Below are 57,671 nucleotides of genomic sequence, written 5' to 3'. Positions count from 1 at the left end.
TCTAATTGAGCTTTTCCCATTGTTGTGCCGTCTGTGTAAAGGATAACGGTGTATATGCCTTTAATGAATGGCTTTGGGTTTGCCCAGTCGATGGTGTAAGTGCTGCTGTCATTATTGTAATTGATAAAAACAGAGTGGGTAAATTGCATTTCCTGTCCATCAGCTTCAAAACGATTATTTTCATTTGCTAGCAGATTTCCTGCCGGATCAAAAACACGTAAGAAAATATTATGATGACCTTTTTCGGCAAGTTCGTTAGGCGTAACAGTGAAGCGTACGCTTAGTTTTTCGGCTGTTGATGATTTGGTTACCTCAATCTTTTTGCCGCTTGATTTTGTTCTGAAAGCAATAATCTCGGCATTTTGTGCCTTTAGTGCTGCGGCAACTTTAACTTTTGCATTGAGGTTGGAGTTTTCGCTAGCCAGATTATTGGCTTTATCGTTTGCACTTTTAACCGAATTTTCTAAACTATCTCTAGCTGTTTTTAGAAATATATTTTCTTTTTGAAGCTGTATAATCTGGTCGTTATAATTTTTTATGAAGGTTTTTAATTCCTCGATTTGTGTTTGTGCTTTATCTAATTCGGCCTGTGTAATTTCGCCTTTTTCAAGTGCAAGCTTTAGTTCGGCTATCTTTTGCCTTGCTAGTTTTTGTTCATCAACAAGCTTATCGTTTAAATCCAGATTAAGGGCATTAACCTTATCTAGTTCTACCTCTATTTTTTCAACCTCAAGTCTAAGTTTATCTTTTTCTGTACTAACAGTTACCAATCTTTCGCCTTGTTGCCGATCTTTAAAGAATAAATATCCGTTAGTGCCGATTAATGCTGCTATAACAATGATAAGGAAGTAAATTTTATTTCTATCGCCTTTATTAACGTTTTGTGGTTCCATTTTAAGTAATACTCTTTCGTTTCAGTTTAATATACGATGTTTTCATAGGTAAATGTTAACACAATTAGGCGTCAGTAAATGTGGCGCAAATTAAAATTTTTAATAAACTTATATGAGTTTTTAAAAAAAATCGTTTACTTGCTAATGTTCAAATTGTATTATAATTTAAACATATTCACATTTCTAATAAAAAAACTAACAGAAATAATGCTTAAAAACTTTCTATACGCACTTTTATCTTTAACTATACTACCTTATATATCAAATGCACAAGCAACATCAAAAATTGCACCAAAAAGAGAGTTTAGAGGTGTTTGGATAGCCACTTTAGCTAACATAGATTGGCCTTCAAGACCAGGTTTAACAGTCGACCAACAAAAACAAGAGCTTATTGGTATTTTAGAGCGACACAAAAGTCAGGGCATTAACGCAATATTGTTACAAGTAAGGCCTGCTGCCGATGCTTTTTATGCGAAATCAAGGGAGCCCTGGAGCCAATGGCTGATGGGTAAACAAGGCATTGCTCCTGCGGATGGTTACGATCCTTTAGCTTTTGCAATAAAAGAAGCACACTTCAGAGGGATGGAGTTGCACGCATGGTTTAATCCCTATCGTGCAAGTATGAATAGCGTAACACCTTTAAGTGTTGATCATATTACACGAAAACATCCGGAGTGGTTTTTTACTTACGGTGGTAAAAAACAGTTCGACCCAGGTATTCCTGAGGTTAGGGAATATATAACTCAGGTTATTCTTGATGTTGTTAAAAATTATGATGTTGATGGGATACATTTCGACGATTATTTTTATCCATATCCAATTGCCGGACAAAAAATAAATGATGGCGATACTTTTTATAAATACCCAAATAATATTTCAGATATAAAAGATTGGCGCCGTAACAATGTAGATCTTTTAATTAAGATGGTTGATGATAGTATTCACCATTATAAAAAATATGTGAAATTCGGTATCAGCCCTTTTGGTATTTGGCGTAATAAATATGAAGATGCAGAAGGTTCGGCCAGTTGTGGGCTTTCTAACTATGCAGAACTTTATGCAGATAGTCGTAAATGGGTAAGAGAAGGTTGGGTAGATTATATTAATCCTCAAATCTATTTTACCTTTACTCGCAAAGTTGCTCCATTTGGCGTACTTTTAGATTGGTGGGGTAACAATGCATACGGAAGGCATGTTTACATCGGACACGGAGCCTATTTGGTAAATTCTAGAGCAGAAATGGCCTGGAGAAATCTCTCTGAAATTCCTAACCAAATACGAACTCTTAGAGAAAATAGTCGCGTTCAGGGAAGTGTATTTTTTTCATCCAAATCTCTAAGTACTGTTGCCAAAGCTGTAGGAGATTCTTTAAAAACAGATTTATATAAATATCCTGCTTTGCCACCACAAATGCCTTGGTTAGATGAAACGCCGCCAAATGAGCCGTTGGCATTAACGGCTGATGCGATGAAAGATGGTGTACATTTGAAATGGCTAATGCCGATGAAGGCTAAAGATGGAGAAACCGCATCGGGCTTTGTTATCTATCGTTTTTCTGAAGGGGAGAAAATCTCCATTTTGGATTCCAAAAATATTCTAAAAATCAGCTTTGAAGATTACCTTTCCTTTATAGATACATCAGTTGAAAGCGGAAAACGATACAGTTATTTAGTTACCGCATTAGACAGGTTAAAAAACGAAAGTGAAGCCAGTGGACCTGTTGGTGTAGAAATTCCATTAGCTAAGGAGTAATTAAACCTTGATAATGATATTCTTTTTGTACATAAAGTAAAGAAGGATATAGAAGCCTAATACGTATGTTATTGCCCAAACCAGGGATGCGTTTATTGGTGAGAAAAATGGTATGTAACAGGTTTCGTAAAAGCGAACCAATATGCCAGTTTTTGTACCATCTGGCTTTGTAACCTGAATTAAGTTTAGAACTCTTGGCATTAAGCCAGCCAGAAAGAATACGGTAATGGCGTTTACACCGTAAACAACAAAAGGTGTTGTAAACTTTTTATATCCCTGAACATCAATAACCCAGTAGCAGAAAGCCAAAGCAACAGATGCCAGACCGCCAGCATACAAAACATAAGAGCTTGTCCAAAGGGCTTTATTAATTGGGAACTGAAAATCCCAAAGTAAGCCTAAAACAACAGCAGCAATACCTGCGGTAAATAACCATGCCACTTTTGTTGGGTTGTCTACATCTTTTCTTCGCATCCAAATACCAACTAAAATACCAAAAAGACAGGTGCCAACTGCTGGCAACGTACTTAAAACACCTTCCGGATCCCAGGTTTTTGATGATGCCCAGATGTGTGCTTCGGTTAAGATACCTCTATCAATCCAGGCCGCAAGATTTGTCTCTTTTTCCATATTCGCATAACCTACACCTGGAACCGGAACAAATGTCATTAATGCCCAATAAACTGCTAGAATGACGATTAGGGTTTTGAATATTGTTTTTTGCGATGCCTTTAAAAAGATAATGCTGCTAATGATAAAAACAATGCCGATTCTCTGTAAAACACCTAACAACCTAACTGTCTGTAATGCATTTGCTGGGTCGTTGAGTAGTTTTCCGAAAATAGCCAAAAAGAAACCCAAAAAGTAAAGCGTCAAACCACGCTTTACAGCTTTAATAATCGTTTTTTTATGTGTTGATGGATCTGCTTTGCTGCTGCTCATGGCAAAGGCAATTGATACGCCAACTATCCAAAGGAAGAAAGGAAATACCAAATCTGTTGGCGTGCAACCATTCCATTCAGCATGTTCTAAAGGAGCGTAAATATGACCCCAACTTCCCGGGTTGTTAACTAAAATCATGGCGGCTACTGTTAGGCCTCTAAAAAAATCTAGAGAAAGTAATCGTTGTTTAGGCTGGGTCATTTCTAGGCTGGGTTAGTTTGAAGAACTAATTTAGAACATTGTTTTTATAAACGAAAATAATTCTACTTCACATGTAAGTGATCTGAGTTTAAGAAAATTTTTCGACGACTCTCTGGGAATTTAGTAAGTAGGGTGTATCAACTTTAAAATTTTAGAAGTTGTGACAAAAAAAACCTGCTTTGAACAAACAAAGCAGGTTTTGATTTAAATTCTTGCAAATTAATCTGCAAATTTCCAGCGAACGAAAGCTTCCATAGCTTCGTATTCTGCCAATCCTAGATCGTCGTAAGCTTTTGCTGTTTCTCGGTTTCTATCTTCAGCACGTTGCCAGAATTCTCTTGCATCATCGCCAGGGAAAACAGCTCTGTCTTTTTGACTTTGGTGTTTGAAAATTGCATATTTCTTACGCTCCAATTCCTGCGGACTAATTGGTACAGCCATTTCAATCTCGTGTGTTTCAAACTCTTGCCAAGCACCACGATACATCCATAACCAACAATCTTTTGCCCAGCTTTCTGTTTTGCGTAAGCGGTTGAGTGCCGCTAAAATGATATTGAAACATACGATATGTGTTCCATGAGGATCTTCAAAATCGCCTGCTGCAAAAACCTGTTGAGGTTTTACTTTTTGCAATAGCTCTACAGTTAAATCTATATCGGCTTCAGTAACCGGATTTTTTTTGTTTTTACCACTTTCGTAAAAAGGAAGCGCCTGGAAGTGAATATGATCGTCGTCTAGACCGCAGTAACGAGCGCCAGCAATTGCTTCACCTTTTCTAATTAAACCTTTAACGGTTTGGATTTCTGGTGTATCAACCTGATTTGGTTTTTTCTGCTCGATAAAAGTTCTCATCTTTTGATAAAGTTCTTTCAGGTGCGAATTATCCAGTCCCATTTTTTCAGTAAAATCAACATTAAATTCTACAAAACGCAAGGCATCATCGTCCCAAACGGCAGTATTGCCTGAGGTTTGGTAAGCTACATGAACATCATGTTTCTGATCAACCAATCGAATGAAAGTACCACCCATAGAAATTACGTCATCATCTGGGTGTGGAGAGAAAATAATTACACGTTTTTTGGCTGGTTCTGCCCTTTCCGGACGTTGAGAATCATCAGCATTTGGTTTACCTCCCGGCCATCCGGTTATGGTATGTTGTAATTTGTTAAAAATGTGAATATTGATGTTGTAAACCGGCCCTTTTTCAGTAGCCAGTTGAGCCATTCCGTTATTGTTGTAATCGTCTTCAGTTAACTTTAAAACTGGTTTTTTTAATGTGTTTGCCAACCAGATTACAGCTTTGCGAATAAAATCTTCGGTCCAAATGCAATCTTTAACTAGCCAAGGTGTGTTAAAGCGAGTTAACTCCGATGCTGCTGGAGCATCTAAAATAAACTCAACATTATCTGATAATTGAAGATAGGTAGCAGGAACATCGCCTGAGATTTCACCTTCAACAGCCTTTTTAATAATAGAGGCTTTTTTGCGGCTCCATGCCATTAAGATAATTTCTCTTGCTTTGAAGATTGTACCAATACCCATTGTAATGGCTTTTGTTGGTACAAAACTTTTTCCACCAAAATCGCGAGCAGCATCTCTACGCGTCAAATCGTCGAGTGTAACTAAGCGTGTTCCAGAGTTTGGAGCAGAACCTGGTTCGTTAAAACCAATGTGACCTGTACGACCAATACCTAAAATCTGAATGTCTAACCCTCCTAAATCTCCAATCTTCTTTTCGTAATCCAAACAGAATGCAGGAATGTCTTCTAGCGCTAATGTTCCATCTGGAATGTGTACATTATTTTTATCGATATCGATATGGTCGAAGAGGTTCTCGTTCATAAACGTAACATAACTTTGTGCCGCATTTGGCTGCATTGGATAGTATTCATCCAAATTAAAAGTAATTACATTTTTAAAACTTAAACCCTCTTCTTTATGCAGTCTAACCAGTTCGGAATAAACTGCGATTGGGGTAACACCTGTTGCTAAGCCCAGTACTGCAGGTGTGTTGTTTGCTTGTTTTGTCTTGATAATGTTTGCGATTCGTTGAGCAACATTAACAGAAGCAATTTTTGGATTTTCGAACACGCTTACCGGTAATTTCTCGAAACGTGTCTCCTCCAGTAGATTTAATCTAGCCATTTTTTTTGTATGGATTATGATGTACGGAGCAGTAAATATAGGAAGATATGCCCAAATTTTAATAAAGGTTATTTACTTTTATTGCAAATATTTGCCAAAAATCTGCTTAAAGGCTCAAACAAACGTTTGATTTTTCACTAAAAAAACTAATCAATTATGAATCCTCAAATAGAAAAACTATATACTAAAACAAAAAAAGTGGAGCGCCTGATCGTTGGTTTAATGAGTGGTACTTCTATGGATGGCCTGGATATTGCCCTTTGCAAAGTAAAGGGAAGTGGTGCAAATACGGATATTGAGGTCTTGGAATTTAAAACCAGCGATTACACAACTGATTTCAGAACCAAGGTAAAGGCTATTTTTTCTAAAAAAGAAGTTGATTTGCAATTAGTATGTTTAATGAATGAACATGTGGCAAATATTCACGCAACACTAATAAATGATGCATTGAATGAATGGGGCTATAAAAATGAAGATATAGATTTTATTGCCAGCCATGGGCAAACGATATTTCATGCACCAAAATCTTTGCATAAAATGGATGAATATCCTAACGGAACTTTGCAGATTGGAGATGGCGATCATATTGCAGTTAAAACTGGAATTATTACACTTTCTGACTTCAGACAAAAGCATTTAGCAGCAGGTGGAGAAGGTGCGCCTTTGGCGGTTTATGGAGATTTTTTAATCTTTTCTAAAGAGGGTGAAGATAGAGTAATGTTAAATATTGGTGGTATTGCAAATTTTACCTATTTACCCGGAACTTTAAAAGCCAGTGAGATTTTTTCAACGGATGTAGGCCCTGGAAATACTTTAATGGATCAATATATGCAACAACATTTCAATCAATTTTACGATAAAAATGCAGCAGTAGCCTTATCAGGCGCATTGAATCCAGAACTATTATCGGCTTTGCTTAATTGTGATTTCTTTAAAGTTGGCTTCCCGAAAACCACTGGTCCCGAGCTTTTTAACCTTGATTATTTGCTGGAGGCACAAAAAAAGTCTTCTACAGAAACGATTTCAAAAGAAAATGTGATGGCTACTTTATGCCACTTTTCTGCAGAAACGATATCTAATGCAATTAAAAAATGCTTCGGCGAAAATGCTTCGGCATATATTTTTATGAGTGGTGGAGGAATGCATAACCCTTTATTAGTTAGCTTGTTAAAAGCTAAGTTGCCAAACTCAACTTTTATAACAACTAGCAACTTAAATATAAATCCAGATGCAAAAGAAGCCGTTCTTTTTGCGGTATTAGCAAATGAAACACTTTGTGGCAGCCCAATAAACTTTGGTGAAAGGAAGGGTGTACCTTCTGTTTGTATGGGAAAGATTAGTCTTCCTGAATAAAATGTTTTGTTTACTGGGTATTTTACTAAATTTGTTTAATCTAATCTTTACTAAATCCTAATTTTATGGAAAAATTTTACCTCAAATGGTCACCAAGATTTTTTGCGATTTTGATGATCCCATTTTTGCTGCTTTTATTTGCAGAAATGGCAAATGCGCAAACTAAGCGCTACACCATCACAGGGAAAGTAACTGAAGCTTCTTCGAAAGATGCTATACCTGGTGCAGTAGTCAAAATTTTAAATACAACTTTAACAACAAGCACTACAGCAAACGGAAGCTATAGCTTTGCAGTAGATTTATCTGCGGGTAAGTATCAAATTCAGATTTCTTATGTGGGTTACAAAACATTGACACAAACTGTAGAATTGGGCAGTAGCGATCAGGTTCAGCTAAATGGCGCTTTATCTGGTGACGCAGTTGGTCTGGATGAAGTCATCGTAACTGGTACATCTCAAGGAACCACACGTAAACAATTGGGTAGTTATGTTAGTACCGTAAAGGGCGATGATTTAAATAAAGCACCAAGTGGAAATGCATTGGCATCATTACAAGGAAAAACGCCTGGAGCACAAATTAGTCAGAACTCTGGAGATCCGGCAGGTGGTATTTCTGTACGCTTAAGAGGTGTAAGTTCTGTAAATTCATCATCAGAACCACTTTACATTATTGATGGCGTAATTGTTAATAATTCTACAACAAGAGTTACCAATACATCTGGAAATTACGATGGAGGAAATTTTGTAGGCAGTATCGGGCAGAATAGAATGGTTGATATCAGCCCATCCGATATTGACCATATTGAGGTCTTAAACGGAGCCGCTGCTGCAGCAATTTATGGTTCGAGAGCTAACGCAGGTGTAATACAAATTTTTACTAAAAGAGGTAAAACGGGTGTGCCACAAGTGAGTTTTAGTACGAGCTTAACGATTAGCGAATTACGTAAACAAATTGAAGTAAATCAATCGCCCGTAAAATTCGGTGGTTCGGTGGATTTAGTAACGCAAGATGTCTTAACACCAACATTGACAACAACCTCCCCTGTTACTAGATATAATTATCAAGATTACATTTTTCATACCGGTGTTGGTACGGATAACTCTATATCTGTATCTGGTGGAAATGATGATACTAAATTTTACACTTCTGCCGGCTATTTTTCTAATCAAGGGATAATAAAGAACACTGATTTCAGACGAATGAATTTTAGAGCCAATCTTGATCAAAAAATCAATAAATGGGCTAAAATGACAGCTGGATTTAATTATGTGCATAGTGATGCGAATGAGAAACCCGATGGAAACTCGTTCTTCTCGCCAATGAATTCGGTAACCATTATTGGAAATTTTCATGATTTATTTACCAGAGATATTCTGGGTAATTTGAAAGCTGTTGGCGAAAGAGGAAGGGTTAATCCGGTATCTGTAATCGAAGATATTAAACAGCGCCAATTTACCAATAGAATTATTGCCAATACAGGATTAAAATTAAATCCGGTTAAAAACCTAACTATCGATTATACAATGGGGGTTGATAATTCTATTCAAAATGGAACAACATTTATTCCGCCATTTGCTTATAATGTTAGTACAGGTTTTTATGGAGGTGGCCCAACTTTAGATCCATCGTTAAACGGTTATGCCAGTGCTGCAAATGCTACCACAACCTTATTCAATAATGAGCTAAATTTTACATACGATGCTAAAATTTCTGATCTATTAAGTTCAACAACACAGTTAGGCGGTTCTTATCAATATCAAAAAGATCTTTATAGCTTATTAAACGGACGTGGTTTAGCGCCATTTGTAGAGGTTGTAAATGGAGCAAGTACTGTTTTGCCCAATGTAGATAGTCGTTCAGAGTTTTCGATAAGTGGAGCATACGTACAACAAAACTTTAAATATAAAGATCATTTATTTGTGACGGGAGCAATCAGGGTAGATCAATCAACTGTTTTTGGTGAAGATAATAGAACTCAATTCTATCCAAAAGCAAATGTAAGTTATGTTTTATCATCTGCAGACTATTGGAAAAATTTAGGTGTTTCATCATGGTGGAATGCATTTAAGCTAAGAGCAGCTTATGGTCAATCTGGTAACTTAACTGGTATCGGCGCTTACGATCGTTTTAATGTTTATACACCAAGTGCATTAAATAGTAAGACTGCATTAACATCTCCAACAACATTGGCAAATGCTAATGTAAAACCAGAGCGTCAGCAAGAACTAGAAGTTGGTACAGACATGTCATTTTTTAATAATCGTTTAGGGTTAACTTTTAGTTATTATGATAAAAGCGTTAAGGATTTATTATTAGGCGTAGTAATAGCGCCAACTACAGGTTTCTCTAGTTTATTAGATAATATTGGCGGTAAGCTTAAAAATAAGGGTATCGAACTAATGCTTACAGGTGTGCCTTTGAAAACACAGGACTTTTCTTGGACAACCACGGTGATTTTTAACAGGAATAGAAATAAAATCGTTGGCTCAGGTGCGCAAAGATTGATTTCAACTAACGCAGGAGCTCCAGTTTCTATTACGGATGGTTATCCAGTAGGTGTATTTTACGGAACATTCTTTGCCAGAAATCCAGACGGAAGTTTACTCTTAACTGCCCAAGGAATTCCACAAACAGAACGTGGTATCCAAAAATCGGCTACCGAATTTGAAGTACAACGAACCAATGGCCAGCCAACAGGCAATGTTTTACGTAAAGTAGTTGGCGATCCAAACCCTGATTATAATGGTTCCTTTGTAAATGATTTTACCTATAAAAAATTAAGTTTACATATACAATTGGATGCAGTGCAAGGAGGTGATGTTTGGAATGCAGACTGGAGAACCCGCCAAGGTGTAGGCAATGGAAAAGTTGCCGAAGCAGAACAGCTTGGTCAATTGCCAAGGGGTTATGTAGCTGGTGCATACAATGTGGAAGAATGGCGTATTGATGATGGCTCATTTGTTAAATTAAGAGAGATTTCATTAAGTTACAGCATTGGGCAGGTAAAGTTTATCAAGAACTTAACAGTTAATTTAAGCGGTAGAAACTTATTTTCATGGGATAACTACAAAGGTTACGACCCTGAGTTAAACTCTGGTGGGCAATCAACAATCTTAAGGAATATCGATTTTGGTTCAGTGCCAATTCCGCGTACTTTCTCTTTAGGTTTACAAGCAAGATTCTAATACTAAAACTTAATTGTTATGAAAAATTTAAAATCAAAATATATAGGGTATGCATTTCTGCTTACATCAGTTACATTTCTAGCTGCTTGTACCAAAGAATACCTAAATCCCAATGCTGCCACGAGTGGCGATGTGTTAACTTCGGCTAAAGGATTAACTGGTGTTACCGTTGGTTTACAAAAAAATTACTCAACCACCAGAGCTGGAGTATTATACGCTTCAATTACCTTAAACGGATTAACAACTAATGAGTTAATATCAATAAATACAGGTAATACTAATGAAGAAAGGCTTGTTGCTGGCGGTGTACAGGTTGATGGAACCAATACTGTATTGTTAAGTGTTTGGGCTAACTCAAACAAAATTATTTACGACGCAGACAATGTAATTATTAACGCAGCGAACCTACCTGATAAGAATTATGCAGCAGGTTTAATAGCTCATGCCAGTATTTTTAAAGCATTGGCTTTAGGTAACCTATCTGAATATTGGGAAAGAATACCATCGGGCATTGGTCAAAATGTTTCTTTTATTTCAAGGGTTGAAGGTTATACAAAAGCAATTGCAGTAATTGACAACGCTTTAGCTGTAATTTCTGCAAATCCAGTAAGTACGGCTTTCTTTAGTAATATCCCTTCAGGTATCGACATCCCAAATACTCTAAATGCATTAAAAGCTCGTTATGCTTTATTTGCTGGTAATTATAGTCTTGCCTTAACTGCCGCAAACTTGGTTGATTTAACAAAGCGCTCTACTTTTACATACGATGCATTAAATTTGAATCCTATTTTTGAGATTGCGACGTCTACAAATAACGTAATACAACCAAAAAATATAAGTTTGGGACAAACTGGTGCTAATGTGCCAGACGCCAATGATGCCAGAATCCCTTTTTACACGGTAATTAATACAACTGTTCGCATTAACGGTTTCGGTGCAGCAACTTTTACACAAATTCCAGTTTATTTACCAGGAGAAATTACCCTAATTAAAGCAGAGGCTTATGCTCGCCAGGCGGCTCCAGACTTAACTAGTTCTTTAACTGAATTGAATAAAGTAGTTACGAAAACGGCTGTGGCAGATCCTTTTGGTGTTGGGGCTGGTTTACCTGCCTTAACAGGAACTTATACACAGCAACAACTATTAGATTTGATTTATAAAAATCGCTGTATAGAACTTTACATGTCGGGCTTAAAACTTGAAGATATGAGAAGATTTAATCAGCCATTAACGGATAGAAAGAGGAACTTTTTCCCTTATCCTTTCCAGGAAAGAGATAACAACCCAAATACGCCAACAGATCCGGCGTTTTAAGAAGCAAAACGGCCCCTATTTCGGGGCCGTTTTTAATTATAGGATATTCAAGTTCTTAACCAAGTACCGTGATAGCGCCTCATCATTTTTATCGAGTTCGGTTATCAAATAACTTATACTTTCAATCGAACAAACCTTTAGTCTTAAAGAAATATCTAGCTTTTCTGAAATACATAAAACAGCCGATTTTTTTGAAGCAGCCAACATTGCTTTTTTCAATTGATTAATTTCCCAATCTGTATCGGTTAATCCTTCTTCAGGATGAATCGCGCTGGTTCCCATCAAGCACAAATCAACCTTAATTTCTGATAGTTGATTAATAACATGCCCACCATAAGTGATTTGTGAATTCTTAGAAAATAAGCCACCAATTAATATTACCTCAACATTGTTGTATTTGGCTAATTCAACTGCTACCAGAGGGCTTAGTGTAAAAAAAGTGGCTTCCAGGTTTTCGGGTAATTGTTTTACAAATTCCAATATGGTTGTTCCGCCACCTGTTAAAACAACCATACCATCTTTAACCAAGCTAGTTGCTTTTTTAGCAATTATAATTTTGCTATCCCTTGCATAAACGGTACTATCATCAAATGACGAATGGTAAGACTTAGATAAAGCGCCGCCATGAACTTTAAAAAGAAGTCCCTGATCAACCAATTCCTGCAAATCTCTTCTAATAGTATCCTCAGAAACATTTAGTAGTTGAACTAAATCAGATGTTAGCACCCTGTTGTGTAAGTTGATTTGTCGCATGATAAAATCATGTCGTTCTTTTTTGAGCATATTTATGATTGGTTTACACTAATGTAGAAATTATTTCCAAATCTATGCGTGTTTATGCGGTTTTTTGCGATTATATACTGTGTAACAAAAATAAAAATGTTAGATGTTTGTTCTTTTATTGAAAAACATTTATGATATTAGCTTAATAATGAAAAACATGCGGTATTTTGCGTGTTTTTTTGGCAAACTAACTAATACAAACAACAAAACTTTTACTAAACATTACTGGGAGTTTATGAAAAAAAAATTACTACTATTTTTTATCAGTACGTTTTTGTTGCTGGCTCATGCTTTTGCGCAACAAATAAACGTTACTGGTAGGGTTACGTCAGAAGACGGACCTATACCTGGCGCATCTGTTCGGGTTAAAGGAGGCTCTACAGCCGTACAAACTAATACTACTGGAGACTATTCAATTAAGGCTTCTCTTAATGATGTATTAGTCTTTTCTTACGTAGGTTACCTAACTGCCGAAAGGACTGTTACAGGTAATACCATTAACTTAAGTTTAAAAACAGATGCACAAGGTTTGGATGACGTTGTTGTAGTTGGTTATGGTACACAAAGAAAGGGAAATTTGACCGGGGCTGTATCTACAATTGACGTAAACAAGACATTAATCGGCAGGCCAATTGCAGATGCTGGCAGAGGTTTGCAAGGTGCTGCAGCTGGTTTAAGTGTTGTCATACCAAGTGGTGAGGTAGGTTCCGATCCAATCATTAAAATAAGGGGTCAACTGGCTTCATTTCAAGGCACAAGCTCGCCATTAATTTTATTAGATAATGTTGAAATTCCAAGCATCCAACTAGTAAATACAAATGATATTGCCTCCATCACAATTTTAAAAGATGCAGCCGCAGCTTCCATTTACGGTGCCAAAGGAGCCTTTGGTGTTGTATTAATTACCACTAAAAATGGGTCAGATACAGATAAACCACAAATTAGCTATTCGAATAATTTCTCTTTCCAAAATGTTTGGAAGGATTTAAAGATCGCAGATGTTAACGGGCTTAAATATACTGTAGATGCCGCTGAACGAGTAGGAAGCTTTACACCTCAAGGCGCATTCTATTACGTAGATAGAGCAAGTTATGAAAAAGCCGTAGCATGGAAAGAGAAATATGGCAGTACTATAGGCCCAAATGATCCAACGGTTTTTGGCAGGGACTGGTATGTTCAAGGTGCCGGACAAAAAATGGGTGTAAGAACTTACAATCCTTATGATTATATGGTTAAAGAATGGGCTCCAACCCAACAACAAAACCTATCAATTGGAGGTACCACGGGCAAAACGTCATACAATTTAGGTTTAGCATATTTGGATCAAAGTGGCATGATGAAGCCAGCTAAAGTTGATGCTTTCAGTAGGTATAACGCTTCTCTAAAAGTATCTAGCGAAATTAACAAATACATTACCATTCGCGGTGGGGCACTATATTCCAGACGGAATAAGGAATATGCATATGCAACGAATTCAACAACCGCCGATCCATGGTTATACCTTTATAGATGGAGCTCAATTTACCCACTAGGTAACGATGAAAATGGAGATATTATCCGTAGCCCCCAAAGTGAAGTAGCCGCGGCCAATACCGCTAACATTTTACAAAATTACATGAATTTCAATCTGGGTTCTACAATTAACATCATGAAAAACTGGAAAGTGGATTTTGATTACACTTTTACCAATCAAGAAGAGCTTTGGAAAAGACCGGGAACACGATTTACAGCTAGGAATTCATGGGTGGCCCCAAAGCTACGTGTAGATGCTTCTGGAAATCAAATATATGTTAATGATCAAGGTCAGGTCGTGTCAAGTACTGCTGCAGGTGCCATTGCAGCATATGATCTTTCTCTTGATACCTATACTGCTGCTGGTACAAATCCTGATCATTTTGCAAGAACAGCAACTAATTATAACAACAATACTATTAACGCTTTTACAACCTATAATCTAAGAGTTAAAGAAAACCATGATTTCAAATTTATTTTGGGTCTGAACCGGGTAACTGCAAATACAGAATGGCAAAGTTCTCAAATTACCAATTTAACAGATATTGTTAACCCACAATTTAATTTTGGTGTTGGCACGCAAACGGTATCGGGAGATAGGTTTTGGGAAGCTCAGCTCGGTTATTTTGGCCGTGTAAACTATGCTTACAAAAACAAATATCTTCTTGAAGGAAACTTACGTTATGATGGTTCTTCAAAATTTCCAACAAATCTAAAATGGAGATGGTTTCCGTCATTCTCTGCAGGCTGGGTAGCTAGTGAAGAAAGCTTTATGTCGTGGACTAAACCAGCCTTAGATCTGTTAAAATTTAGGGGTTCTTGGGGTAAAATTGGAGACCAAACAGTTCCAAACAGCTTATATATTGCTACAATGGCAAGCGGGCAATCTACATGGATAGATGGAACAGGCACCAGAGCAAATTATGTAGGCACACCTTCTGCGGTACAGGCTAATATTGGATGGCAAGATATCGTGACAACAAACTTGGGTCTAGATTTAGGCTTGCTTAAAAATAGTTTAAATGTTACTGTCGATTTATTTAAAAGAAATACCGAAAATATGATTGTTCCTGAAGAAGGAATTCCATTAACTTTTGGCGTTGGCGCACCACAAGGAAATTATGGTGCGTTAAGCACTAAAGGGTGGGAACTATCTGTAGATTACAATCACCGTTTTGAAAATGGCGTTGGAATTAACTTCAAAGGAAATGTTTCAAATTCAAAAACCAATTTAACTTCTTACGGCTCTGGAACTATTGTTACTAGTAATTATAATGGTAAAGATATTGGTGAAATTTGGGGTTATCGTACGGATAGGTTATATCAGTTAAGCGACTTTGAATTAGATGGAGCAGGAAAGCCCATTTTAATTACGTTAACTTCTGCTGAGAGTCGTTTAAATGCAGGTAAACAAACTTACAAGTTAAAAGCGGGGCCAAATGGGCAAAAACCAGTTTATCAACCCTTTTTACAAAACACAGCAAATTTCCGTTTTGGTCCTGGCGATGTTAAATTTCAAGACTTAAATGGTGATGGTGAAATCAGTAATGGAAATAATACATTAGCGGATCATGGCGATTTAGAGGTGATTGGAAACTCCAATCCTAAATACGAATACGGTTTGAGGTTAGGTGCCGATTTCAAGGGTTTCGATTTTAGCGTTTTCTTTCAGGGTGTAGGTAGCCGTCAGGTTTGGGGTACAGGTTTCTTAGCTATTGCAGGTTTCAATTCTGCAGATGGAGCGATGCCAGAGGCAATTGCAGGTAATTACTGGACACCTCAAACACCCGATGCTTTTTATCCAGCAGCATACAATAATGCCGGTAGTGGTACAACGAATAACATGCAAATTCAGGATAGATATCTACTAAATATGGCCTACCTAAGGATTAAGAATTTAACAGTTGGTTACTCTTTACCACAATCGTTATTAAAGAAAGTTAGTGTTCGTTCCTTAAGGGTTTATGTTGCTGCAGAGAACCTGATTACTTGGGATCATTTGGGCGATTTGCCGATAGATCCGGAATATATTGATGGTTATTCTTTGTTTAACAGTACCAATTATAACGGCGGGCGTACCGGGGTGGCCATTCCTGCATTCAAAACACTATCATTCGGTCTTCAGTTGAATTTTTAAAAATGATTAAAATGAAAAATTTTAAGTTAATATATACTTTAGCAATAACATGCCTGCTCTTAACAGCATGTAAAAAGGATGTTTTGGATCGCCCGCCATTAACTACCTATGTTGACGGTCAGTTTTGGCGTGGGGAGGATGATATTCGTCTATATGCCAATGGTTATTATCCTAATTATTTTAATGGCTATGCAACTGGTTTTACTGTAGATTACACGCCAGTAAGAGGCTACACATTCAGCGATGATTTAACCTCGAAAAATGTTCAATCATCATTCGAAAGTAGTGTTCCAAGCTCACGTGGTTCTTCCGTAGGTGGCACTACCACTACCGCTGCAGATTGGCTGGGCCAATATTCAGGGCCAACCTGGGATTTTGCCTGGATAAGGAAATCTAATATTATGATTAACCGCTTAGATAATGTAGCAAAGCCTAAATTAACTACTGAAGCATACAACCATTGGAGTGCCGTAGCCAGATTTTTTAGAGGATATGAGTACAGCCGTTTGGTAAACGTATTTGGCAACGTACCATATTTTGATACAGAGTTATCTGACACTGATTTACAAATGCTTTATAAGGATAGGGATGATAGAGGTGTAGTAATGGATAAAGTTTATGACGATTTTAAATTCGTTCTGGCAAATATGCGTGAAAATGATGGCACTCAAAATTTAAACCGATACATTGCTGCGGCTTTTATTTCTAGGTTTATGTTGTTCGAAGGAACTTACCAGCACTATCATGGATTAGATCCAGCTAGAGCGAAGAAGTATCTTGAGTTTTCTGTTGAGGCCGCTCAATATATAGTCAATAGTAACAAATACAGTTTTACCAGGGATTTTAAATCAATATTTTCATCTGAAAGTTTAGCAGGTCATCCAGAGGTTTTGATGTACAGAACTTATGATGCAGCCGCAACGATAACACATAGTATCGGCTCTTACCAAAACGGTACAGAAGTTGTAGGAGTAGATGCAAATCTAGTGCTAATCAAATCATTTATTGCAAATGATGGGAAAGTTTGGCAAAATTCTGCAGTTTCAAACGCAAGTTCGTTTACCATCGCAGATTTGGATAAAACAAGGGATCCGCGTTTTGAAGCGTCATTTTACGAAAAGCCACTAGCATCTTCAGCAACCTTATTGTACGGCTTTAAATTTGCCTCAAGGGAAGCACTAACTTATATTGGGAAAACATATCCACCTGCTTGGGCAAGCAATACCAATACAAGCGATGCACCAGTAATGCGCTTGGCTGAAGTGGTTTTAAATTGGATAGAGGCCAAAGCTGTGTTAGCACAATATTATAGCGGTACTGCTGTTACTCAGGCCGATATAGATAGATCCATCAATGCAATAAGAAAAAGACCATTAGATGCTGCAGCTATTGCAAAAGGTGTTCAGCAGACAGCACCGTTATCTTTGGCAGCACTTCCGGTAGATCCTGCACGTGATCTTGATGTGCCAAGTTTAATATGGGAAATCCGTCGAGAAAGACGTATGGAGTTTGTTTTTGAGCATACACGCCTTTTAGATTTAAAACGCTGGAAGAAATTAGATTACATGAATTTTAACAATAATGCCGATTATTTCTTAGGTCCTTGGGTAAACCTCCCTGTAGAATTGCCATCAACTTTAACAACTGCTTTAAGAGGTAGAACAAAGGTTAAAAAAACCGATGGAACAATTGTTACCTATGATGGTACCAATGCAGCTCAGATGGTAGGGTACTGGGTAATAGAAAATGCAGCCAATAGAAATGCCTTTACCGATCGTGCTTATTTGGCGCCAGTTGGACAGGCACAAATTACACAATATCAAGAAAAAGGATTTAAGTTGACACAAACCGCAGGTTGGTAAATCAACTGAATTTTATTAAAAAGAGTTCCAAATTATTGGAACTCTTTTTTTTTGGTGCGCCGGCATGGCAATCGACTATAGGGTTAGAGTTCCAAACACGCTTAGCAGTAGGAGTGTTAGCTAAAGACAAGGGTGTCGTGGATAACTGCGAATCTGAAGTCTGGCAAATTTAGGGGCTTACGAACAGGAACTGTATCAGGCGTGATGATGTGAGTGATGTTGCAAAACAAACAGAAGTCACATACCGTACGGAATGCCATAACGTAAATACAGAGGCCACGTCTCTTGAAAGCGAATCCTCTTACCTCAGGAGGTCTGCCGTAATATGTCGAGGGAATGAGCGAATGCTTAATAAGAAACAATAGTCAGAATAATAATGGCTACTCTGTACAGGCAGAAGTCAGCGGCGGTATTAGCGCTGTAACTTAGCATCCGGGAAGGACCAAATGTTAGGATGGCAAAGGAAACAGGACGTTTATGGCACAGCGATTACAGCGGAACCAAGTTAGAGAACTGCTTATATGAGGGGTACGACGGAATCCGAGAGTAAAATATAAGAGGAGCCGAGCCGTGCAACGAGTGTGCACAATGCCTGGGAGGGATTTTTTTTGTATTATGCTTGAAGAAATATTAGACATCGAAATGTAAAATGAGCCTTAATGCAGTCACTGGCAATAAGGGAGAGAGTGGTATTGATGGTATGCAGAACGATGAACGCCGCGACTACCTAAATGCTAACTGGCAGACATTACGGGCTGATATCTTATAACAAGTAATTACTGGCCAAGTGCTGGTCGAAAGTTAGTCCAGTGCCGCAAAGGGCGCCAGGCAATGCATACTTTGCAAAGATGAACTACATTGGGTTTGTTAGTTACTACTATTGGAAAACTGAAAACCAAAAGAATTTATTCTAACAAACTGGCTACTCGATTGCAGATTATAGCAGTTATTTAAAGGATTTCAACCAGACTACCTTTCCATCCATTGTACTAACGATTACGTTTTTGCCATCAACAACATTAACAGTATTAATCATCGAATTATCTATTTTGTGAGCCCAAGTTGTCGATTGCTTCTTTGGATCTATTGCGTAAACTACACCATTTTTGGTTCCAAAGAAAACAGTACCATCTTTTTCTATTAACATTGATGGAACATGTTCATAGCCGAAACCAACATTGTATCTCCAAAGTATTCCAGGGTTTTTAGATTGAGCTTTGTAAGCTACAATTTCATCCTGCATCGTTTTACCATAAACTATGGTACTGTCAGTAGATAAGCCAATTGATTCTCTTACGGTGGCTTCATTATTTCTCCAAAGGGTCTGCCCATTATTTGCGTCTATAGCTGTTAAATACCTATCTGGAGCGGCAATATAAACGATACCATTAAAGGCAACAGGGGTTACCATTGCAGGCGAAAACATTCTATTAGCCTGACCATTGTTCCATTTCCATAAAAGATTGCCGGTATTAATATCAAGCGAATACAAATACCTTCCCCAAGATCCAAAAATTAATTTTCCTTGATAAATAAGAGGTTTGCCAACTATAGAACCCTCTACGTTATTGAAAGCCCATACTTCTCGACCTGTTTTTATATTTAAAGCTCTGAAAGTATTGTCACTTCCTCCAATAAATACATTTTTGCCGCTAATAACTGGAGAACCAAGTACAGCATTTTTGGTTTCTTTTTTCCAAACTTTCTTTCCTGTTTTGGCATTGAGGCAATAAATAGTTCCATCGCCAGAGCCAAAAATCACTAAATTGTTAATAGCTACTGGAGATGAATAAATAGCTCCACCAGTATTAAAAGTCCAAACTTTTTTTCCTGTTTTTTTATTCAAGGCTTCTACTAAACCCAGGCTATTGCCAAAAATCACATTGTTAGCCGAATAGGTTGGAGTATTTACCACATTTGCATTTGAATGATATGTCCATAATTCTTTTGTGTCCCCGTATTTATTATTGATAGCAAAGTCTGGTCTGCTATACGTTTTCATATTATCTGAAAATCTTCCAAGTGCTATTTTTCTCCAAACTGGAGCTATAGCTTGCTTAGGTTTTTTGGTTTGAAAAAAGACACTATCTGTGGTCATACTTACAATATTATAACCCCCAATACTATCTTTAGCTCTCAAGTTAGAACGCCCCATCGTTGCTTCAATTCCTTCAAAGTTAAGCGCATGGTTATTATGCCCGTGACCACAAATGGCATATTGAACATTGTATTTTTTTAATTTATCAGTCGCTTCATACCAATTATCTAGGCTGTTATCCAAGGGATAATGATTTGCAAATATTATTGGCATATTCTTGGGAGTAGCTTTTAAAACGCTATCTAGCCAAACCGTGGCATCTCTGGGAATATGCCCATCACTCATTCTTACGTATGGACCAGAAGCACAACCGATAAATCGATATCCATTGTGGTCGAATGTAAACTTGTCATTTCCAAATTCTTCAGTAAATCTAACTCCTCCAGATTCAGACCAACCTGTATCGTGATTACCTGGGATTATGTAATAGGTTATGTTCAATCCTGATAGAATTTCTTTAGCTAATTTTAATTCATTGTTAGTTCCCATCTCCGTAATATCACCTGTAACAATGACAAAATCGATGTCTTTCAGCTCATTGATATCCGCAACAGTTCTTCTAAGATCTTCTTCGCCTGTTGATGAGCCCACATGTGTATCAGTTACAAACGCGTATTTAAAACTCTGTGCGTTTAAACTTTTGAAAGAGAGTATAAAAAGAAAAATAAGGAGATAGTTTTTCATTAAAATTTAATTATGTATGATATAAAGATCGTCTTTTTAAGGAGCTGTTTCAATCTGTAATGTCAATTTTACACACCTTATAATCTCTTTAAAAATATTTTTTGTTTACGTGCATAAGTTGATAAACAACCAGGAGCCAAGTCTGAAATGACTTAGCTCCTCTTTTTACAATAATCAATAGTAAAGTTAGTGTAAAGTAGAAGTATTAGCCATTCGTTTGGAAACAATAATTATCTTTTAGTTTTATCATCTAACAACATTGGCTACAATAAAATTGTAACGTGTATTTTACTGATAAGCTATGTTTAATACGTTGTTTGTGAGTATATTAGGATATAAATCTATCAAAAATTGGAAATCATGAATTTGAAAAAACTATCTCGAATTTGTTTAGCTTTTGCAGTGTTATCTCTAAGCACAAGTGCTTTCGCAATGACGCCTTTAGAAAATCAAACCCACAAAAATGTGTTAGCATTAGTAGATGATGCAACTTACAATGTTTCTTACGATTCATTTGTATTAGGCGCTTTACCGCTTTGGATCAGCAGGTCCTTTGATGATGGACCAAAGCACTTATTATTGCGTATTCAATTTGAAGGGTCGCCAACCATTTATGAAATGGTTGATTTTGTGGAGGGAACAGAATTACAAATTACCTACAATCAATATGCAGGTCCAGGATTTGTTGAGGTTAGTATTGAATCCATTACGCCGTTTTAATGATTGATGCCTTTGCAACTTGCAAAGGCATTAATGCTTTTTGAAGGGGGAATTACAAAATCTTAAAACCTAAACTTAATTGAAATAGGTTTGGTGTTTGTTTATATTTTTCGCTTTTACTAATATTCGTTAAGCCAGCTTCGTAACGTAAATCAACAGAAATGCTGCCTACATCTACACCTGCACCAGCCTGGATGCCAAAAGCCTGATTTTTATAATTATCGAAATCTGTAGCCTGTTGATAAGCGGAACTGAATGTAGAACTGTCATCCAGAATAAGAGATAAAACAGGTCCCGCCATAACACGAACGTTTAAATTTTTACTTCCGAATTTAGTTCCCAATAATACAGGAATATCCAGAGTTGTAAATTTAACTTTCCCTTCGGCAGCAATTTCCGTATTGCTGTTATTTGTAAAGCTGATAAATTTATTTCCTTTACTGCCAATGTAAGCTTCGGGCTGTACATAAAAACTAGCTCCGCCGATACGAGCCCAGGCACCAACCTGATAGCCTAAACGATTTTCTTCGCTTGCAAAATCGGCATTAATTTTTGCCAGGTTTACGCCCGCTTTAATGCCAAGATTAAAGGTTTGGGCTTGAGATGCCGCCCAACTTAGGGTTAGGAAAACAATAGAAAGGATGATTTTTTTCATTTCTTTTAAGTTTAAATTTGTGAGTTTTTATTCTTTTAGTGTTTATAACGCACATTTTGCACAATTATCATGCTAAAGTAAATTGCTTTTCATCTTTTTTATAAAATTGCTGTGAAAAGCTATACATCGGCAATAAATATTTTTTACTTTTGCATCAAATCAATTTAGAGATGGCAAATTTTCAACTAACAAAAGATAACGCAGAAAAAGTTAAAATTAAGTTTTTTAGAAAATACCGTGATCTTGTTACTGAACCATTAGAGTTTGTGCCGGGTGGAGAAGATAAATTGGTTGAAGATATTATGCGCTTGGTAAAACGTGATCGCACTTACGTTGAATTTACCCTTCAAAAAGCATTGGCCGATACTAAAGGCAACAGACTTTAATCTCCTTTACTTCCTGGTTTAAAATTCTAATCGAAAAACTAACGATTATGTTTTTGCCATATACAAGCTGTTTTTAATCTTTATCTCTTTTTGTACATTTACTCTTTATCGTTACCTAGTCAAAATTTGATAGTTGATGATGTATCGGTTGATTTTTTATAAGGAATAAGGGAAATGAAGAAATTTAAATTTGTAATTGTTGCAGCTGTATTCAGTATCGCTGCTCTGTCTTTTTCTTTTAAGGAGGATTTATTTCTGGTTTCTAAAAACCTCGATATTTTCGCATCCCTGTACAAGGAAATCAACATCAACTATGTCGATGAAACCAGTGCGCCAGAACTAATGAGAACGGGAATTGATGCCATGCTTGAAAGCCTTGATCCGTACACAGAATATGTTCCCGAATCTGAAATTGAAGATTACAAACTTAAGTACGTAAGCACCCAATATGGCGGTATAGGTGCTGGAACGGTTTTAATAGACGGAAAATTATTTGTTAGTGAAATAAGTGAAGGTTATCCTGCAAATAAAGCAGAGGTTAAGGCGGGCGATCAGGTTGTTAAAATTAACAGTATCGAAATTAAAGGAAAAGATAGGGCACAGATAAGTCAGCTTCTGCGTGGGCCAAAAGGTACATCTGTAGATTTAGTAATTATCCGCGATGGAAAAGAGATTGCAAAAAAGCTAACCCGAGAAGAAATTAAGCAGCCAAATGTTTCCTACTCAGGCATGGTTGGAGATGGTGTAGGGTACATCAAGTTAGATAAGTTTTTAGAAAATTCTGGTCAGGAAGTTAAAGATGCTTTAGTTAGTATCAATAAAGAAAATCCAAAGGGAATTGTATTGGATTTGAGAAATAATGGTGGCGGTATTTTGCAGGAAGCGGTTAAAATTGTAAATCTTTTTGTAGAAAGAGACCAGTTGGTTGTTACTCAAAAAGGTAAAAATATAGAGAAAACAATTGCATATAAAACACAGATTCCACCAATTTCACCAACAGTACCATTAGTGGTTTTGGTTAATGGTAATTCTGCATCTGCTTCAGAAATTGTGGCAGGTTCCTTACAGGATTTAGATAGAGCTATCGTTATCGGTCAGCGTAGTTATGGAAAAGGTTTGGTGCAACAAACCTTTAACTTACCCTATAATAGCCTGGTTAAGGTAACAGTGGCTAAATACTATACTCCATCGGGGAGGTGTATTCAGAAATTAGATTATGCCCATAAAAATGCCGATGGTATTGCAGAGCGTTTTGCTGATTCGACAATAACGATGTTCCAAACCAAAGCTGGCAGAAGTGTATACAGTGGTAATGGTGTTTATCCAGATGTTGTTGTAGAGGCACAGAAATTAAGCCCAATCACAATTACGATGCTTAACAAAAGCATGTTTTTTAATTATGCTAATTTGTATAAAAAGGAAAAACCAACTTTGGCATCAGCAAAAACGTTTCAGATAACCGATGCCGATTATAATGCCTTTTCGGCATCATTGGCTGATAAAGATTTAAGCTATCAAAGCAGAACGGAGCGATTATTAACAGAACTAAGGTATGAGGCGGATAAAGAAAATAAAACAGCAGAAGTTAAGGCCGATTTAGAAAACTTGAAAAATAAACTCATAGCTGCCAAGAAAGCAGACTTAGCCAATCATAAAGCTGAAATTAAAAAGGTGCTCGAAACTCAAATTATAAGTCGCTACTTTTATGAGAAAGGAAGAATAGAGCAAAGTTTTCAATATGATAAAGAGTTAGCTGCAGCTAAAACACTTTTTAGCAATCAAACACAGATGATGGCCATATTAAAAGGAGATGGAACTTATAAAGTGATAGGTAAGCCAGTTAAAGAAGCCTCAGTTGTAGATTAATAAAAGTTTTAAACTTTATCACATGAAAAATCTAATAATCGCCCTTGTTTTTTTATCGCTGGGTTTTAGTTTAAAGGCTCAAAATTATATTCCATCCGCTTCAAATTTGAAACAAAGGGAATGGTTTTCTGATGCCCGTTTTGGCTTGTTTATTCATTGGGGGCCATTTAGTATTCCTGGGAGTGGTGAATGGGTTATGAACGATCGTAAACTCACCGTACATAACTATACTAACTTACAAGATTTTTTTAATCCCATCGATTTTAATGCTGCGGCTTATGTAAGCATGGCAAAAAATGCAGGTATGAAATACATAACGCTAATTACAAGGCATCACGATGGTTTTAGTATGTGGGATACCAAGTATTCTGATTTTAATATTATGAATACACCTTACCAAAAAGATATTGTAAAAATGATGGCAGACGAATGCCATAAACAAGGTATTCAGCTTTATCTATATTATTCTTTGCTCGATTGGCGTAGGGAGGATTATCCACACGAAACGGGTAGAACAGGCCAATATTCCGGGCGTAAGGGAAATGGTGATTATGCAAGCTATTTACAGTTTATGAAAAATCAACTAACCGAGCTTTTAACAAATTATGGCAAGATTGGTGGCGTTTGGTTTGATGGACATTGGGATCAGACTCAGCCAGAAGGATCTGCAGATCGTTCATCGAGAATAGATTGGAAGTATGATGAAATTTACAGCTTAATTCATAAGTTGCAACCACAATGTATGATTGGTAACAACCATCACTTAACACCCTTTGCAGGCGAAGATTTTCAGATGTTTGAAAGAGATTTACCTGGAGAAAATACCTCAGGCTTAAGTCTTCAGCAGGCATCGGATAAATTGCCTCTTGAAACTTGCGAAACCATTTCAAACTCTTGGGGATATAATTTAAGTGATACCAGCTACAAAACCAAAACACAACTGATAAAAATGTTGGTTAAGGCATCGAGTTTAGGCGCTAATTTGCTGTTAAATATAGGGCCAATGCCAAGTGGCAAGGTACAACCTGAGTTTCAGGATCGACTTGCCGCGGTGGGCGAGTGGTTAAATATTTATGGCGAAAGTATTTATAGTACCAAAGCTGGTTTTATAAAACCTCAGCCTTGGGGGAGCATAACCCAAAAAGAAAATAAAGTTTATGTTCATGTTTTAGATCCTAAAAACTCTTCAATTCTTGTCGATAAAACACCCTTTAAAAAAATTACAAAAGCCTATTTATTAAAGGATAAGAAACCAGTTAAGTTTCTCAGCAAAAATGGCCATACAGAAATTTACACAGGGTTCTCTACTGAAGAGATAGATAACGTTGTAGTTCTAGAAATATTGAATTAAATCCATTTATTTTCAATCATAATATTAAAAATAGTAAAACACGTAAAACGTTTTACTTATTATTGCCAATATTTTTGTAAAAAATCAAAGTTAGTAATGCAGTTCAAAAAATTAAATCTTCTTTTTTTAGTGGTTTTTGGCGTAAACACTTTTGCGCAACAAAAACCTAACCTTACACAATTTGTAGATCCTTTAATTGGCTCAGCTAACCACGGGCATGTGTTTGTAGGAGCTAATGTTCCTTTCGGTGCTGTTCAACTTGGTCCAAATAATATTATGGAAGGCTGGGATTGGTGTAGTGGCTACAATTATGTAAGTAATACCATAACCGGATTTGCCCATACTCATTTAAGTGGGACTGGTATTGGCGATTTAGGTGATATTTCCATCATGCCAGCTACTGGAAAACTAATTCTAGAAAAAGGTAAAACTGCAGATGGTGAGGGTTATCTTTCTAAATTCTCTCATCAAAACGAAACGGCAAAAGCTGGATACTACAGTGTTTTGTTAGATAAATATGCTATTAAAGCAGAATTAACTGCTACAGAACGTGTAGGTTTTCATCAATATACCTTTAAAAAAGACGTTAAAAATCCACACATTATTATCGATTTAATTGAAGGAATCGGTTGGGATCAACCAATGGAATCTTCACTTAAACAGATTGATGCAACCACAATCGTAGGGCATAGAAACTCGAAAGGATGGGCTAACGACCAACGTTTATTCTTTGTAATTAAGCTATCTCAGCCAATTAAAAATCTGATTTTATATGATAGTACTGCAGTTAAATCTGGAAAAGATTTAAAAGGTGGAAAGCTTAAAGCAGGGGTTGAATTTGCTTCAATTAACAATGAAAAGTTACAGATAAAAGTGGCCTTGTCTCCTGTTAGTATAGAGAATGCATTGCTAAACTTAAAAACAGAATTACCTGGTTGGGATTTTGCTTCAACGGTTAAAAAGGCAGATTCGAAATGGAATGTAGAGCTCTCAAAAGTTAAAATTGATGCCTCGGCAACAACAAAAAAGATTTTTTATACAGCATTATACCATACAATGGTTGCGCCATCTTTATATAACGATGTTAATAAAGACTATTTAGGAACGGATAAAAAGGTTTACAGAAAAGCGGCTTTTAATAACCTAACCACTTTCTCTCTTTGGGATACCTACAGGGCAGCAAATCCGCTCTTTACAATCATTCATCAAGATAAAATAAGCGATGTAGTTAACACAATGCTTGCTATTTATAAACAACAGGGAAAACTTCCGGTTTGGCATTTAATGGGTAGCGAAACAAATACTATGGTTGGTTACCATGCGGTTCCTGTTATTGTAGATGCATATTTAAAAGGTTATCGTGGTTTTGATGTAAACTTGGCTTACGAGGCTGTTAAACAATCAGCTATGCAGAAAACCAATGGCATTGAGTATATACAGCAATTAAAATATATCCCATCAGATAAAGTAGAAGAATCAGTTGCAAAAGCCTTAGAGTATGCAATCGATGATTACTGTATTGCTATGATGGCAAAGGCTTTAAATAAAACCGAAGATTATAAATATTTCAGTAACAGAGCACAATTATATAAAGATTATTTTGATAAAGATACCCAGTTCATGCGTGGAAAAATGAGCGATGGGAAATGGCGTACACCTTTTAGCCCTGTAGCGGCCAAACACCGTGGAGATGATTATACCGAGGGTAATGCATGGCAATATACCTGGTTGGTACCTCAAGATGTTGAGGGTTTGATAAAATTATTTGGAGGCGATAAACCTTTTGTACATAAGTTAGATTCTTTATTTATTGTGCCATCTGGATTAGACCAGGCAAGCTCACCGGATATTTCTGGTTTAATTGGCAATTATGCGCAAGGAAATGAACCAGGTCATCATATCCCCTATTTATATGCTTACGCTGGTCAGCCTTGGAAAACCGCCGATTTAATTAGAAAAATTGATAACGAATTTTATACAGCAAAGCCCGATGGATTGTGTGGCAATGAAGATGTAGGACAAATGAGCGCCTGGTACGTTTTCTCTTCACTCGGTTTTTATCCGGTAAATCCGGCTAATGGGGCTTATGTTTTTGGTACACCTTTGGTAAAAGATGCAACCGTAGAACTTGGAAACAACAAGAAGTTTATTATTAAGGTCATTGATAATAGTGCCGAAAATAAATATATCCAAAAAATAGTGTTGAATGGAAAGCCGTATACCAAATCTTTCCTTTTGCATAAAACAATTATGGCTGGCGGAAATATCCAGGTTTTTATGGGAAGCAAACCATCCGAAACGTGGGGAGTTAAAGCAGAAGATAGACCGGTTTCTACCAAATAATAATAGATAACGAGTAATTCTTCATTATAAACCTTATCAACAAATAAATGAAAAAAATAGGCATTATTATTTTTGGTCTACTATCTGTTTTTCTGGCCAAAGCGCAGCAACGCTACGAATTAAATTCGGGCTGGCTTTGCGCCAACGTAAAAGAGGTGAGTGCTAACGGACTTCAGATTTCAGAGAAAGGATTTTCAATAAGTAGCTGGATGAATGCCACTGTTCCTGGAACGGTGCTGACTACGTTGCTAAATAATAAAAAAGTTCCCGATCCTTTTTATGGGATGAATAATGAGAAAATTGCCGATATCTATAAAACCGGAAACGACCATTATACCTATTGGTTTGTAAAAGATTTCGATGAAAAAGCCATTGGCAATGAGCAAGTTTGGTTGCAGTTTAGAGGGATTAATTATAAAGCCGATATCTTTTTAAACGGGAAAAAGGTTAATCAAAACGTTGTCGAAGGCATGCATTTACGTTCGCAATTTAACATAACAAAATTGCTGGCCACAAATGGTAAAAATCGCTTAGCAGTAATTGTACATCCGCCAGATGTTGTTGGAAACCCTAACGGTGGCCAAGGTGGCGATGGAACTATTGCACGCGGTTTAACTACCCAATATACAGCAGGCTGGGATTGGATTCAACCCACTCGAGATAGAAATACAGGAATTTGGGATAAGGTAACTATTGAGAAAACTCAAAGTATTAATATTTTAAATCCTCATGTAATTACACTCGTTCCAGGCAAGCGCCTGGCCGAAGGCCCACAAAAAAATGCTGTCGTTAAAGTTTCTGTTGAGGTAGAAAACCCAGGCCTGAAACCTATTTCTGGTGTTTTGCAATATGAATTGGCCGGCCAAGTAATTAAAAAGCCGATAAGTATTAAGCCAAGTGAAAAAAGTGAAATCAATTTTCCAGATTTTGCTTTACAAAATCCTAAACTTTGGTGGCCAAATGGTTATGGTGCACAATATCTTTACGACTTAAAAATTCAATTTATCAGCAATGCTAAAATCTTAGATCAAGAAAGCTTAAAGGTTGGTGTTAGGCAAATCGATAATATTTGGAACGAGCATACAAAAAGTATGGGTGCTTATGTAAACGGACAAAAGATTTTTATTAAAGGTGGAAACTGGATCATTTCTGATGCGATGCTTCGTTTTACCGATGCCCGTTACGATGCTGAAGTTCGATATCATAAGGATATGAATCTAAATTTAATAAGGATTTGGGGTGGTGCAATTTTAGAACGACCTGAATTTTACAATGCCTGCGATAAATACGGCCTGTTGGTTTTTCAGGATTTTTGGTTTAGTGGCGATTGTAACGGACGTTGGGTAGATCCATTGAAAAAAGATGACCAGTGGACGAGAAGGAAATATCCAGATAATCATCCATTGGTTTTAACGGCTATCGAAGACCAGATTAAAATGATTCGCAATCATGCATCTTTAGCCTTTTGGTGCGGAGGAAACGAAATTACGCCGCCTGAAGATATTTTGCAACCATTAAAAAACGATATTTTACCACGGTTAGATGGAACGCGAATATTGTTCGATTTCTCTAACAGTGATGAAATGTCTTACAATACAATTGGTGGCAATGGCGATGGCCCTTATGGCATTCAAAACCCAGTAAGTTTTTGGGCCACCAAAACCTACCCTTACAACTCAGAAGTAGGCTCGGTTGGTGTCGGCGATTATGAATCTTTAGAAAGATTTATTCCTAAAGAAAATATGCTGGCACCTCAATTTAAAGAGAAACCAGATTCGGTTTGGGATTATCACAAATACATTGGTTACGATGAACACATAAATCCTTACGGAAAGGCAAAAGATGCAAAAGACTTTGCAATGAAGGCACAGTTGGTAAACTATGATCAATATCGTGCTTTAATGGAGGGTTTTTCTAATAAAATGTGGGATTGGTACACGGGCTCTATTATTTGGAAAACACAAAACCCTTGGACAGCAATGCGTGGCCAGATGTACGATTATTACCTGGACCCGAACGCTTGCCTATATGGTTTGAGAAAAGGAAGTGAACCATTGCATGTAATGATGAACCCGATTGATAGCATGGTTACTGTCGTAAATAATGGATTTACCACTCGTGATAATTTATTAGTACAGGCGAAAGCTTATGATATGGAAGGAAAAGAATATTTCTATTCTCAGGTTTTCAATTCAATAGGTCCGTCATCAGTTAGAAGATACTTCCCTTTAAATGATTTTTTAACTAAACTGGATAAAAAGGAAGGAGTTTTTATATCGCTTAAAATTTTGAATGAAGCTAAAAATACATTGAGCGAAAACTTGTATTGGCTTCCGGGGAAAGATGGCAAATACACGGGCTTACAAAAAATAAAACCTGTAACGCCAACCATTCTGGCTAGCGAAAAGAAAAAAGGTGCGGTAATAGTTACCTTAAGTAATGATAAAGATAATCCTGTTGCATTTTTTAACAGAATAGCATTAATTGATGCTGTTTCTGGTCAGCGAATTTTGCCAGCTTTTTATTCTGATAATTACATCAGTATTTTACCCGGCGAAAGTAAAACAATTTCGGTTGAATATACAGGCAACCAAAAAACCGCAATAGAAGTTTACGGCTGGAATGTAGAGCGAAAACGTGTTGAAGTTCGTTAACTTTTTTTGAAAATGAATGGTTCTGTTTTCATGGCGAACTGTAGTCCCGCTAATGCTACAAGTTCTCGCTCGTTCCTCGCTTAGGCTTTTCGCTTATATCGGGTTTAAAGCTGAAGGGCGTGTTTCCGAGCTGGGCTTATCATGGTTTTTTTGAAGCTTGTGGTAACTATTTATTACTTGCAGTGGCAGCCCGATTGCAGTGAAAAGCCACCGCTTTTTCTGCGGTGCTAATAACAAAAGGTGGAACTAACATTAAAAGATACTACTGAAATTGCCTTTAGAATAAAAAAAAATAGGGAAAAAAAAGGCGATAATCTAATATCGCCTTTTATGTTTTAAAGCTTCTTTAGCTCACTCCGTGGAGTTTTACTTTTAGTCCGTCCATGTCATTGCTTAACTGCAACTGACATGCTAAACGAGAGTTTGGTAACAAATCTGGCAAGGTATCTAACATAGCATATTCATCATCAGTCATCTCTTTAAGCTTTTCTTCACCTTCTAAAACATCTACGCAACAAGTTGCACATAATGCCATTCCGCCGCAAGTAGCTAAAATATCATATTCAGATGCTTTTAAAAACTCCATCAAACTCAAGCCCATGTCTGTCGGCGCTTCGTGAGGTGTCACAGAACCATCCGGTTCTTGCATATATATCGTAATGTTGTTCTCCATTTTTCTGCTCGCTACTTATATTATTAGCAAAGATAAGTAATTGCTTAAAATTCAGAAACTCCGTTTACTGTAGTATATTTCATAGTGTACTTAACACCAGGATTCATGTAAGAGTATGCACTATGGCTCATTAAAGCAGCCTCATGGAAACCACAAAGAATTAACTTTAACTTGTTGGTATAAGTGTTTATATCGCCAATAGCATATATTCCAGGGATGTTTGTTGAATAATCATCAACATTAACCTCTATAGCACTTTTGCTAATATTTAAATTCCAATCTTCAATCGGACCTAATTTAGGACTTAAACCAAATAAAGGAATCAAATGGTCAGCCTCAACAAAAGATTTTTCCATCGTGCGGTTCTGAACAATTTCTACTTTTTCAAGTTTGTCGCCACCATGCACCGCATGAAGATTGCTATTTAATACCAGATTAATTTTTCCACTTTCGGCTAAGGCCATTACTTTAGAAACCGAATCTGGTGCGCCACGGAAACTTTCGCTTCTGTGAACTAAAGTTAATTCAGAGCAAACTTCTGCTAAGTAAATTGTCCAATCTAATGCAGAGTCACCACCGCCAGCAATAACCATTTTCTGTCCGCGGTATTTCTCCGGGTCAAGAATCATATAGTTTACGCCCTTGCCATTTTCAAAATTTTCTAGATTTTCTACAGCAGGCTTACGAGGCTCAAAGCAACCTAAACCACCAGCAATAACGACAACTTTGGCTTCGATAATTGTACCCATGTTTGTAGTTAGAACAAAATCTGCTTCACCACGCTTTTCTAAGCCTTCAATACGTTCGCCTAACGTAAACGTTGGGTGAAATGGCTTAGCTTGCTCCATTAAATTATCGATAAGCTCCTGAGCTAAAACAGAAGGATAGCCCGGAATATCGTATATCGGTTTTTTAGGGTAAATTTCAGAAAGCTGACCACCAACCTGAGGGAGATAATCAATTAAATGGCAACGCATTTTTAATAAACCGGCTTCAAAAATGGCAAATAAACCAACCGGACCAGCGCCTATTACGGCTATATCAGTAGAGATCATTCAAAAAAAATTTACACAAAGTTACAAAATAAACTTTTATGAATATCTCTATTTAGAAATATTCTAGATAATTCTGTAAGCTTATTATATTCAGTATTTTATATGCTTTTATATAATTAAAAACAAAAGTTAGCCTTATTTATCGCTTTAAAGCAAATTATAATTAGTCTATAGGTTTTATGGATTATTGCTTTTAATTAAATTTATGCCAAACCTATTTCAGAATTTGACATTAATATTTTACCAATTCATCTCTAAATTCTGGAAAACAAAACTCCATATATCCGTCGATTCTTCTATAAGCTTTTTAGTAGGTTTGCCCGCACCATGTCCTGCTTTTTTCTCAATTCTAATTAACATTGGGTTTTCTCCTTTATATTTTTCCTGCAAAGTTGCTGCAAACTTAAATGAATGTGCGGGTACAACTCTGTCATCATGGTCCGCTGTCGTTATCAGCGTTGCTGGATAATTTACACCTGCTTTAATATTATGTAAGGGAGAATATTTAATTAGGTAATCGAAATCTGCTTTTTTATCACTTGTGCCGTATTCCACAGCCCAGCCCCATCCTACGGTAAATTTATGGTAACGCAACATATCTAAAACGCCAACGGCTGGTAGCGCTACTTTAAAAAGTTCAGGTCGTTGGGTCATACAAGCGCCAACCAAAAGACCCCCGTTTGAACCTCCTGAAATGGCTATTTTAGCTGGATTAGTGTATTTTTCCTTTATCAGATATTCTGCAGCACCTATAAAATCATCGAAAACATTTTGTTTCTTTTCAAGCATTCCTGCTTTATGCCAGGCTTCTCCATATTCACTTCCACCACGTAAGCTTGGCTGAACGTAAATACCTCCATGCTCTAAAAACAGCATTCTCGATAAACTAAAAGCAGGCGTTAAAGAAATTTGAAAACCACCATAAGCATATAGAAATACCGGGTTGTTTCCATCAAGTTTTATTCCTTTTTTATGAACGATAAACATCGGAACTTTTGTTCCATCTTTAGAAGAATAAAAGACCTGCTTCGTTTCAAAATTTTTTGTGCTAAATTTTAGTGCTGATTTTTTATAGAGCATAGACTCTCCTTGTTCTATATTATAGCGATAAATTGTGCCAGGTGTAGTAAAGTTTGTAAACGAATAAAAAAATTCCTTGTCATCTTTATAACCGCCAAAACCACTAAGCGTGCCAATATCGGGCAGCTTAACTTCTTTTATTTTCTTTCCAGTTACATCAAACTGAATAAGGTTAGTGCTAGCATCTTTCAGATAAGAAGCCCACAGAAAGCCGCCACCAGAACTTGCGCCTTCTAAAGCCAGCATCGATTCGGGGATAATTTTCTGCCAGTTTTTAGGATCTGAATTTTTTGGGTCTACCAAAACAACTTGTTTGTTTGGTGCATTTAAATCGGTATTAAGCAAAATTTTGCCCTCGATATTATTAATTACGCTATGGTTATTTTCAAAGCCTTTAACCAGTAAAGAAATTTTACTGTCAACTTCTGTTAAATCCTGATAAAACAAAGCGTTGCCTGAAGTTCCGGCGCTTGCGTATAAAATCAGGAAACGTTCGTCTTCAGTTACATCGGCCCCGAAATACAGGTTAGGATTTGTTTTATCTTCAAAAATTAATTTATCTGCAGTTTGTGCCTCGCCCAGCTTATGAAAATAAACTTTCTGAAATTGGTTAGCTGCCGAAAGTTCCATTCCCTTTACAGGTTCATCGTATCGGCTGTAATAAAAGCCATCACCTTTCCAGGCTGCACCAGAAAATTTTGTCCACCTTAGTTCATCGGCTAGTTTAGTTTTGCTAGCCACTTCCATAACGTAAATATTGCTCCAGTCAGAACCAGATTGCGCTATAGAATAGGCAATGTATTTTTTATCTTTAGAAAAGCCAAGTAATGAAACCGATGCTGTTCCATCATTAGAAAGTTTATTGGGGTCTAAAAAAAGTTCTTCTTTACCCTCTAAACCTTTTTTTACAAACCAAACGCTTTGGTTTTGAAGGCCGTCATTTTTAGTAAAGAAATAATATTCACCAGCTTTAAATGGAGCACTTTCCTTTGGGTAGTTCCAGATTTCAGTTAAACGGTTTTTAATATCTTCCCGATATGGGATTTGCTCAAGATATTGCTGCGTAACTTTATTTTCTGCGTCAACCCATTCTTTGGTTTCTGCAGATGTATCGTTTTCAAGCCAACGGTAAGGATCTGTAATGGTTGTGCCGAAATAATTATCGGTTGTCGAATCTTTTTTACTTTCAGGGTAGTTCATTAATGTAATTTTTTCTGCAGGTTTTTTGCCTTGTTTACAGGCAAATAAACTTAACGCAAATAAGCTTAATATGATTTGCTTTTTCATTTTTTAAATGATTTATTTACTAATGTATGTTATCCTTCGCCATAATTGCACAGATTTTAGGATTACACTTTAGTGCTTGTTCCTTGTGCTATCAACTTTAGTCTTTCAGCTTTCCGCTTTTTTAAATTACCTTTGAGTTTGTACATGAGTAAGAATATTTATTTCGCTTCCGATTTTCATTTAGGTGCGCCGAATTATGCGGAAAGTCGTGCCCGTGAAAAGCGCATTTTAAGCTGGCTGAATTTTATAGAACCAAATTGCGCCGAATTATTTTTAATGGGCGATATTTTCGATTTCTGGTTCGAATATGAAAAGGTAATTCCGAAGGGCTTCATTCGTTTACAAGGAAAATTAGCTCAAATGGCCGATTCTGGAATAAAAATCTATTTCTTTAAAGGCAACCATGATATGTGGGTTCGCGATTATTTTACTGAAGAAATTGGTATGGAAATCATTTCGGATGAACTGATTATCGAGCGTTCTAATAAGAAGTTTTATCTGCATCATGGCGATGGTTTAGGTCCGGGAGACCGGAAATATAAGTTTTTACGTAAAATTTTTAGAAGTAAGCTTTGCCAATGGTTGTTTGCCAGGCTGCATCCTAACTTGGGTATTAGTGTAGCCAATGCATGGAGCGGTAACAGCAAGAAAAGAGCTGGCGCTGATGAAGTCTTTTTTGGCGATGATTACGAATGGTTAGCCGTATATTCAAAAGAGATTCTGCAAAAAGAGCATTTCGATTATTTTATTTACGGGCATAGGCATTTGCCACTCGATTTAGATCTAGGTAATGGCAGTCGTTATGTTAATACTGGCGAATGGCTTAGTTATAACTCTTATGCCGTTTTCGATGGTGTAGATTTGAAACTCGAATATTTTAAAGATTAGTTCCGCTTTTATTTCAATCAGCTTCTACTGCTATTTAGCAAATTCTTACAAAAAAGTATTTACTTCAATATTTGTGGGACTGTGGCAGCCTACTAACCGTTCATTTTCAAAACCTTTAAAATATGTCGTAAATTCTTCCTAAAAACTAATTCAGCTTTTTTCCTTATTTTTGCACTCTTTATCATTTGAGCAGGTTTCAAAAGGTAGATAATTTCAATACGAATATACTATGTTAGAAAAATTAGAGGCTATAAAGCTGCGTTGGGAAGATGTTGAGGAGCAATTGAGTAATCCTGATGTGATTCAGGATATGAAAAGGTTTGCAGCTTTAAATAAAGAATATAAAGATTTAGGCAAAATTGTAGATGAATACAAAATCTACAAAAATGTAATGAGTAATATTGAGGCCAACAAGGAAATTTTGGCTGCTGAAAAAGACGCTGAAATGCGTGAGATGGCTAAAGAAGAGCTGGATTTGTTGTTAAAGCAACAAGAAGAAATGGAGAGCAATATCCGCTTAATGTTGATTCCTAAAGATCCAGAGGATGCTAAAAATGCTGTATTCGAAATTCGTGGAGGAACCGGTGGAGATGAGGCTGCATTATTTGCAGGCGATTTATACCGTATGTATACTCGTTATTTTGAAACCAAAGGCTGGAAAGTTGAAACAGTTGATGTAACAGAAGGTACTGCGGGCGGTTATAAAGAGGTTATTTTGAAAGTTAGCGGCGATGATGTTTATGGTCAGTTAAAGTACGAAAGTGGCGTACATCGCGTACAACGTGTTCCTGACACCGAAACTCAGGGTCGTGTGCATACATCAGCTGCTTCTGTTGCGGTTTTACCAGAAGCAGAAGAAATAGATTTGTACATAAACCCTGCAGATATAGAATTGCAAACCTCGCGTTCTGGTGGTGCTGGAGGACAGAATGTAAACAAGGTTGAAACAAAAGTTCAGCTTACGCACAAACCTTCGGGAATTGTTGTTGTATGCCAGCAGGAACGGTCACAATTGGGTAATCGTGTTATTGCAATGGAGATGCTGCGTAGCAAGTTGTATGACATCGAATTACAAAAGAAAAATGGCGATATCGCAGCTAAACGTAAAACAATGGTATCAACCGGAGATCGTTCGGCTAAGATTAGAACTTATAATTATCCGCAAGGAAGAGTAACTGAACACCGCATCGGATTGACGATGTATAACCTTCCAACAATCATGGATGGAGAGATTCAGGAAATAATTGACGCACTACAGTTCGCTGAGAATGCAGAGAAGATGCAAGAAGGTGCTGTGAATTAGTGTGTTATAATTATTTTAAAAAAAAGTTTGCAAATAAGGATATTGTCTCTATATTTGCATCCTCGAAAGGGGAAAGAGGTTTAAACTTTTAAAAAGTAAACAAAACGGAGTGGTAGTTCAGCTGGTTAGAATGCCTGCCTGTCACGCAGGAGGTCGCGGGTTCGAGTCCCGTCCATTCCGCAACAAAAGCCTTAACTTGAAAAAGTTGAGGCTTTTTTGCTTTTTGTGGAGTTCTAAAAAAGCATCATCTTGGGGATCGATTAGCCGTATTCGATTAGACTTTATTGCTGCGAACCTGAAAAGCAGTCATCTCTAAAAACTTTAGCCTTTAAGATTTATTAATATTAAAGGAACATGGGTGAAGTAGTTTTGCTTAATCAAAAAAACAGCATTGAGCGAATTACTAATTGCATCTTTAAAACGTGATGATAGCCTTGCAATGGAGCAAATATTCGGCATCTATTGGGAAAAGGTATTTGATGCTGCGTTTAAAAAAGTTTGTAATGAGGATGTTGCTCAAGACATTACCCAGGAAATATTCATTTCGTTGTGGGAGAATCGGAAAAGTTTAGAATTAACGGGAAATCTCTCTGGATATTTGCATGGCGCTGTAAAATACAAGGTGATTAACTATTTCAGATCCAATGCTATTAAAGAAGGTCATCAGGCAGAATTTGCAGTTTTAATGAATCAGCAGCGTGTAAGCACAGCCGACGAAATTTTAATTCTACGAGATACTTCCAAAGAGGTTGAAAATGCGTTGCAAAGTTTACCAGAACGTATGCGGCTAATAATTTCGATGAGCCGAAAACAAGATAAATCGATAAAAGAAATTGCCGCTGAACTAAACATTTCTGCACAAACGGTTAAAAACCAAATTACTGCGGCAACGAAATTACTCCGTAAAAACCTCTCCTATGTGCTGTTTATAGCCTTTTTTATCCGTTAACAGAAAGTTAACAAATACGTAACATCTTTCATTAGTACCATTTTCATTTTGAAACGACATGTATTCAAATGACGGAAGAAGAAGCAAAACAGCTGCTGCAAAAATATTTGGATGGAAAGGCAAGTAATGCCGAAGTTAAACAAGTTGAGGATTGGTATACTCAATTGGATGTCCCTAACCAGGAAGTTTCCGATGAACGAAAACTCTTAATCCGAGCGGAGATTTTAGGAAACGTTAGATTTGCTATAGCTAAAAAAGTGATTAAAAAATCTTTTTCAGCTACTTATTGGTTCAAGATAGCAGCTGCGGTTACTATAGTGGGCTTTATATGTTTTGGATTGTGGAAGCAAAAAGATCAGTACAAAACGGCTTCAACTCAAACTATTGTATTTACAAAAGCAGGCGAGCGGAAAAACATAACCCTTAATGATGGCTCGGAGGTTACACTAGAACCCTTAGCTAAACTAACTTACCCAGGCAAATTCGATAAAAACTCCCGTAAAATTAAGCTTTTGGCTGGCGAAGCCTTTTTCTCTATAGCCCATGACGAGCAAAGGCCTTTCCACGTCGAGCTTCCTTCAAATTTAAATGTTAAGGTTTTAGGAACTTCATTTAGAATCCGTGCCGATATCGCAAAAAATGAAATAGAAGTTGCTGTTGCTACAGGTAGAGTTGCGGTAAGCAACAATGGTAAACTCATTAGTAAGCTAGTCAAGGATGAAGTTCTTCAATACAGTAAAACTACAGGGCAATCTTCAATTCATATAAACAAGCTCATCACTCCAGTTAAAATAGAATTTAATGGCTCTACCCTTGATCAGGTAATTAAGCGGATCGAATATGTGTACAGTATTAAAATTTCGCTTTCAGATAAATCGCTCTCTAGCTTGAAGAGTACAGCAACCTTTAATAGTGCTCAGCAGCCTAATGAAATTCTTGACATTATTTGCAGTCTGCACCACTTAAAATTCAGTTCAGATAAAAATCGTAAAACATTTAAAATATATAAATAATGAGCAGCTAAGTCATTCAAAGAACCTGTCCGCGTGAATTTTTAAAGGACAAATCACAACAATTTACTAATTATTACAAGCAATCAAACAAATGAAAACAACCTCGTCCAAGAGGACTCTATCTCCTTATCGAATCATGAAATATTCGTGTTTAACATTTTCAATTATCTGCATATTCTGCAGTTCCCTTCTCGCATCGTCTGGCATGGCCCAACGATTGGCGAAAAGCAAGGTTAGCATTAAAATAAGTAAGGGTACCAAACTTAGTGATATTGTTCGCGAAATCGAAGGCATTTCAGGTCTTAATTTCGTTTACAATCCTGATCTTCTTCAAGAAAAAAACATTTATGTAAGTGGAGAATTTAAGAGGGAACCCGTTCGCTCTTTATTAGATAAATTGGGCCTCAGTGTTGTAGAAAAGGACGATTATGTAATATTAAATAATGCAACCTTTAACAAGCCCGACAGGATTGTAACCGGTACGGTTAAAGATTCTACAGGTTTGGCGTTGCCTGGTGTATCTGTTAAGGTAATTGGTACGCAAACAGGAACAATCACTGATGCTAATGGTGCATTCAGAATTAAAGTTGGCGCACAAACGGTGCTTTCTTTTTCGATGATTGGTTATCGTACAAAAGAAATTGCAGTTAATGATAACCAGATAATCAATATTGTACTAAGCGAGGAAAGAGCCATGTTGGCTGAAGTAATTGTGGTTGGTTATGGCACGCAGAAAAAGGAAACTTTAACGGGAGCAGTAAGTTTAGTTTCACTTGATAAATTATCATCAAGATCGGTGAATAGTGTGGGCGAAGTTTTGGCAGGAAAATCTCCTGGTGCAATTGTTACCAATGAAGGCGGCGACCCTACGTCTACCCCACGAATCAACATTAGAGGTGCAGGCGGTATAAATGGCGAAAGCGTTCTTTATGTAATCGATGGTTCTATTTTCTTAGGCACGCCACAGCTAAATCCTAACGATATTGAATCTATCTCGGTATTAAAAGATGCTGCGGCAGCAATTTATGGCGCTCGTGCCTCGGGTGGTGTAATTTTAATTACAACCAAAAAAGGAAAAAAAGGAAAAATGCAAATTACTTTCGATGGTAAGATAGGTCAGCAATCTGTCTGGAAAAAGTTGGAGGCACTTAACGCAGTACAGCGTGCTCAGGTTGCGGCAACTGCCGCGAAAAATGGCGGAACAACGATTTTACCTGCTTTTGATCTAACTAAATATCCTGATGGGCAGGTTACCCGAACCAATTGGATGGACGAAGTTTTTAGAGATGGAATGTTGCAGGATTACAATGCTGCCGTAAATGGAGGAAGTGAGAAATCGAACTTTTACTTAAGTTTTAACTACCGTGATGCAGAAGGCATTGTTCTGAATACTAAAACCAAGCGGTATAATTTCAGAATTAATTCTGAGCACGAGCTTACTCCATGGTTAAAGGTTGGCGAAAATTTATCGTACAGCAGCACAAACGGAAATGGTGCAAATACAAGTAGCGATTACACTGGAGCACTTTTATCCGCAATTTATTATCCAACAAATGGTACGCCTTATGACGCTAATGGAAGTTTTGCGGGCTTGCCTGGAGGTCAGTATGCTGGCGATTACGGAGATATTGTTAACCCTGTTGCCGAATTACAACGTATTGATATTAATAACCCCTTAAATGTTTTAGTTGTTAATCCTTATGCAACCCTTCAATTGGCTAAAGGTTTAACCTTTAAATCTAATTTAAGCATTACCAAGTCAAACTCACAGTTCAAAAGTTTCACACCGAAAAGACCAGAAGTCGGCAAGCCTGTATTAAGTAATAGTTTGGTTCAACGGTCGGATGCTTCGAACGATATTTTGGCCGAGCAAGTAGTTAACTATCATACCAATTTTGGTGCTCACCAACTCGATTTTACTGGTGGTTATACGTATCAAAAAACAACGAGTAATGGTCTTTACGCATCAGGATCGGGTTTTGATGATGAATCTCATCAATACAGGTATTTAACTAATGCCACAATCATACAGCCATCATCAAGTTATTACGATGCAAAGGCAATTTCTTCTGTTTTCTTAAGAGCCAACTATAATTACAAGGAAAAATATCTTTTATCCTTAATTGGCAGACGAGATGGTTCTTCAATGTTATCAAAGGAAAACAGATTTAGAAATTATGGTTCAATTTCTGCAGGCTGGGCGATTAATAAAGAAGAATTCTTAAAATCGGCAAACTGGTTAAATGAATTAAAGTTAAGAGGAAGTTACGGCATACTTGGTAATCTGGGTAGTCTATCCACATCGGCTGTAAATCCGTTACTTGGTGCAACACAAAGTTACTTTGGGCAAACCCCCACTTTACAAAATGGTTACGTACAAACTATATTGGCAAATAAAAATCTTACCTGGGCAGAAAGCAAGCAAACCAATATCGGTTTAGATGTTACGGTACTTGATCGATTGAGTTTAGTTGCCGATTATTTCATCAAGGAAACGGATAAGATGATTTTAACCCGATCGTTGCCAGGTACGGCGGGATTAAATACCCAAACCATTAATGCGGGTATTGTGAAGGATAAAGGTATAGAGTTGGGGTTAACTTATAACAGTGCAAAAAATACGGCTTTTACTTACTCTGTAAATGCAACACTTACCAAGTTAAACAATAAGGTTCAGGAATTGGCGCCAGGTTTAACAAATATAGCCGTTGGAACGAATTTCAGAAACGAATTAGCGCCATTAGCAATCACAGTTGGGCAGCCTTTATACAGCTATTATGTTTTAAAAACAGATGGTATTTTCCAAAGTCAGGCTGAAGCAGATAATTATAAAAATGCAAACGGACAAAAAATTCAACCAAATGCAAAAGCTGGTGATTTTAAATTTATTGACTTAGACGGAAGTGGTTCGATTGATGGCAAAGACCGCTATTTTGCAGGCAGTGCTTATCCGGATTTTTCTTATGGCTTAAGTTTTAATGCAAGCTATAAAAACTTCGATTTCAATATTTTTGCGCAAGGTGTTCAAGGTAATAAACTTTTCAATGCTGTTAAAAGAACTACTTATAGTGCAAGTGGCCCATCTTACAACAAGTTGGTTGGTATTTTAGATGCCTGGTCGCCAGAAAATCCTAACGGAAAAGTGCCGATTATTTCAACAAGCGATAATAATGGAAACTTTAATGCATCCGATTTCTACATTGAAGATGGTTCTTACCTGCGTATTCGTAACGTAACCTTAGGTTATAGCTTACCAAAATCTCTTACAGGAAAACTTAAAACTGGCGCTATTAGAGTTTATGCAACTGCAAACAACTTATTTACCATTACTAATTACTCAGGTTTCGATCCAGAAATAGGCATGGATAATAACGGTCTTGATGTTGGTCGTTACCCACAGGCAAGAAGCTTCATACTTGGCCTAAGTGTTAATCTTTAAATCTATAACAAAATGAAAACGAATATAAAATACCTTGCAATATTAGCAGTAACTGTTTTTGCTTCATGCACAAAACAATTAGATATCGTACCAGAAGGCTCACCATCTGCACAAAACTTTTGGAAAACAAAAGAAGATGCTATTAAAGCTGAAGCTGGTATGTATGAAAAATACAATGAAGAAGATTTTTACGGCCGAGGCATGTTCTGGTTTATCAATGCCAGCGATGATATGGTAACTGGCCGTAACAAACCTGAAGCCGATAACATTAAAAATTTTAACCGTACTTATATTGGCGGAGGCTACACCGAATCTCAGTGGAGCATGCGTTACGCCATAATTAAGAGAGCGAACGATATTATTTCCAATGTTCCTGGTATTGCGATGGATGATAATCTGAAAAAACAAATAATTGGCGATGCGTACTTTAATGCGGGTTTGGTTTATTTTCAGCTTGCTGCAAATTATGGTAATGATAAAGCAGGGATACCGATTGTAATGCCGGAGTCTGATGCTTCAGTTGCTATTCCAAGAGCCAAAAATGTAACAGAGAATTACGATTATATTATCTCGTTATTTTTAAAGGCAGCAGATAATCTTCCAAACTTTACTGCAATGGCAACCACCGATTACGGCAAAGCGCACAAAACCGCTGCTTGGGCTTATCTATCAAAAGTTTATTTGTACAAGAAAGACTATGCGAATGCAGCTAAATATGCCGATATGGTAATCAATTCGGGTCAGCATAATTTGTTGAGTAATTTTGTAGATGTTTTCAAAGCCTCTAATAATTGGTCTAAAGAGTATATTTGGTCGGTAGTTTGTACGCCTAATGGTGGCGGTACAGGTTGGGGTAGTAAATTGCCAGGCGTAATGTTAACTAACAAAGCCTGGGGGATTTATAACGGGTGGGGTTATTATTTGCCAACTAAAGAACTTTTTGATTCTTACGAAACTGGCGATTTACGTAGAGATGCTACCATTTTAAAACCTGGAGATAAGTTTATGTTCTTTGGTGCTGAACGCAGTTTTACTAAAGATGCAGGTGCCACATCAAATTATCAGTTTAAAAAATATATGGAACCGTTTTCTTATGCAAATCCAATCCCAACTCACGTAAATCCTAACGGAGATAATGGTACTACTGACTTGAATATGCCTTTGATGCGTTTTGCAGAAGTGCTTTTAATTAAAGCAGAAGCCGCCATTAATTTAAATGGTGCAGGTGGTGGCGATACAGAATTGAATAAAATTAGAGTTAGAGCAGGGTTAGTTTCAAAAACCGGGATGACGTTGACCGATTTAAAACGTGAACGCCGTAATGAGTTGGCTGGTGAATGGGCCGATCGCCATCGCGATTTAGTAAGATGGGGAGACGCGGAAACAACCTATGCCAAACCATTGCATGATTATGATGGCGCTGTAATCTGGCCAGCAAGAACTTTCAATCCACAAGTGCATGATGTTTGGGCGGTTCCGCAAAGAGAGATTGATAATAGTTCGGGCGTAATAAAACAAAATCCAGGATGGTAAAAAAGACTAAATTTATTTGGTTGTTATTTATAGGCTTTGGCATTCAGTCGGTTTCTGCACAGCAGAAACTGACTGCCAATAACGGCCATAGTCATAACGATTATAAGCAACAAATCCCTTTGCTGGAGGCTTATTATGCAGGTATGGGTTCGATCGAAGCCGATGTATTTTATCGTGATGGAGAATTATTTGTAGCGCATGAGAGTAAAGAAATAGAGTCTGGGAAAACATTAAAAAAACTTTATCTAGAGCCTTTGGTCGCCTTTTTTAAGGAAAACGGGAATCATGCTTATTCAAATCCACAGCTAAAACTTCAATTGGTTATCGATATAAAAGATGATTACCAAAATGTTTTAGCCACGTTATTAAAGCAACTTAAGGATTATGAACTGGTTTTCGACCATGATAAAAATCCATCAGCTATAAAACTTTTGGTAAGCGGAAACATCCCACCTGTTGATAAATTTAACGACTATCCAGCCTTTGTTTATTTTGATGGTCGGCCTGGTAGAAATTATACATCCGAGCAGCTGAAGCATGTAGGGATGATTAGCGATGATCTTACTAAATATTCTGTTTGGAATGGAAAAGGTACACCAACACCTCCTGATTTAGAAAAAATGAAAGCTTTAATCGCCGAGGCGCATAAAGCAGGTAAACCATTTCGGTTTTGGGCAACCAAAGACAGTCCGAATAGTTGGAAAGAATTGGAACAAATGGGTGTTGATTGGATTGGAACCGATCATCCGACGGCATTAAGTGGTTTCTATAAAAACAGAAGCAAATTAGAGTTTATCAACCCAAATGGATATCAACCTTATCAGCCTACATACAAAAATGATGGTTTACAAAAAAAGGTAAAAAATGTTATCCTTCTGATTGGTGATGGTATGGGGCTGGCACAAATTCAGGCTGGTTTAACGGCAAATTTTGGGCAATCGAACATCGTAAACATTAAGCACATTGGTTTTTCGAGAACTGAGGCTTTAAATTCTGACTTTACAGATTCTGCAGCTGGTGGAACAGCAATGGCAACTGGACAAAAAACGAATAATCGTTATATTGGTGTTGATGCAAGTGGTCAGTCATTAACTTCCATTCCAGATCGTATGTCTAAATTTGGTGTTAAAAGTGGCATTATCAGTAGCGGCGATATTACAGATGCAACTCCAGCTGCTTTTTATGCGCACCAAATTGAAAGAACGATGTCGCAGGAAATTGCTGCCGATTTTCTCAACAGCCCTATCGATATTCTTGTTGGTTCACGCCGTAAAAGTTTCATGGAGGGAAAGAATATTGATCTGATAAAGAAGTTAGAACATAAAGGCTATCAAATTAAAACGAATCTATCCGATTTTACTTCATCAGGAGCAGGTAAACAAGTTGTGCTTTTAGATGACTCTGCGACAAGAAGTATTATTGCTGGTAGGGGCGAAATGCTTAAAACATCATTACTTAAAACCATTTCTATTTTGTCGAAAAACCAAAAAGGCTTCTTTATTATGGCAGAAGGTGCACAGATAGATTACGGCGGGCATGCAAATAATTTGCCTATTGCGGTAACCGAACAACACGATTTTGATAGACTTTTAGGTGAAGCGTTAAAGTTTGCTGATGCGAATGGGGAGACTTTGGTAATTGTTACGGCCGATCACGAAACTGGCGGGCTATCGCTTTTGGATGCATCATATAAAAAAGGCATCGTACGTGGAAACTTTAGTACCGATGATCATACAAACATTATGGTGCCAGTTTTTGCATATGGTCCAGGTTCTGGAAATTTTATTGGAGTTTATCCAAACACCGCTATTTTTAAAAAAATTATCGAAGCCTATGGGCGGGAATAATTATTAGTTAATAACTACTGCTTATAACTATCTAAAGATGTTTAAAGCGGTATTATGGGCAAAGATTAAGTTTGTTTTAATTTTTTTTTAAAAAAATATTGTGAATTGAATTAAATTCCTATATTTGCACCTCCTTAAACAAAGGGAAATGATTCCGTAGCTCAGCTGGTAGAGCATTACACTTTTAATGTAGTGGTCCTGGGTTCGAATCCCAGCGGGATCACGAGATGCCTCAATGAAAATTGAGGCATTTTGCATTAAAAAATATTACTAAATCCCCCTGTATAAATATCACTTCTGTGATATCTACCTGCGCTCAGATTCTCTCCGCCAAGGGCAGGGAAATGAAAAATTTGGAGCCTTTGTTCAAAATACTTTCAAAACCGATTTTACCACCCATTCGTTCTATAAACTCCTTGCATAGAACTAGTCCCAGTCCAACTCCCTTTTCATTATTTGTACCGTAGGTAGGTACTGCTTTGATCGAAAAAATATTTTCCTGATCGCTCGGTGCGATCCCTCTCCCATTATCAATTATCGTGATTTCACATCCATGGTTGACAATATGGGCTTCTACCTTGATTATACCACCGTTTGCCGTAAATTTTACCGCATTGCTGATCAGGTTGCGCACGACGATTTGCAGCATATCTATATCGGCCACTACCATCAGCTGCAAAGGGAGAGCATTAGCAAGTATAATGTCTTTCTTCAGGGCATAAACACGTGCCATTTCTATGGTACTTTCTAGAACATCCAATACATTTACTGACTCCAGCTGCACAACAGATCCGCCCATCTGAGATTTAGACCAGTTCAACAAATCAGAAAGCATAGTGATGGTATGGCTGGTGGCACTCTCCAAAGATTTCTCGATCGCATGCCGCTCTTCAGCACCCAGCACGTTTTTATTTAACAGACTAAGGTAACCTTGAATACTGACTAAAGGTGCCCTCACATCATGGGATATGATGGACATCAAATTGTCTTTCTCCAAACTGCGCTGTTCCAGCTCGTCTTTCTGTCGCAAGATTTGCTCTTTGCTGCTTTCTATTGCAATTGTCTTTTGTTGGGCGTCCACGCGTTCTAAATCATAACTGCGCCTGATAAACCTGACAACGATATAGATAACGAACACGGGCAATGGAAAAGCAGTCATTCGATCTATAAGTTGCCCTTTACCCTCAGTGAAGGGATATTTTATAAATTCAGGATAATAATAGCCAATGGCATGCAAAGCGAAAAACCACAACAAATAAATGACCAACCACTTTAGGTGCTGTCGATAAGGCGAAATGACCAGCAAAACCAACAAATAGGCTGGCCAGATTATGTCGGTTGAGCCGTTAATGCCAGCAATTGCAAAATAATTTAGTCCAAAAACCAACAATCCCATTAACCCGAAAATTGTGTTGTTGTGTGGCTTATCCTGGAACCTGGAATAATAATACTGGTAAATGAAGAATAGACTGATGAATAGCGCAGAAACAGACCCTACATATAGACCTGCAATCAAATTGTAGGGTGCATAAATCATCGATGCCGCGATCAGGCCAATACTAACGGAGTGAAATACCCTCCTTTCCAAAGAAAACCGGGCTGGGTTGCCAATGAGCGCTAACCAAAAGCTGGTTTTGCCATATTTAGCTTGAGAGGAAAGAAAATTAAAATTAACGAATTTCGCCATATTATAGTTTGAAAGAATGAGTAGAACCAGTTCAATGTCCAGGTAGGAGAAGAGGAATAGTTTTCTTCTCCTACCATGTTACGTGTCTGCTGGATGCCAAACAAAAGGTATTAAACTGAATGAAAGCTGAAATTAACTATTTAACTGTTGATTGGAAACCAATTCATTAAAACCCTTTCCATCAAACCAATAAAACAAAGACAACCAATGATTTACAACAAATTTATTTCTGTTGAGATGGTGTCATTCTTTCCTCGTTTATCCATTATCCAAATTTAATGATTATTAAGCTATCGCCGAGGGATTTAATCGGTTTAAATCTGGAACCGAACATGGAAATTGTTTTTCAATATCTAGATGAACTGTTAGCGCTAAAGGAGGAACCTGTCCCCAAACGGAAGAGGATCGGGTCTAAGCCTGATGAACTGTAGTGTTTAGAAGCCAAATTGGATTTCCGTATATACCATAGTGAAAACCCCTGGGTAGTGAAGTGGGCTTTCACTAGTAGAGATTCATTAGACTGAAATGGTGAACAGTAGTCAAAACAAAGCCAATAAATTCGAAATATAGATGTCTGTAAGTAGAGTTTCAAAGGACTTTACGGATTGAAGTGAGAGAAAAGAGCCTGTGGTTCATTTTATTGAGTTGGAAATTCAATTCAATTTCATTCTTCTATCCATAGAGGCGCTATGCTTAACTCTACGGACAGGGTTAGCAGCCTACAACGGTTTTGCTTTCCATTATCTTTCTACCTGGTGCTTTGCGTCTGGTGACTATAAAAACAAGAGTTCAAAAAGCAGAATATTACAACCGTAAAATATGTCAGTAATTTTATAAAATCATCTTACGATTTGTTCGCAAAAGTGGTTACACCTTAATCATCTATTCCATTTAGTTGAATATTTTCTCAAACTGCAAGCTGCTTCGAGATAGCTTGCCAATGTATTTGATGGTGGCGCTAGCAGAACAGCAACAACCTGGAAAAACAGTCAGTACGCAAATCAAAATTATCACTCGCCATTGCTTGAGAAAATAATGGATTTTACAGAAAGGGAAACCCTGGTTTTAAATTTCCTCTTAACCAAAAACGACAGGTACCTGAAAAGCACCTGTCGTTTTAAAAGTGTTGAGTGGTTTACCAGTTAATGCCGAGGTTAATCTCAAAACTACCAGCGGTATAATCACCTAAAGAACCAGTTTGGGTGTTATAGGAGGTATTAATATTGTATTTCCTTTTATAGTGCAACCCAACTCCAAAGCTTGAAGCCTTGCTGGTATGATACATCGCTGTAAAAAGCAGCTGCTGATTGGCCATTCCAAATTGCGCGCCGACATCAACAATACCTGCTATATCTTTAAAAGACCGATAAGCAACTTTAGGTTGTAACTGAGTTTCACCCAGTTGAAAATTATATCCGGTAGAAGCATAAATTACAGGTGTGTTGATCAGTTTAAAATTATCTTTCTTGAAATAATTTTTAAGATTTACCAAGGCAAAATCCACATTGAAATTTGTTGAAGTTATCCCAATACCAAAATCCCCGTCAAAATAAGTTCTGTGGTCGCTATTATAAGCGCCAACCTGGCCGTCATTCTGGTTTCCTATCAGGGCCTGCATGTCTATCCTTTGATTCATAAAACCAGCAGATAAACCAAAATGTATCTTTGCAGATTCATTAAGTGGAAGGTGGTAAGCATAAGTAGCCAGAATTCGGGTTTGCCTTTGCAGGCCGGCCTTATCAAGATTCATATTTATTCCTAAGCCTACCTTTTCCCATCCATAAGTTGCAGTTAGATTTTGTACCAATGGGGCACCTGGAATATCATTCCATTGCGAGCGGAACGTCAGATCTGCTTTTCCGCCTTCTGCCAGCCCGGCCATGGCTGGGTTAGCAAGGTAAGTATTGTTAAAATACTGGTTTAATAGAGGACTTGTTTGAGCCCTTACGTTCGAAACACCGATAAGAGCAGCCAGTATCCAAATTGTTGTTTTAATACTTTTCATTTTCTTAACGGTTTCTGATAATTGTAATAAATCCCTTTTGAACAAGTTTATTTGGACCATAGGTAATGACGTAATAGTAAGTGCCTTCAGCAAGGTCATTTCCCCCAATGGTTCCATTCCAGCTACTATCATAGGTTTTCTTACTGTACATTTCTCTGCCATTGCGGTCAAATATGCGAACTTCATTGTTCGGATACATATCGATGTTCTGAACAATCCAGGTATCATTTACGCCATCACCATTTGGTGTTAAAATGTTACTCGCAATCAATTTATAATCTTCAGCTACTTTAATGGTGAAAGATTCTGAGCTGCTACATCCGCTGGAATTGGTTACCCGAACTGTATATGTAGTCGTTTGTGCCGGACGAACCGTAAGCGGAGCCGTATTTTGTCCGCTGATGATGCCACTTGTTGTAGACCAGCTATAAGTCGTTCCTCCACTGGACGTTAATACTGCTGTTTCACCTTTGCTAATTTCCGTTCCTTTATTGCTTACAATACGTACTGATGGAATTGCATTGATTGTTAAAGTGCCGTTTAGGTATACAAAACTGTAATTGTTTGAAACCCCGGCAGCTGGTACAAGCACAAAGTTACCGGCAACATTTCTGTTTGCCGTCGTACTAACCGTCGGTTTAGTACTTAATGAGCTTTCTGTATCGCCGGCCGTGAAACCGGCGTAGGTTACAGCGAATGTTGGAAAACCATCTGATTGACACATTACCGCGTTGCTAGCAGTTACTGTAATTATTTTCTGTTCGATGGATAAATCAGCACCGGCATAAGTTAAAGTATAATTACTGTTCAATGCAAGTGTTCCCAAATTGATTGCATAAGTACCAACGTTTTCACCCGGTAGCCGGCTCAAGCTGCCGCTGAAACTATCCCCTTTGGTTAATGCCGGAGCAAAGGCATATGTTAGTGCAGGATCGGCATCACCATAGGTTTTGCTTTTCGCTGCCGCAGTAACTGTAATTATTTTCTGTCCGATGGATAAATCAGCACCGGTATAAGTTAAAGTATAATTACTGTTCAGGGCTAATGTACCCTGGTTGATCGCATAAGTACCAGCGTTTTCACCCGTTAACCGGCTTAAGCTGCCGCTAAAACTATCCGCTGTGGTTAATGCCGGAGCAAAGGCATAAGTTAATGCAGGATCGGCATCACCATAGGTTTTGCTTTTCGCTGCCGCAGTTACCGAAATGGTTTTCTGTCCGATGGATAAATCAGCACCGGCATAAGTTAAAGTATAATTACTGTTCAATGCAAGTGTTCCCAAATTGATTGCATAAGTCCCAACGTTTTCACCCGTTAACCGGCTTAAGCTGCCGCTGAAACTATCCCCTTTGGTTAATGCCGGAACAAAGGCATATGTTAGTGCAGGATCGGCATCACCATAGGTTTTGCTTTTCGCTGCCGCAGTAACTGTAATTATTTTCTGTCCGATGGATAAATCAGCACCGGTATAAGTTAAAGTATAATTACTGTTCAGGGCTAATGTACCCTGGTTGATCGCATAAGTACCAACGTTTTCACCCGTTAACCGGCTTAAGCTGCCGCTGAAACTATCCCCTGTGGTTAATGCCGGAGCAAAGGCATAAGTTAATGCAGGATCTGCATCACCATAGGTTTTGCTTTTCGCTGCCGCAGTAACTGTAATTATTTTCTGTCCGATGGATAAATCAGCACCGATATAAGTTAAAGTATAATTACTGTTCAATGCAAGTGTTCCCAAATTGATTGTATAAGCACCAGCGTTTTCACCTAGTAACCGGCTCAAGCTGCCGCTAAAACTATCCCCTGTGCTTAATGCCGGAGCAAAGGCATAAGTTAATGCAGGATCGGCATCACCGTAAGTTTTGCTTTTCGCTGCCGCTGTAACTGTAATTATTTTCTGTCCGATGGTTAAATTAGCACCAACATAAGTTAAAGTGTAGTTGTCGTTCAATTCAAGTGTTCCCTGCGTAATGGCGTAAGTATTTACCTCTTCTCCCGCATCGCGGACTAAAGTACCTGTAAAAGCATCCGTACCGACCAGCGTTCCGGAAGTAATCGCGTAACTCAGTGCCGGTTCAGCATCACTGTAAGTTTTACTTTTTGCGTCGGCAGTTACCGTTATTGCATACGGATTTACAGTAAGTGTCTGCTGCATATCTGTTGCAGCATAATGTGTTAGATCGCCAACTTGTGAAGCCGTAATGATAGAAGTACCTGCGCCTACTATATGTATTTGTCCACCAACTACAGTCGCTACCGCTGGGTTCATGCTGGTATAAGTAATCGGTATTCCGGTGTTATTGCTTGTTGCTCCCGGATTGAAATCGAGATTTCCGTACGTTTTTGCCGTTAAGGTGTTGAAGGTTATAACTTGCGCTGCTTTATCTCTGGTTACTGTTACGGTATAGGATTTAGTCGTTGTCCCGTCCTGCGCTGTTACAACTGTGGTGATGGGGTTTACTCCTACCGACAGGTTGATGTTTTCCGAAGCAGATCCGCTGGTAACGCTTTTACCGCTCACTTTTACTGTGGCCGTATTATCTGACACATGTGGGCTGAGGGTGATGGAACTTGTCGCATTACTCACTGCTGCTGTATATTCTAATGTTTCCGTATTAAATACCGGGTTCAACATTCCTGTACTTAAAGTTAGTGAAGAAAGATTCGGATTGGTTAAAGGTGCAGCCGTGGTTATAGTACAGCTTGCTCCGTAAGGCGTCCAGATTCCGGCTACTTCGGCACTTACATCAATAGTATAAATGGTATTGAAGGTATAAACAGGCAGACTGATCAATTTGGCGGATGCGGTTGGCGAGGTAAGAATCTGTTCATTACTACCTTCCCTGACGCGGAAACGGTAGGCGCTTGCCGTAGGAACGTTATCTGCATGAACATCTCCGGTCGTATTCAAAACTGTTCCACAGACATTTATTGCTAACCGGGTAACAGGTGTAGTCATTGTTGTGACGTTACATGCTGGTCCGAAAGCAGTCCATGTTCCATTTCTCTGCACGGCAACCTCGACGCTATATACGGTATTGTAAGCATAAAATGGTACGGAACTAAGCCGAATAGATCCCACGTTTGATTCTAAGGTAATCGTATTGACACCTTGCTTTACTTTGAACCTAAAAGATGTTGCAGGAATAAGATCCTCGTGAATCTCTCCGTCTATCGTCGTTAAAACCGTTCCGCACATTTCTGTGGATATCTGAGGTACAAGCACTGGGGTAGTTACATTACATGATGGCCCATAAGGGGTCCATATCCCATTCACAAAAGCAGCAACCCGGATGCTGTATGTGGTATTGAACTCATAAGAGGGCATGGCGGCGAGCCTGGCGAAATTTGTTGGCACATCCAGGGAATCTGTTTGGTTATTTGTGGTTATCCTGAGCCGGTAAGCCGTTGCGGTAGGCACATAATCGATACTAATCTGCGAATCATTGGTCGTTAAAAGTTTTCCGCAGTTGATTAACGATACCTGAGTTAGAGGTGTAGTCATTGTTGTGACGTTACATGCTGGTCCGAAAGCAGTCCAGGTTCCATTTCTCTGCACGGCAACCTCGACGCTATATACGGTATTGTAAGCATAAAATGGTATGGAACTAAGCCGAATAGATCCCACGTTTGATTCTAAGGTAATCGTATTGACACCTTGCGTTACTTTGAACCTAAAAGATGTTGCAGGAATAAGATCCTCGTGAATCTCTCCGTCTATCGTCGTTAAAACCGTTCCGCACATTTCTGTGGATATCTGAGGTACAAGCACTGGGGTAGTTACATTACATGATGGCCCATAAGGGGTCCATATCCCATTCACAAAAGCAGCAACCCGGATGCTGTATGTGGTATTGAATTCATAAGAGGGCATGGCGGCTAGCCTGGCGAAATTTGTTGGCACATCCAGGGAATCTGTTTGGTTATTTGTGGTTATCCTGAGCCGATAAGCCGTTGCGGTAGGCACATAATCGATACTAATCTGCGAATCATTGGTCGTTAAAAGTTTTCCGCAGTTGATTAACGATACCTGAGTTAGAGGTGCAGCCAATGTTGTGACATTACATGCTGCCCCATATTCACTCCAGATGCCGTTCACGTTTGCTGAAACATCTACGGTATAAGTCGTATTGTAAGCATAAAAAGTTGTTTTGTACAGTAACGTTTGTGCGATTGCTTCTTCGATGATCTGTGCGGGGCTGTTGCCTTGTTTTACTCGGAAACGGTACGCCGTTGCCAGGGGTATCCCGTCTGAACGGACCGCGCCGGCTAAATCCGTTAACACTGTTCCACAGAACACTGCCGCTATCTGGGTTACGGGTACAGCAGGTGTTGTTACCAAAATTGCCGCGCCAAATGCATTTAAGGTTGCGCCTGTCTTAACCGCAACATCCATACTATATTTGGTATTATATGCATAATTGGGAAGCTGGATGAGCTTGAAGGAATTTGTCGGGACGTCAAGCATTTGTACAGCAGCACCCTCGGTAACCCGAAAACGATAGCCGGTTGCTAAAGGAACCGGGTCTGCAGTGATCACAGAATCTGTATTTGCCAATATTTTTCCGCTGAATGATTCACTTATCTGGGTCGTAGGCGCCTCACTGTTTACCAGGTATGCTGCGCCATAATTACCCCAAATTCCGCCTACCTGAGCCTGAACGTCTATAGTATAACTGGAACTATAATCATAACTGGCCAGCTGGGTAAGCCTGAACGAATTAGTTTGTGCATCAAGGATTTGCATATCCACGCCCTTGATAACACGGAAGCGATAGCCGGTTGCAAGAGGAAGCGGATCTGCGGTAATCGGATCATCGATATTATCCAACATTTTTCCGCGGAATACATCGCTTATCTGAGTCAAAGGTTCGGGGGTGTTTAACACGCTTATTGTTCCATAATCGCTCCAGATTCCACCTACCTGAACTTGAACATCTATGCTATAACTGGTGCTGTAGGCATAACTAGCAAGCTCGGTGAGCTTGAAGGAGTTGGTTTGAACATCAATAGTTTGCACATTAGCGCCTTGGGTAACCCGAAAGCGATAGCCGGTTGCCGAAGGAACCGGATCTGCGGTAATCTCAGAATCGATACCCGCAAGCGTTTTGTCGCTGAGTGAAGCACTCACTTTGGTGATAAAAGGATTATAGCGAAAAATAGATACTATCTTTAAGTTAGTTCCAGCCAGATCCGGCCGTCCATCACCGTCAATATCACCGATAGTTACGTCCTGAAATACCTCAGTAAGGAGGCTTTTAGCTGCAAAGGAAGCAACAGAAATTGCACCGCTACTATTGGTATTGCGAAAAACGGATACCCTACCGTCACTGTTAACCGCCACAGTCACGATGTCAAGTTTGCCATCCCCGTCGAGATCGGTAATTGCTACCGTGGTCACCTTGTTATCTGCAGCTAAGTCTACTTTTGCAGCAAAGGAAATAGTGCCAATGGATGAAGTATTTTCAAAAACAGATACCGTACTACTGGTCGAGTTAGCAACGGCTAGGTCGGGTTTACCATCGGCATTAAAATCTCCGAGTGCCGCCTTTACAGGCTTAGTGCCTGGAGTTAAGGAAATTGCAGTACCAAAAACAATATTACCAGTTGTAGAAATATTCGGAAAAACAGCGACTAACCCGCTCACTTTATTAGCCACTGTCATGTCTGCTTTTCCATCTCCGTTAAGATCCCCTATTGCTACATTTTCAGGGCCGCCGGTAGTAAAGGTTGCGGCAGCTATCGCATCGGCAAAGCTAATGTTGCCGGTGGTTGAAGTATTCCGAAAAACAAACACCTTTCCGTCTCTACGGTTACTTACAACAACTTCGGGCCTGCCGTCATTGTCAAGGTCGCCAACGGTGATACTAACGCCATTGAGCATACTGTAGTCTACTTTTGGGGCAAAGGAAATAACACCACTGGTCGAGGTATTAAGAAAAATGGATACCTTACCGGAAGCCTCCAGCACAACCAGCTCGGGCTTGCCATCACCATCAAGGTCGCTTACCGCCAGGCCAGCAGGAGCGCCATCTATCGGTCGTTCAATTTTGTCAGCAAATGAAGCCGAGGTAATTGTACCGCTGTTTGCAATATTGCGAAAAATGGTTACCGTATTGGTGCCAGTATCACTATTAGCCGAAACCACGTCGGCTTTACCGTCGCCGTCAAGGTCACTCGTTACCATGTACTGAGCGGTTGAAGTGTTGGCAGGATAGAGATCCTGTTTAGAGGCGAAATTGGCCTTTGTAATTGTGCTGTTATTCGGGCTAAACGTAACGATAAAAGGCATAGCGGAATAACCCGTTAACTGGGTGTTGCTATTCAATACGGATATGGGCTGGAAAGTGGCTCCCACAGGAACCGTCACGGTTAAGCTACTTTCGGTAGCACCCGTTACTGTGGCCCTTGTGGCCCCGAAAAACACCATATTACTGGCTTTCGTTGAATTAAAATTTGTACCATTTATGGTCACCGATGTACCTACAGGACCGCTGGAAGGGCTGAAACTAGTGATTATTGGGGATGCATTCGCCGCCAGATTGCTGTAGCGTTTACTATTTTTATGAGAAGCCTTAAATATAGAAGTTCCAGTTACTGTACCACTTGAAACGTTGGGATGATGAACGCCTGGAACATGAGCCCACCCCACTGATGTATATAATGCAAAAAAAAGAATTATTGTACTTTTTAGGGTATAGAATTTTGCCATAAGTCTTTGACGATAAGAATGTTAATTTGATACAGTTTTAGATGTTGCATTATTTTATGATAAGCGTGAGTTCATCTTCATAAGTAAATGCATTGTTGGGAACTTTGTAGAATATGAAAAGCTTAATTTTAGTCAAAAATCAGGCTTAAAAAGCGAACAAAACTGCCAAAATACTAAACTAGACTGCCAAATTAACGGTTACAACAACAGTTGATTATTGAAACAATTAGAACCTTTAATTTTAAAGTCGCTTTAACTTAAAAATTTATGATCATATTTGAGATCAGCAAAGTAATTTCTCGTGGATATAGTGAGTATTGATACCTTATTTGATTTAGAATACTTTTTTGATTTATCACCCGATCTGCTTTGCATAGCAGGTTATGATGGCTATTTCAAAAAAATAAATCCGGCGGTTTCAAAAACATTAGGTTATAGTGATCAGGAATTATTTGCAAGACCAATTAATTCCTTTGTTCATCCCGATGACCAGGAAATAACATCAAAAAACAGGCAAAATATAACGAAAGGCCAGCCACTTATTAATTTTGAAAATCGTTACATTACAAAAAGCGGCGACATTATATGGCTATCATGGACCTCCATGCCAATAAAACGAGACAAAATGGTTTTCGCCATTGCTAAAGTCATCTATAAAAAGAAACTTGATGAATATTGGAGAATATTGAATGCGCTGGATTCAGATGATCAGAAACGCAAATCTTTCTATGCTAATCAAGCCGGTAAGGAACCATTAAGTACTGATCAAATTTGGTTAGATCAACTTGAAGTAACAATTAAAAAGTATATCGGTAAAATAGAACTGACCAATAACTTATTAAGCAGCGAATTAATTATGAGCGAAAGGCAGTTATTCAGAAGAGTTAAAAGTATACTAGGCATTACACCAAACAAATTTGTACAAATTATACGCTTTAAGCTAGCTTCTGAAGCTATTGCTACAGGTAGATATAGCACACTTGCTGAAATTTCAAATATAGCTGGTTTTGACACACCCGCATATTTCAATAAATTATTTAAGGAAGTACATGGTATCAATGTTTTGGAGGCACTTCATAAAGAATCTCAGGCAGCAAGTACCTTAGGAAATTTTCCTCCACCTAAAATCTTTCGAGAAGAGTAAGTCGGGAATACTTGAACAACATATGGAGAAAATAAAGAACAAGTTAGAAAATCAGGATAATTATAGTTTTTAGGATATTATTTCTAAGCTTAGTTTAGAAATAATAATGACACTGGAGGGTGTAAAATAAACTGTGTCAAAAGTTAAAATCACTAACTTTAGATACAGTTTGTTATGACGAGAGAAGAACAGCTCGATTATGAGCTAATGAAGCAAAAAG

32 protein-coding genes and 2 tRNA genes (1 of these 34 running past the window's edge) are annotated in these 57,671 nt (G+C 38.0%); 22 read left to right on the top strand and 12 right to left on the bottom strand.

What is annotated here, in order from left to right; genetic code table 11:
* Positions 1–893, bottom strand: partial view of a hypothetical protein gene (locus tag ACFOUY_RS04890; protein WP_378959351.1) — the 5' portion only. The gene continues 10 nt to the left of window position 1, outside the view; the window shows 893 of its 903 coding nt (coding positions 1–893); its start codon is at positions 891–893; the stop codon falls past the left edge of the window.
* A gap of 207 nt (positions 894–1,100) precedes the next feature.
* On the opposite strand from ACFOUY_RS04890, the gene ACFOUY_RS04885 reads away from it, so the two are divergent.
* Entirely contained in the window at positions 1,101–2,645 is a 1,545-nt protein-coding gene (locus ACFOUY_RS04885) for a glycoside hydrolase family 10 protein (RefSeq protein ID WP_378959350.1), read from the top strand.
* Here the strand turns inward: ACFOUY_RS04885 and ACFOUY_RS04880 are convergent, their stop codons facing one another.
* Together ACFOUY_RS04880 and nagB are read right to left on the bottom strand one after the other, a co-directional pair.
* Positions 2,646–3,788 carry an acyltransferase family protein gene (locus ACFOUY_RS04880; protein WP_378959348.1) on the bottom strand — a complete coding sequence of 381 codons (1,143 nt, stop codon included), beginning with the start codon at positions 3,786–3,788 and terminating at the stop codon, positions 2,646–2,648.
* Positions 3,789–4,007: 219 nt separating this feature from the next.
* Complete coding sequence (gene nagB, locus ACFOUY_RS04875; protein ID WP_378959346.1) at positions 4,008–5,933, bottom strand: glucosamine-6-phosphate deaminase; 1,926 nt, start codon at positions 5,931–5,933, stop codon at positions 4,008–4,010.
* Positions 5,934–6,089: 156 nt separating this feature from the next.
* On the opposite strand from nagB, the gene ACFOUY_RS04870 reads away from it, so the two are divergent.
* The 3 genes from ACFOUY_RS04870 (at position 6,090) to ACFOUY_RS04860 (ending at position 11,785) form a co-directional block, all read left to right on the top strand.
* On the top strand, positions 6,090–7,286 hold the full coding sequence (locus ACFOUY_RS04870) for an anhydro-N-acetylmuramic acid kinase (RefSeq protein WP_378959344.1): 1,197 nt from the start codon (positions 6,090–6,092) through the stop codon (positions 7,284–7,286).
* Between the two features lie 65 nt (positions 7,287–7,351).
* Positions 7,352–10,471, top strand: a complete 3,120-nt coding sequence (locus ACFOUY_RS04865) for a SusC/RagA family TonB-linked outer membrane protein (protein WP_378959343.1) — start codon at positions 7,352–7,354, stop codon at positions 10,469–10,471.
* Positions 10,472–10,489: 18 nt separating this feature from the next.
* Positions 10,490–11,785, top strand: a complete 1,296-nt coding sequence (locus tag ACFOUY_RS04860) for a RagB/SusD family nutrient uptake outer membrane protein (protein ID WP_378959342.1) — start codon at positions 10,490–10,492, stop codon at positions 11,783–11,785.
* A 36-nt stretch (positions 11,786–11,821) separates the two neighbouring features.
* On the opposite strand, the gene ACFOUY_RS04855 is transcribed toward ACFOUY_RS04860, so the two are convergent.
* Entirely contained in the window at positions 11,822–12,568 is a 747-nt protein-coding gene (locus ACFOUY_RS04855) for a DeoR/GlpR family DNA-binding transcription regulator (RefSeq protein WP_378959341.1), read from the bottom strand.
* A 235-nt stretch (positions 12,569–12,803) separates the two neighbouring features.
* Between ACFOUY_RS04855 and ACFOUY_RS04850 the strand changes: the two genes are divergently transcribed.
* Together ACFOUY_RS04850 and ACFOUY_RS04845 are read left to right on the top strand one after the other, a co-directional pair.
* Positions 12,804–16,217, top strand: coding sequence for a SusC/RagA family TonB-linked outer membrane protein (locus ACFOUY_RS04850; RefSeq protein ID WP_378959340.1), 3,414 nt, complete (start codon positions 12,804–12,806; stop codon positions 16,215–16,217).
* Between the two features lie 11 nt (positions 16,218–16,228).
* On the top strand, positions 16,229–18,079 hold the full coding sequence (locus ACFOUY_RS04845) for a RagB/SusD family nutrient uptake outer membrane protein (protein ID WP_378959339.1): 1,851 nt from the start codon (positions 16,229–16,231) through the stop codon (positions 18,077–18,079).
* Positions 18,080–19,025: 946 nt separating this feature from the next.
* On the opposite strand, the gene ACFOUY_RS04840 is transcribed toward ACFOUY_RS04845, so the two are convergent.
* The gene (locus ACFOUY_RS04840; RefSeq protein ID WP_378959338.1) at positions 19,026–20,861 is read right to left on the bottom strand and encodes an outer membrane protein assembly factor BamB family protein; all 1,836 of its coding nucleotides are present in this window, start codon (positions 20,859–20,861) and stop codon (positions 19,026–19,028) included.
* Between the two features lie 360 nt (positions 20,862–21,221).
* Between ACFOUY_RS04840 and ACFOUY_RS04835 the strand changes: the two genes are divergently transcribed.
* Entirely contained in the window at positions 21,222–21,581 is a 360-nt protein-coding gene (locus ACFOUY_RS04835; RefSeq protein ID WP_378959337.1) for a hypothetical protein, read from the top strand.
* Between the two features lie 52 nt (positions 21,582–21,633).
* Here the strand turns inward: ACFOUY_RS04835 and ACFOUY_RS04830 are convergent, their stop codons facing one another.
* Complete coding sequence (locus tag ACFOUY_RS04830) at positions 21,634–22,236, bottom strand: porin family protein (protein WP_378959335.1); 603 nt, start codon at positions 22,234–22,236, stop codon at positions 21,634–21,636.
* 170 nt (positions 22,237–22,406) lie between these two features.
* Here ACFOUY_RS04830 and ACFOUY_RS04825 point away from each other — a divergent pair, with 170 nt between their 5' ends.
* The 5 genes from ACFOUY_RS04825 (at position 22,407) to ACFOUY_RS04805 (ending at position 30,836) form a co-directional block, all read left to right on the top strand.
* Positions 22,407–22,622, top strand: a complete 216-nt coding sequence (locus tag ACFOUY_RS04825) for a hypothetical protein (protein WP_378959334.1) — start codon at positions 22,407–22,409, stop codon at positions 22,620–22,622.
* A 174-nt stretch (positions 22,623–22,796) separates the two neighbouring features.
* The gene (locus tag ACFOUY_RS04820; protein WP_378959333.1) at positions 22,797–24,488 is read left to right on the top strand and encodes a S41 family peptidase; all 1,692 of its coding nucleotides are present in this window, start codon (positions 22,797–22,799) and stop codon (positions 24,486–24,488) included.
* A gap of 22 nt (positions 24,489–24,510) precedes the next feature.
* Positions 24,511–25,839, top strand: coding sequence for an alpha-L-fucosidase (locus ACFOUY_RS04815; RefSeq protein WP_378959332.1), 1,329 nt, complete (start codon positions 24,511–24,513; stop codon positions 25,837–25,839).
* A gap of 96 nt (positions 25,840–25,935) precedes the next feature.
* Positions 25,936–28,182, top strand: coding sequence for a GH92 family glycosyl hydrolase (locus ACFOUY_RS04810; protein ID WP_378959331.1), 2,247 nt, complete (start codon positions 25,936–25,938; stop codon positions 28,180–28,182).
* A 47-nt stretch (positions 28,183–28,229) separates the two neighbouring features.
* On the top strand, positions 28,230–30,836 hold the full coding sequence (locus tag ACFOUY_RS04805; protein WP_378959330.1) for a glycoside hydrolase family 2 protein: 2,607 nt from the start codon (positions 28,230–28,232) through the stop codon (positions 30,834–30,836).
* A 346-nt stretch (positions 30,837–31,182) separates the two neighbouring features.
* Here ACFOUY_RS04805 and ACFOUY_RS04800 read toward each other — a convergent pair whose 3' ends face one another.
* The 3 genes from ACFOUY_RS04800 to ACFOUY_RS04790 all read right to left on the bottom strand — a co-directional run bounded on the left by ACFOUY_RS04800 (position 31,183) and on the right by ACFOUY_RS04790 (position 34,931).
* Positions 31,183–31,509, bottom strand: coding sequence for a 2Fe-2S iron-sulfur cluster-binding protein (locus ACFOUY_RS04800; RefSeq protein ID WP_378959329.1), 327 nt, complete (start codon positions 31,507–31,509; stop codon positions 31,183–31,185).
* A gap of 44 nt (positions 31,510–31,553) precedes the next feature.
* Positions 31,554–32,564 (bottom strand): NAD(P)/FAD-dependent oxidoreductase, encoded by a 1,011-nt coding sequence (locus tag ACFOUY_RS04795; protein ID WP_378959328.1) that lies wholly within the window; start codon positions 32,562–32,564, stop codon positions 31,554–31,556.
* Positions 32,565–32,804: 240 nt separating this feature from the next.
* Positions 32,805–34,931, bottom strand: a complete 2,127-nt coding sequence (locus ACFOUY_RS04790) for a prolyl oligopeptidase family serine peptidase (RefSeq protein WP_378959327.1) — start codon at positions 34,929–34,931, stop codon at positions 32,805–32,807.
* Between the two features lie 144 nt (positions 34,932–35,075).
* Here ACFOUY_RS04790 and ACFOUY_RS04785 point away from each other — a divergent pair, with 144 nt between their 5' ends.
* From ACFOUY_RS04785 to ACFOUY_RS04745, 9 genes are all read left to right on the top strand, one after another.
* The gene (locus ACFOUY_RS04785) at positions 35,076–35,819 is read left to right on the top strand and encodes a UDP-2,3-diacylglucosamine diphosphatase (protein WP_378959326.1); all 744 of its coding nucleotides are present in this window, start codon (positions 35,076–35,078) and stop codon (positions 35,817–35,819) included.
* A 229-nt stretch (positions 35,820–36,048) separates the two neighbouring features.
* A complete protein-coding gene (prfA, locus tag ACFOUY_RS04780) occupies positions 36,049–37,122 on the top strand; it encodes a peptide chain release factor 1 (RefSeq protein WP_378959325.1) in 1,074 nt (357 codons plus the stop codon).
* Positions 37,123–37,228: 106 nt separating this feature from the next.
* A tRNA-Asp gene (locus ACFOUY_RS04775) sits at positions 37,229–37,302 on the top strand.
* 211 nt (positions 37,303–37,513) lie between these two features.
* The gene (locus ACFOUY_RS04770; protein ID WP_378959324.1) at positions 37,514–38,071 is read left to right on the top strand and encodes an RNA polymerase sigma factor; all 558 of its coding nucleotides are present in this window, start codon (positions 37,514–37,516) and stop codon (positions 38,069–38,071) included.
* Positions 38,072–38,139: 68 nt separating this feature from the next.
* A complete protein-coding gene (locus ACFOUY_RS04765) occupies positions 38,140–39,084 on the top strand; it encodes a FecR family protein (protein ID WP_378959323.1) in 945 nt (314 codons plus the stop codon).
* Positions 39,085–39,289: 205 nt separating this feature from the next.
* Positions 39,290–42,523: a SusC/RagA family TonB-linked outer membrane protein gene (locus ACFOUY_RS04760; RefSeq protein ID WP_378959322.1), complete on the top strand. Its 3,234-nt coding sequence runs from the start codon at positions 39,290–39,292 to the stop codon at positions 42,521–42,523.
* 12 nt (positions 42,524–42,535) lie between these two features.
* On the top strand, positions 42,536–44,056 hold the full coding sequence (locus ACFOUY_RS04755) for a RagB/SusD family nutrient uptake outer membrane protein (protein ID WP_378959321.1): 1,521 nt from the start codon (positions 42,536–42,538) through the stop codon (positions 44,054–44,056).
* Positions 44,050–45,903 carry an alkaline phosphatase gene (locus tag ACFOUY_RS04750; RefSeq protein ID WP_378959320.1) on the top strand — a complete coding sequence of 618 codons (1,854 nt, stop codon included), beginning with the start codon at positions 44,050–44,052 and terminating at the stop codon, positions 45,901–45,903. Before ACFOUY_RS04755 ends, ACFOUY_RS04750 begins: the two co-directional genes overlap by 7 nt.
* Before the next feature lie 150 nt (positions 45,904–46,053).
* Positions 46,054–46,126 (top strand) — tRNA-Lys (locus ACFOUY_RS04745).
* Positions 46,127–46,219: 93 nt separating this feature from the next.
* Here the strand turns inward: ACFOUY_RS04745 and ACFOUY_RS04740 are convergent.
* The 3 genes from ACFOUY_RS04740 to ACFOUY_RS04730 all read right to left on the bottom strand — a co-directional run bounded on the left by ACFOUY_RS04740 (position 46,220) and on the right by ACFOUY_RS04730 (position 56,307).
* A complete protein-coding gene (locus tag ACFOUY_RS04740; RefSeq protein WP_378959319.1) occupies positions 46,220–47,590 on the bottom strand; it encodes a sensor histidine kinase in 1,371 nt (456 codons plus the stop codon).
* 1,135 nt (positions 47,591–48,725) lie between these two features.
* A complete protein-coding gene (locus ACFOUY_RS04735; protein WP_378959318.1) occupies positions 48,726–49,595 on the bottom strand; it encodes a PorP/SprF family type IX secretion system membrane protein in 870 nt (289 codons plus the stop codon).
* Positions 49,596–49,599: 4 nt separating this feature from the next.
* Positions 49,600–56,307 carry an MBG domain-containing protein gene (locus ACFOUY_RS04730; protein WP_378959317.1) on the bottom strand — a complete coding sequence of 2,236 codons (6,708 nt, stop codon included), beginning with the start codon at positions 56,305–56,307 and terminating at the stop codon, positions 49,600–49,602.
* Between the two features lie 301 nt (positions 56,308–56,608).
* On the opposite strand from ACFOUY_RS04730, the gene ACFOUY_RS04725 reads away from it, so the two are divergent.
* On the top strand, positions 56,609–57,451 hold the full coding sequence (locus ACFOUY_RS04725; RefSeq protein ID WP_378959316.1) for a PAS domain-containing protein: 843 nt from the start codon (positions 56,609–56,611) through the stop codon (positions 57,449–57,451).
* The last annotated feature ends 220 nt before the right edge of the window (positions 57,452–57,671 follow it).

The organism is Pedobacter jamesrossensis (assembly GCF_042650905.1).
In the GTDB taxonomy this organism is placed as follows: Bacteria; Bacteroidota; Bacteroidia; order Sphingobacteriales; family Sphingobacteriaceae; genus Pedobacter; species Pedobacter jamesrossensis.
This window is presented reverse-complemented; position numbering and strand designations above follow the sequence as displayed.

Excerpts from the sequence above, each read along its gene's own strand:
- ACFOUY_RS04885 (WP_378959350.1), top strand. The coding sequence starts at position 1,101 with ATGCTTAAAAACTTTCTATACGCACTTTTATCTTTAACTATACTACCT.
- ACFOUY_RS04880 (WP_378959348.1), bottom strand. The coding sequence starts at position 3,788 with ATGACCCAGCCTAAACAACGATTACTTTCTCTAGATTTTTTTAGAGGC.
- nagB (WP_378959346.1), bottom strand. The coding sequence starts at position 5,933 with ATGGCTAGATTAAATCTACTGGAGGAGACACGTTTCGAGAAATTACCG.
- ACFOUY_RS04870 (WP_378959344.1), top strand. The coding sequence starts at position 6,090 with ATGAATCCTCAAATAGAAAAACTATATACTAAAACAAAAAAAGTGGAG.
- ACFOUY_RS04865 (WP_378959343.1), top strand. The coding sequence starts at position 7,352 with ATGGAAAAATTTTACCTCAAATGGTCACCAAGATTTTTTGCGATTTTG.
- ACFOUY_RS04860 (WP_378959342.1), top strand. The coding sequence starts at position 10,490 with ATGAAAAATTTAAAATCAAAATATATAGGGTATGCATTTCTGCTTACA.
- ACFOUY_RS04855 (WP_378959341.1), bottom strand. The coding sequence starts at position 12,568 with ATGCTCAAAAAAGAACGACATGATTTTATCATGCGACAAATCAACTTA.
- ACFOUY_RS04850 (WP_378959340.1), top strand. The coding sequence starts at position 12,804 with ATGAAAAAAAAATTACTACTATTTTTTATCAGTACGTTTTTGTTGCTG.
- ACFOUY_RS04845 (WP_378959339.1), top strand. The coding sequence starts at position 16,229 with ATGAAAAATTTTAAGTTAATATATACTTTAGCAATAACATGCCTGCTC.
- ACFOUY_RS04840 (WP_378959338.1), bottom strand. The coding sequence starts at position 20,861 with ATGAAAAACTATCTCCTTATTTTTCTTTTTATACTCTCTTTCAAAAGT.
- ACFOUY_RS04835 (WP_378959337.1), top strand. The coding sequence starts at position 21,222 with ATGAATTTGAAAAAACTATCTCGAATTTGTTTAGCTTTTGCAGTGTTA.
- ACFOUY_RS04830 (WP_378959335.1), bottom strand. The coding sequence starts at position 22,236 with ATGAAAAAAATCATCCTTTCTATTGTTTTCCTAACCCTAAGTTGGGCG.
- ACFOUY_RS04825 (WP_378959334.1), top strand. The coding sequence starts at position 22,407 with ATGGCAAATTTTCAACTAACAAAAGATAACGCAGAAAAAGTTAAAATT.
- ACFOUY_RS04820 (WP_378959333.1), top strand. The coding sequence starts at position 22,797 with ATGAAGAAATTTAAATTTGTAATTGTTGCAGCTGTATTCAGTATCGCT.
- ACFOUY_RS04815 (WP_378959332.1), top strand. The coding sequence starts at position 24,511 with ATGAAAAATCTAATAATCGCCCTTGTTTTTTTATCGCTGGGTTTTAGT.
- ACFOUY_RS04810 (WP_378959331.1), top strand. The coding sequence starts at position 25,936 with ATGCAGTTCAAAAAATTAAATCTTCTTTTTTTAGTGGTTTTTGGCGTA.
- ACFOUY_RS04805 (WP_378959330.1), top strand. The coding sequence starts at position 28,230 with ATGAAAAAAATAGGCATTATTATTTTTGGTCTACTATCTGTTTTTCTG.
- ACFOUY_RS04800 (WP_378959329.1), bottom strand. The coding sequence starts at position 31,509 with ATGGAGAACAACATTACGATATATATGCAAGAACCGGATGGTTCTGTG.
- ACFOUY_RS04795 (WP_378959328.1), bottom strand. The coding sequence starts at position 32,564 with ATGATCTCTACTGATATAGCCGTAATAGGCGCTGGTCCGGTTGGTTTA.
- ACFOUY_RS04790 (WP_378959327.1), bottom strand. The coding sequence starts at position 34,931 with ATGAAAAAGCAAATCATATTAAGCTTATTTGCGTTAAGTTTATTTGCC.
- ACFOUY_RS04785 (WP_378959326.1), top strand. The coding sequence starts at position 35,076 with ATGAGTAAGAATATTTATTTCGCTTCCGATTTTCATTTAGGTGCGCCG.
- prfA (WP_378959325.1), top strand. The coding sequence starts at position 36,049 with ATGTTAGAAAAATTAGAGGCTATAAAGCTGCGTTGGGAAGATGTTGAG.
- ACFOUY_RS04765 (WP_378959323.1), top strand. The coding sequence starts at position 38,140 with ATGACGGAAGAAGAAGCAAAACAGCTGCTGCAAAAATATTTGGATGGA.
- ACFOUY_RS04760 (WP_378959322.1), top strand. The coding sequence starts at position 39,290 with ATGGCCCAACGATTGGCGAAAAGCAAGGTTAGCATTAAAATAAGTAAG.
- ACFOUY_RS04755 (WP_378959321.1), top strand. The coding sequence starts at position 42,536 with ATGAAAACGAATATAAAATACCTTGCAATATTAGCAGTAACTGTTTTT.
- ACFOUY_RS04750 (WP_378959320.1), top strand. The coding sequence starts at position 44,050 with ATGGTAAAAAAGACTAAATTTATTTGGTTGTTATTTATAGGCTTTGGC.
- ACFOUY_RS04740 (WP_378959319.1), bottom strand. The coding sequence starts at position 47,590 with ATGGCGAAATTCGTTAATTTTAATTTTCTTTCCTCTCAAGCTAAATAT.
- ACFOUY_RS04735 (WP_378959318.1), bottom strand. The coding sequence starts at position 49,595 with ATGAAAAGTATTAAAACAACAATTTGGATACTGGCTGCTCTTATCGGT.
- ACFOUY_RS04730 (WP_378959317.1), bottom strand. The coding sequence starts at position 56,307 with ATGGCAAAATTCTATACCCTAAAAAGTACAATAATTCTTTTTTTTGCA.